This window comes from Actinoalloteichus caeruleus DSM 43889, assembly GCF_000429185.2.
Taxonomy (GTDB): domain Bacteria; phylum Actinomycetota; class Actinomycetes; order Mycobacteriales; family Pseudonocardiaceae; genus Actinoalloteichus_B; species Actinoalloteichus_B caeruleus.
This window is the reverse complement of the sequence record NZ_AUBJ02000001.1, coordinates 3,568,416-3,626,086: the sequence shown is the minus strand read 5'-3', so window position 1 is coordinate 3,626,086 and position 57,671 is coordinate 3,568,416. Positions and strand designations below refer to the sequence as shown.

49 protein-coding genes, 1 tRNA gene and 1 pseudogene (2 of these 51 cut by a window edge) are annotated in these 57,671 nt (G+C 72.3%); 22 read left to right on the top strand and 29 right to left on the bottom strand.

From position 1 onward, the window contains the following. Positions 1–408: the 3' end of a sacsin N-terminal ATP-binding-like domain-containing protein gene (locus G443_RS14055; protein WP_051313369.1), read on the top strand. 2,778 nt of this gene lie to the left of the window's left edge; the window shows 408 of its 3,186 coding nt (coding positions 2,779–3,186); its start codon lies off the left edge, out of view; the stop codon is at positions 406–408. 123 nt (positions 409–531) lie between these two features. On the opposite strand, the gene G443_RS14050 is transcribed toward G443_RS14055, so the two are convergent. Further along, the gene (locus G443_RS14050) at positions 532–831 is read right to left on the bottom strand and encodes a DUF2530 domain-containing protein (protein WP_245588681.1); all 300 of its coding nucleotides are present in this window, start codon (positions 829–831) and stop codon (positions 532–534) included. Positions 832–884: 53 nt separating this feature from the next. Beyond that, positions 885–2,381, bottom strand: coding sequence for an NCS2 family permease (locus G443_RS14045; protein WP_026417505.1), 1,497 nt, complete (start codon positions 2,379–2,381; stop codon positions 885–887). Between the two features lie 1,044 nt (positions 2,382–3,425). On the opposite strand from G443_RS14045, the pseudogene G443_RS25865 reads away from it, so the two are divergent. The 5 genes and pseudogenes from G443_RS25865 to G443_RS14025 all read left to right on the top strand — a co-directional run. Then, positions 3,426–3,905, top strand: a pseudogene (locus G443_RS25865) (type I-E CRISPR-associated protein Cse1/CasA); the annotation flags it as partial. Further along, positions 3,881–5,218 (top strand): type I-E CRISPR-associated protein Cse1/CasA, encoded by a 1,338-nt coding sequence (locus tag G443_RS14040; protein WP_253860212.1) that lies wholly within the window; start codon positions 3,881–3,883, stop codon positions 5,216–5,218. The pseudogene G443_RS25865 and the gene G443_RS14040, both read left to right, overlap by 25 nt. Positions 5,219–5,420: 202 nt before the next feature. After that, complete coding sequence (locus G443_RS14035; RefSeq protein ID WP_026417504.1) at positions 5,421–5,909, top strand: hypothetical protein; 489 nt, start codon at positions 5,421–5,423, stop codon at positions 5,907–5,909. A 64-nt stretch (positions 5,910–5,973) separates the two neighbouring features. Further along, complete coding sequence (locus G443_RS14030; RefSeq protein ID WP_026417503.1) at positions 5,974–6,402, top strand: MarR family winged helix-turn-helix transcriptional regulator; 429 nt, start codon at positions 5,974–5,976, stop codon at positions 6,400–6,402. Positions 6,403–6,566: 164 nt separating this feature from the next. Continuing rightward, positions 6,567–7,886, top strand: coding sequence for an MFS transporter (locus tag G443_RS14025; protein ID WP_035273511.1), 1,320 nt, complete (start codon positions 6,567–6,569; stop codon positions 7,884–7,886). 187 nt (positions 7,887–8,073) lie between these two features. On the opposite strand, the gene G443_RS14020 is transcribed toward G443_RS14025, so the two are convergent. Then, a complete protein-coding gene (locus G443_RS14020; RefSeq protein WP_026417501.1) occupies positions 8,074–9,576 on the bottom strand; it encodes a glutamate-cysteine ligase family protein in 1,503 nt (500 codons plus the stop codon). 187 nt (positions 9,577–9,763) lie between these two features. Between G443_RS14020 and G443_RS14015 the strand changes: the two genes are divergently transcribed. Then, on the top strand, positions 9,764–10,570 hold the full coding sequence (locus G443_RS14015; RefSeq protein ID WP_026417500.1) for a TrmH family RNA methyltransferase: 807 nt from the start codon (positions 9,764–9,766) through the stop codon (positions 10,568–10,570). A 19-nt stretch (positions 10,571–10,589) separates the two neighbouring features. Here G443_RS14015 and G443_RS25505 read toward each other — a convergent pair whose 3' ends face one another. The 3 genes from G443_RS25505 to G443_RS14000 form a co-directional block, all read right to left on the bottom strand. Next, positions 10,590–11,177, bottom strand: a complete 588-nt coding sequence (locus tag G443_RS25505) for a DUF2537 domain-containing protein (protein ID WP_156038744.1) — start codon at positions 11,175–11,177, stop codon at positions 10,590–10,592. 120 nt (positions 11,178–11,297) lie between these two features. Beyond that, positions 11,298–13,202: an ABC transporter ATP-binding protein gene (locus G443_RS14005; RefSeq protein WP_026417498.1), complete on the bottom strand. Its 1,905-nt coding sequence runs from the start codon at positions 13,200–13,202 to the stop codon at positions 11,298–11,300. Continuing rightward, complete coding sequence (locus G443_RS14000) at positions 13,199–15,133, bottom strand: ABC transporter ATP-binding protein (protein ID WP_026417497.1); 1,935 nt, start codon at positions 15,131–15,133, stop codon at positions 13,199–13,201. The genes G443_RS14005 and G443_RS14000 overlap by 4 nt, the downstream gene beginning before the upstream one ends. A gap of 122 nt (positions 15,134–15,255) precedes the next feature. Between G443_RS14000 and G443_RS13995 the strand changes: the two genes are divergently transcribed. Further along, the gene (locus G443_RS13995; protein ID WP_026417496.1) at positions 15,256–15,498 is read left to right on the top strand and encodes a hypothetical protein; all 243 of its coding nucleotides are present in this window, start codon (positions 15,256–15,258) and stop codon (positions 15,496–15,498) included. Positions 15,499–15,613: 115 nt separating this feature from the next. Here G443_RS13995 and sepH read toward each other — a convergent pair whose 3' ends face one another. After that, positions 15,614–16,519: a septation protein SepH gene (gene sepH / locus G443_RS13990; protein ID WP_026417495.1), complete on the bottom strand. Its 906-nt coding sequence runs from the start codon at positions 16,517–16,519 to the stop codon at positions 15,614–15,616. 210 nt (positions 16,520–16,729) lie between these two features. Then, positions 16,730–17,866, bottom strand: a complete 1,137-nt coding sequence (gene serC / locus G443_RS13985) for a phosphoserine transaminase (RefSeq protein ID WP_026417494.1) — start codon at positions 17,864–17,866, stop codon at positions 16,730–16,732. A 386-nt stretch (positions 17,867–18,252) separates the two neighbouring features. On the opposite strand from serC, the gene pdxH reads away from it, so the two are divergent. After that, positions 18,253–18,903 carry a pyridoxamine 5'-phosphate oxidase gene (gene pdxH, locus G443_RS13980; protein WP_026417493.1) on the top strand — a complete coding sequence of 217 codons (651 nt, stop codon included), beginning with the start codon at positions 18,253–18,255 and terminating at the stop codon, positions 18,901–18,903. Positions 18,904–18,919: 16 nt separating this feature from the next. Here the strand turns inward: pdxH and G443_RS13975 are convergent, their stop codons facing one another. Further along, on the bottom strand, positions 18,920–19,867 hold the full coding sequence (locus G443_RS13975; protein ID WP_026417492.1) for a class I SAM-dependent methyltransferase: 948 nt from the start codon (positions 19,865–19,867) through the stop codon (positions 18,920–18,922). A gap of 537 nt (positions 19,868–20,404) precedes the next feature. Here G443_RS13975 and G443_RS13970 point away from each other — a divergent pair. Next, on the top strand, positions 20,405–21,703 hold the full coding sequence (locus G443_RS13970; protein ID WP_081715214.1) for an MFS transporter: 1,299 nt from the start codon (positions 20,405–20,407) through the stop codon (positions 21,701–21,703). 73 nt (positions 21,704–21,776) lie between these two features. On the opposite strand, the gene G443_RS13965 is transcribed toward G443_RS13970, so the two are convergent. Beyond that, complete coding sequence (locus tag G443_RS13965) at positions 21,777–23,477, bottom strand: AMP-binding protein (protein ID WP_035291397.1); 1,701 nt, start codon at positions 23,475–23,477, stop codon at positions 21,777–21,779. Between the two features lie 196 nt (positions 23,478–23,673). On the opposite strand from G443_RS13965, the gene G443_RS13960 reads away from it, so the two are divergent. From G443_RS13960 to G443_RS13940, 5 genes are all read left to right on the top strand, one after another. After that, the gene (locus G443_RS13960) at positions 23,674–25,074 is read left to right on the top strand and encodes an APC family permease (RefSeq protein WP_030104309.1); all 1,401 of its coding nucleotides are present in this window, start codon (positions 23,674–23,676) and stop codon (positions 25,072–25,074) included. Positions 25,075–25,215: 141 nt separating this feature from the next. Next, positions 25,216–26,127: an aldose 1-epimerase family protein gene (locus tag G443_RS13955; protein WP_026417487.1), complete on the top strand. Its 912-nt coding sequence runs from the start codon at positions 25,216–25,218 to the stop codon at positions 26,125–26,127. 48 nt (positions 26,128–26,175) lie between these two features. Then, entirely contained in the window at positions 26,176–27,390 is a 1,215-nt protein-coding gene (locus G443_RS13950) for an amidohydrolase (protein WP_026417486.1), read from the top strand. Between the two features lies 1 nt (position 27,391). Beyond that, on the top strand, positions 27,392–28,381 hold the full coding sequence (locus G443_RS13945) for a carbohydrate kinase family protein (protein WP_026417485.1): 990 nt from the start codon (positions 27,392–27,394) through the stop codon (positions 28,379–28,381). Between the two features lie 926 nt (positions 28,382–29,307). After that, entirely contained in the window at positions 29,308–30,612 is a 1,305-nt protein-coding gene (locus G443_RS13940; RefSeq protein ID WP_030104305.1) for a citrate synthase, read from the top strand. A 434-nt stretch (positions 30,613–31,046) separates the two neighbouring features. Here the strand turns inward: G443_RS13940 and G443_RS13935 are convergent, their stop codons facing one another. From G443_RS13935 to G443_RS13915, 5 genes are all read right to left on the bottom strand, one after another. Next, positions 31,047–32,255: an ABC transporter permease gene (locus tag G443_RS13935; RefSeq protein ID WP_030104304.1), complete on the bottom strand. Its 1,209-nt coding sequence runs from the start codon at positions 32,253–32,255 to the stop codon at positions 31,047–31,049. Further along, a complete protein-coding gene (locus G443_RS13930; protein ID WP_103055789.1) occupies positions 32,252–33,163 on the bottom strand; it encodes an ABC transporter ATP-binding protein in 912 nt (303 codons plus the stop codon). The genes G443_RS13935 and G443_RS13930 overlap by 4 nt, the downstream gene beginning before the upstream one ends. A gap of 127 nt (positions 33,164–33,290) precedes the next feature. Beyond that, positions 33,291–33,947 (bottom strand): hypothetical protein, encoded by a 657-nt coding sequence (locus tag G443_RS13925; RefSeq protein ID WP_026417481.1) that lies wholly within the window; start codon positions 33,945–33,947, stop codon positions 33,291–33,293. Continuing rightward, complete coding sequence (locus tag G443_RS13920; protein WP_026417480.1) at positions 33,944–34,219, bottom strand: helix-turn-helix transcriptional regulator; 276 nt, start codon at positions 34,217–34,219, stop codon at positions 33,944–33,946. The genes G443_RS13925 and G443_RS13920 overlap by 4 nt, the downstream gene beginning before the upstream one ends. A gap of 170 nt (positions 34,220–34,389) precedes the next feature. Continuing rightward, entirely contained in the window at positions 34,390–35,037 is a 648-nt protein-coding gene (locus G443_RS13915; protein WP_245588679.1) for a TetR/AcrR family transcriptional regulator, read from the bottom strand. 97 nt (positions 35,038–35,134) lie between these two features. Between G443_RS13915 and G443_RS13910 the strand changes: the two genes are divergently transcribed. Beyond that, positions 35,135–35,548 carry a nuclear transport factor 2 family protein gene (locus G443_RS13910; RefSeq protein ID WP_026417479.1) on the top strand — a complete coding sequence of 138 codons (414 nt, stop codon included), beginning with the start codon at positions 35,135–35,137 and terminating at the stop codon, positions 35,546–35,548. Then, positions 35,545–36,375 carry an ergot alkaloid biosynthesis protein gene (locus G443_RS13905; protein WP_026417478.1) on the top strand — a complete coding sequence of 277 codons (831 nt, stop codon included), beginning with the start codon at positions 35,545–35,547 and terminating at the stop codon, positions 36,373–36,375. The genes G443_RS13910 and G443_RS13905 overlap by 4 nt, the downstream gene beginning before the upstream one ends. A gap of 91 nt (positions 36,376–36,466) precedes the next feature. Here the strand turns inward: G443_RS13905 and G443_RS13900 are convergent, their stop codons facing one another. The 6 genes from G443_RS13900 to G443_RS13875 all read right to left on the bottom strand — a co-directional run bounded on the left by G443_RS13900 (position 36,467) and on the right by G443_RS13875 (position 42,316). Continuing rightward, complete coding sequence (locus G443_RS13900; RefSeq protein ID WP_051313365.1) at positions 36,467–37,498, bottom strand: NADP-dependent oxidoreductase; 1,032 nt, start codon at positions 37,496–37,498, stop codon at positions 36,467–36,469. A gap of 12 nt (positions 37,499–37,510) precedes the next feature. Next, the gene (locus G443_RS25500) at positions 37,511–38,362 is read right to left on the bottom strand and encodes a GNAT family N-acetyltransferase (protein ID WP_155886024.1); all 852 of its coding nucleotides are present in this window, start codon (positions 38,360–38,362) and stop codon (positions 37,511–37,513) included. 56 nt (positions 38,363–38,418) lie between these two features. Next, the gene (locus G443_RS13890) at positions 38,419–38,796 is read right to left on the bottom strand and encodes a hypothetical protein (protein ID WP_035291309.1); all 378 of its coding nucleotides are present in this window, start codon (positions 38,794–38,796) and stop codon (positions 38,419–38,421) included. Beyond that, the gene (locus tag G443_RS25075) at positions 38,793–41,651 is read right to left on the bottom strand and encodes an FtsK/SpoIIIE domain-containing protein (RefSeq protein ID WP_035291390.1); all 2,859 of its coding nucleotides are present in this window, start codon (positions 41,649–41,651) and stop codon (positions 38,793–38,795) included. The genes G443_RS13890 and G443_RS25075 overlap by 4 nt, the downstream gene beginning before the upstream one ends. 121 nt (positions 41,652–41,772) lie before the next feature. After that, positions 41,773–42,024 carry a hypothetical protein gene (locus tag G443_RS13880; protein WP_026417476.1) on the bottom strand — a complete coding sequence of 84 codons (252 nt, stop codon included), beginning with the start codon at positions 42,022–42,024 and terminating at the stop codon, positions 41,773–41,775. Positions 42,025–42,055: 31 nt separating this feature from the next. Then, a complete protein-coding gene (locus tag G443_RS13875; protein WP_026066086.1) occupies positions 42,056–42,316 on the bottom strand; it encodes a hypothetical protein in 261 nt (86 codons plus the stop codon). Between the two features lie 514 nt (positions 42,317–42,830). Here G443_RS13875 and G443_RS13870 point away from each other — a divergent pair. Further along, positions 42,831–44,591, top strand: coding sequence for a M14 family zinc carboxypeptidase (locus G443_RS13870; RefSeq protein WP_051313360.1), 1,761 nt, complete (start codon positions 42,831–42,833; stop codon positions 44,589–44,591). 54 nt (positions 44,592–44,645) lie between these two features. On the opposite strand, the gene G443_RS13865 is transcribed toward G443_RS13870, so the two are convergent. The 4 genes from G443_RS13865 to G443_RS13850 form a co-directional block, all read right to left on the bottom strand. Next, a complete protein-coding gene (locus tag G443_RS13865) occupies positions 44,646–45,656 on the bottom strand; it encodes a hypothetical protein (protein ID WP_051313358.1) in 1,011 nt (336 codons plus the stop codon). Positions 45,657–45,956: 300 nt separating this feature from the next. Next, positions 45,957–46,646 (bottom strand): DUF4232 domain-containing protein, encoded by a 690-nt coding sequence (locus tag G443_RS13860; RefSeq protein ID WP_030104292.1) that lies wholly within the window; start codon positions 46,644–46,646, stop codon positions 45,957–45,959. An 879-nt stretch (positions 46,647–47,525) separates the two neighbouring features. Continuing rightward, positions 47,526–49,688, bottom strand: coding sequence for a putative bifunctional diguanylate cyclase/phosphodiesterase (locus G443_RS13855; RefSeq protein WP_026417473.1), 2,163 nt, complete (start codon positions 49,686–49,688; stop codon positions 47,526–47,528). 761 nt (positions 49,689–50,449) lie between these two features. Further along, positions 50,450–52,252, bottom strand: coding sequence for an AMP-dependent synthetase/ligase (locus G443_RS13850; protein ID WP_026417472.1), 1,803 nt, complete (start codon positions 52,250–52,252; stop codon positions 50,450–50,452). 406 nt (positions 52,253–52,658) lie between these two features. Here G443_RS13850 and G443_RS13845 point away from each other — a divergent pair, with 406 nt between their 5' ends. Beyond that, a complete protein-coding gene (locus tag G443_RS13845; RefSeq protein ID WP_051313356.1) occupies positions 52,659–53,477 on the top strand; it encodes a VOC family protein in 819 nt (272 codons plus the stop codon). 49 nt (positions 53,478–53,526) lie between these two features. Here the strand turns inward: G443_RS13845 and G443_RS13840 are convergent, their stop codons facing one another. After that, complete coding sequence (locus G443_RS13840) at positions 53,527–54,216, bottom strand: vitamin K epoxide reductase family protein (RefSeq protein ID WP_026417470.1); 690 nt, start codon at positions 54,214–54,216, stop codon at positions 53,527–53,529. A 253-nt stretch (positions 54,217–54,469) separates the two neighbouring features. On the opposite strand from G443_RS13840, the gene G443_RS13835 reads away from it, so the two are divergent. Together G443_RS13835 and G443_RS13830 are read left to right on the top strand one after the other, a co-directional pair. Beyond that, the gene (locus tag G443_RS13835; RefSeq protein WP_026417469.1) at positions 54,470–54,748 is read left to right on the top strand and encodes a hypothetical protein; all 279 of its coding nucleotides are present in this window, start codon (positions 54,470–54,472) and stop codon (positions 54,746–54,748) included. 9 nt (positions 54,749–54,757) lie between these two features. Further along, the gene (locus tag G443_RS13830; RefSeq protein ID WP_026417468.1) at positions 54,758–55,180 is read left to right on the top strand and encodes a TIGR03668 family PPOX class F420-dependent oxidoreductase; all 423 of its coding nucleotides are present in this window, start codon (positions 54,758–54,760) and stop codon (positions 55,178–55,180) included. 36 nt (positions 55,181–55,216) lie between these two features. Here the strand turns inward: G443_RS13830 and G443_RS25495 are convergent, their stop codons facing one another. Together G443_RS25495 and G443_RS13820 are read right to left on the bottom strand one after the other, a co-directional pair. Continuing rightward, the gene (locus G443_RS25495; protein ID WP_026417467.1) at positions 55,217–56,155 is read right to left on the bottom strand and encodes an NADP-dependent oxidoreductase; all 939 of its coding nucleotides are present in this window, start codon (positions 56,153–56,155) and stop codon (positions 55,217–55,219) included. 98 nt (positions 56,156–56,253) lie between these two features. Further along, the gene (locus tag G443_RS13820) at positions 56,254–56,874 is read right to left on the bottom strand and encodes a dihydrofolate reductase family protein (RefSeq protein ID WP_026417466.1); all 621 of its coding nucleotides are present in this window, start codon (positions 56,872–56,874) and stop codon (positions 56,254–56,256) included. Positions 56,875–57,090: 216 nt separating this feature from the next. Here G443_RS13820 and G443_RS13815 point away from each other — a divergent pair, with 216 nt between their 5' ends. Beyond that, positions 57,091–57,507: a hypothetical protein gene (locus G443_RS13815; protein ID WP_026417465.1), complete on the top strand. Its 417-nt coding sequence runs from the start codon at positions 57,091–57,093 to the stop codon at positions 57,505–57,507. 113 nt (positions 57,508–57,620) lie between these two features. Here the strand turns inward: G443_RS13815 and G443_RS13810 are convergent. Continuing rightward, a tRNA-Arg gene (locus G443_RS13810) sits at positions 57,621–57,671 on the bottom strand (it continues 22 nt past the right edge of the window).

Genomic DNA, 57,671 nt, shown 5'->3' with positions numbered 1-57,671 from the left:
GCGGGGGCCGGCACCGGCGTGGCCACCGGGTGGGCGAGTGGCGAGGACCTGGCCAGGCTGTTGGACCTGCCGCTGGCCTCGGAGCTGTGGGGCGCCGAACCGGTCGGTGCCGGCCGGCCGGCCGAGCTGGCCCGGCTGGCCGGGGGCGCGGCGGTGGCCGACCTGCTCGCGTTGCCCGGCGAGGGGGAGGGAGCCCCGGTCGTGCTGGTGCACGACGGCCTGGAGGTGGTGTGCGAGGGCCGCCGGCACCAGGTGCCGTGGTGGGTCGACGGCACGGGGCGGGCGCACGCCACGGACACTCCCCGGGCACTGGCGGCGGCGCTGGCCTGGAACACCGGGCAGTGGTCCCACCGCCACCTGCTCGCCGCGCTGCTGGTCGCACCCACCACCGCCACGCTGCTCGGCTGACCGGGCGGACCGGGAGTGCCACCCGGGCGAGCCGGCGCAGCGGGCCGCTCACCGGCCTCGTCGGGCCGCCCCCCGACGACCGCTCGGAGGGGCGCGGACCGGATCCGGTCTCAGGACCCGGTCTCAGGCACCGACCTGGGCGGTGCGGGAGCCCCGTTGCCGGGCCCGCCGCTGCCACCACATCACCCCGTAGCCCATCAGCCCCAGCACCGATCCGGACAGCGCGGTCCAGACCAGGGTGGACAGCTCGGCGGAGGTCGTCAGGTTGAGCACGAGGAGGACCAGGAAGGCCAGGGCCCACAGGGCCGTGCCCACCAGGACGACCGGATCGGACCGAGCCAGCCGCTCGCTGAGTGGGGGCAGGTCCTTCCACCGCGAGGGCGGACCCCCCTGGTGCTCATCGTTCCCGTGCGACTCGGCCACGACCGCCAGATTACGCCCGAACCGCCGGCCGAGGTGACGCCCGGGTGGCCGGGTCAGCCGCCGAAGGCCGCCTGCAACGGGCCGACGGCGAAGTAGGCGACGAACGCCGCCGCCACCACCCACAACAACGGGTGGATCGACCGGGCCTTGCCGGTGGCGGCCCGGATCAGCACGTAGCTGACGAAGCCCACGCCGATCCCGTTGGCGATCGAGTAGGTGAAGGGCATCACCACGATGGTGAGGAACGCCGGCAGCGCGACACCGAAGTCGGTGAAGTCGATGTGCCGCACCTGGCCGATCATCATGGCCCCGACCACCACCAGCGCGGGGGCGGCCGCCTCGATCGGCACCACCTGGTACAGCGGGGTCAGGAACATCGCGGCCAGGAAGAGCAGGCCGGTCACGATGTTCGCCAACCCGGTCCTGGCGCCCTCCGCGATGCCCGCCGCCGACTCCACGAAGACGGTGTTGGACGACGCGGAGCCGGCGCCGCCGGCCACCGCGCCCACACCCTCGACGAACAGGGCTCGACCGACGCCGGGCAGCTGGCCCTTGTCGTCCATCAGGTCGCCTTCCTTGCCCAGGCCGGTCATGGTGCCCATCGCGTCGAAGAAGTTCGCGAGGACCAGCGTGAAGACCAGCAGGCTGACGGTGATGGCGGGCAGCCTGGTCCAGGCGCCGAAGGAGACGTCGCCGACGAGTGACAGGTCCGGCAGGGACAGCCACTGCTCGGGCAGGCCCGGGTAGCTCAGGTTCCAACCCGTCGGGTTGTCCGGACCGCCGCGGCCGGCTCCGGTGAGCCACTCGGTGACGACCGACAGCACGGTGCCGCCGAGGACGCCCAGCAGGATCGCGCCCTTGACGCGCCGGGCCACCAGCACGCCGGTGAGGATCAGGCCGACGACGAACACCGCCGTCGGCCAGGAGGCGATGGAGCCGTCGATCCCGAGCCCGACCGGCACCGTGGTGCCCGCCTCGTCGGGTATCCGGCGCACGAAGCCGGAGTCGACGAGCCCGATGAAGCAGATGAAGGCGCCGATGCCGGCGGCGATCGCCGCCTTGAGCGGAGCGGGGACCGCGTTGAACACGGCGGTGCGGAAGCCGGTCGCCACCAGCACCAGGATGATCAGGCCGTCGATCACCACCAACCCCATCGCCTCCGGCCACGTCATCTGCGGAGCGATGGTGACCGCGACGAGGGTGTTGATCCCCAGGCCGGCCGCCAGGCCGAACGGGTAGTTGGCGACGAGCCCGAAGAGGATCGTCATCACCCCCGCGACCAGGGCGGTGGCCGCCGCGACCTGGGGGACCGTGAGGATGTCGCCGTTGACGTCCACCTTGGCGCCGGGGTCGTCGGCCGAGAAGCTGCCGAGGATCAGCGGGTTGAGGACGATGATGTAGGCCATCGTGACGAAGGTGACCAGGCCACCCCGCATCTCCCGGGACACGGAGGAACCGCGTTCGGAGATCTTGAAGAACCGGTCGAGCCGGGACCTGCCCGGGGGCTCGGACGAGTTCTGGACGGTGGTGCCGTCACCGTTGCTGGACATGGTGCTCCCGTACTGGACTGGATCGGTAGGCGCGACGGCGCGCGCGACCGCGTCGTCGGGCGCCTCGTCGGGGACGCGGGGGTGGCGGGTCGGGACGTGGCCTCGCCCACCCGGGCGCCCGGCTCCGTCGACCTCCCCGCAGCGACCACCCCGCGTCGCCCGCGTGCGGGACCATACCCCTCGTCGAGGCAGGCCACCGCCACGCTCCGCCCCCTCGGCCCCCACGGGGCGTCCTGCTCGGTCGGACGGGGGAGCGGCACGGGGTGGGACCGACGCGCCGTCGGCGACCACGTGTCCGATGTGCCGCTTCCCAGACGGCTCGGTGGCGGGGTGAGCCCCCGCCACGGCCCCTCGTGCCGGGGTCGTCGAGCGGTCGAACCGGCTTCGGGTCCTCCCGGCCACGGGGACGGGGTTGGGCTCGGGGAGGTGGCGCGCGCCCGCGGTCGACGCCGGGGACCGCTTCCCCGTCGGTGCTCCGCCCGGGCGGTCGGAGGAGTCGTCGTCGCCCGGTCGCCCTTCCCGTGAACCCCGCCAGCGCTCGTCCTTCTCACACCGTCGAGTGAAAGAACTGAACGGTTGTTGGCCATATCGAGGCGCGGGTTTGGCCCTTATTGCTCCGAACGGATGATATCCGCGCATTCATCCTGGGCGTGGGGTGCGTCGCGCTACGGTGCTCCCGTGTTCGCCCCTGCCTGCATTCGTCTCCGGTCCGGATTCGTGGCCCGGTGCCTCACCGCTCGTGTCGAGCGGGCCCGGTCGGGGCCGTGGGCGCGTCGGACAGCCCTGACCGGCGCGTTCACGGGTGGTGGTCGGTGTTCCGCGCCCTTCCGGTGACGGCTGGAGGTGGATGGCGCGTCGGTCGTATTCCCCGAGAAACGGGCGCGGGGATGTCCCGATCGCCGCCCCGGGTAATTGTTCGGGGAAAGGATCGGCCTTTGTCGGGCGCCCGCGAATTCGCGCATCCGCCGCCCGCTCGTCGCGTTCACCCGTCGAACTCGGCGCGGTTCACCTCGGCGGGGCCGGTGCGTGGGGCCCGGTTCGGAAATGACTTCCCACCGGAGCGTTCCCCGGCGTCGACCGGACACCGTTCCCGTGGCGAACCCCGTCGGCGTCCCGTTCCGCCCCGCCCCGTGCCCCGGGCGCCCACGACGAGGGGGCCACGGCACCCGAGGACCCCGCCGCCCTCGTCCCCACGCGCCTCGACTCCCGTTGGAGACACGCATGACCACCTTCGACCTGATCGACGAACCCTGGCTGCCGCTCGTCTGCGGTAGCGCGGTGGGGGAGGTGTCGCTCGCGGACGCCCTGCTGGACGCCCACGAGTTCGGAGACCTCGCCGGTGGTCAGCCCACGATGGCACCGACGCTGCTGCGACAGGTCCTGCTGCCCGTCGTGCTCGACGCGCTCGGCCCGATGACCAGGGACGTCTGGCTCCGGACGTTCCGTGCTCGACGGTTCGACGCCGGTCAGCGCGACCGGATCGGCGGGTACCTGGCGGAGTGGCGACACCGCTTCGACCTCTTCCACCCGACCGCGCCCTTCGCGCAGGCCGCCGGGCTGCGGACCCCGAGCAGCAGGACCAGGCACGTGCTCGCCACCTCGCCCCGCCGACGGGACGGCACGGGGCCACCCGCCCCCAGCCCGGCCCCGGGCTGCGTCCCGCCGAGGCCGCCTGGTGGCTGTTGCACGTCCACTGCTGGGACTCGGCCGGCATCAAGACCGGCGCGCTGGGCGATCCCCACCTTGTCGCGGGGAAGACCACGGGCAACCCGGCCGGGTCCCTCGGGGGGCTGGGGCCGGTGCTGCCGCTGGGTACCACGTTGTTCGACACCCTGCTGTTCAACCTCCCGATCGGGCCGGCCACCCCCGGCGACAGCCCCCAGTGGCGTCGGCCGCCGACGGGCGCGAGGTGGGTGTCCCGTCCAGCCGTCGGTCCGCTGGACCTGTTGACCTGGCTCTCCCGGCGCGTGCTCCTGCTCCCGGTGGGTGGTCAGGGGCAGCCGGTGCGGGTGCGGCACGCCGTCGTGACCGCCGGGGACCGGCTCAGCGGGGGTGTGGGGGAGTTCGAGCCGCACAGCGTGTGGACGGGGGGCCGGGTGGCGGAGGGGGACGAACCGTCGTGGCGACCCCGCCGGCACGTTCCCGGACGGCTCGGGTGGCGCGGTCTGTCCTCCATGTTGGCGCTCAACCCCACCTCGGGCGGGGAGCCCTCCTGCCCGCCCCGCGTGCTCGACGTGCTCGGCGGCCTCGTCGGCGACGAGGGGGTGCCCGACGACTACCCGCTCCGGCTCGCTGGTTCCGGAGTCGTCTACGGCTCGAAGTCGGGCACCGTGGACGACGTCCTCGCCGACACCGTCTCCGTGCCGGTCCGGGTCCTCCGCTCGGAGGAGGCGCGGCTGCGCGCGGCCGTCGCCGAGGTGTGCCAGCAGGCCGAGGAGCTGGCCAGGGCCGCCAACAGGCTTTCCGAGCGCCTGCTGTCCGGTACCGGGACGGACTCCCCGACCTGGAACGGTGGTGAGGCGGTCGGGGACAGCGTGTTGGCGGCCCTGGACACCCAGGTCCGCCGGTTCCTGGTGAAGTTGAGCGCGGACGCCGCCGTGGCGGGGCAGGGGGACGTCGAGCGGTTGCGGACCGCGTGGGAGGCGGCGGCGGTGGGGGCCTTGACGAGGGTCGTCGGGCCGCTGCTCGCCACGCCGGCCGGGACCGCCCGCACCACCGGGAGGCAGCGGGTGTCGGCGCAACTCGCGTTGGGCACCTTCCGGCGGCGAGTGCGGGAGATCCTGCCGAGGGCGCGGTGGTCACCGGAGGGCCTCGCGTCCGGTCAGGCCGAGGGTTGAGGACGTGCCGGGCCGGGGTGGGGAGCCGCGCCACCCGTGCCGGTGCTCACCACATCGCCCGAACCCGGACCGGCCGACTGGCCCGAATCGGCCAGGAGGGGTTCGTCGAGCGGGAGCCGCTCGTCCTGACGGGTGAGCGGTGTCGACCGGTTCGGTGTGGACGGCCTCGCTGCCGTGCCCGTTCCCTGGCCAGGAGGCTCCCATGCGCCCCACTCGGCACACCGGCGCTTCCCCGGTTCCTCGGGCCGTGACCGGGGGATTCGCGGTGCCGCCCGAACCGTGTCCGACGCGCGACGGTGCCCAGGCCCCGGTCCTTGTCGAGGTGGGGCCGGGCGGTCGGCTCGTCGTGGTGCGGTCGGGAGCCCAGGAGAGCGTCGCCTTCGGTCTGGACCCCGGAACGGCGACGCGGGTCGCCGACGCGCTGCGCCGGCCGGCCGGATCGGTCTTCACCGCGTTGCACCCCGAGGTGGTGGTCGCCTCCCTCCTGATCGAACCGGCCTCGACCGGTGCGGTCGCCACGCTGACCGGTGACGGTCGCGTGCTGTGGAGCGCCCGAATGCCGACGGAACGGGTGGAGCTGCTGGCCTCCCTGCTCAGGCGAGGGGCGGCGGCCGCGTTGGGCGGAGATCCCGAAGTTGGTGGGCCCGGGAGCGGCAGCTCGCCGGCGAGCCGGGCGGTGGGGCAGGCCTGACCGGCGCACGGCCGTCCCCCTCGGAACACGAGGGCACGCAGAGTTAGTGAGGTAGGCTAACGACGTGTCCGATTACCTGGACCCCGGGTTGGCGAGCAGGCTTCGCGTCGCGGTGGTGCGCCTCAACCGACGGCTGCGCGCCCAGCGTGCCGACGCGTCGGCGACGTTGACCCAGCTGTCCGCGCTGTCCTGCCTCTACAAGTGCGGTCCGCTCACGCCTGGTGAGCTGGCGGCGAAGGAGGGGGTGCAGCCGCCGTCCATGACGCGGGTGATCGCCGCCCTGGAGGACGCCGGCTACGCGACGAGGCGGCCCCACCCGACCGACGGGCGGCAGGCCATCGTCGAACTGTCCGAGACCGGGCGGGCCTACATCGTCGCCGAGGTCACCGCGCGTGAGCGCTGGCTGGAGCGCCGGCTCGCCGAACTCGACGACTCGGAGCGGGACGTGCTCCGCCGGGCCGCCGAGATCATCGACCGGGTCGCCGGTTCGTGAGACGAGGCGGGTTGGTGACCAGCGGGTCGTGGAGAGGGGACGTGGCGTAACCGATGCCGGGGTACGCGTCGGGCGGAGGAGGCGGTGGCCGGAACACGGGTGACGAGCAGCCCACCCGAGACTCGCCCCAGCGGGAACCGAGTGGCTCGGACGAGGCTGGTCCCGTGCCGGACTTCGCCGCGACCCAGGAGTTCCAGGAGCCACGCGACCACGCGCCCGCGCGCGGGGGGATGTTCGCCTCGTTGCGGGTGCGGAACTACCGGCTGTACGCCTCCGGGCAGATCATCTCGCTGGTCGGTACCTGGATGCAGCGGATCGCCCAGGACTGGCTGGTGCTCAAGCTCTCCGGGGACAGCCCCGTCGCGCTCGGCATCGCCATCGCACTGCAGTTCATCCCCACGCTCGGCCTCACCCTGTGGGCCGGTGTCCTCGCGGACCGGCTCGACAAGCGGAAGATGCTGATCGTCCTCCAGAGCGGGATCGGCGCCTGCGCGCTGGTGCTCGGGCTGTTGGTGCTGGGCGGGGTGGTCGAACTCTGGCACGTCTACGTGCTCTGCCTGGTCCTGGGCTGCTTCACCGCGTTCGAGACGCCAGCCCGCCAGTCCTTCGTGATGGAGATGGTCGGCCGTGACCAGGTCGCCAACGCGGTGGCGCTGAACTCGATGACCTTCAACACGGCCCGCATCGTCGGCCCGGGCATCGCCGGGTACGCCATCGCCTGGATCGGCACCGGGTGGTTGTTCGTCGTCAACTCCGTGAGCGTCGTGGCGGTGGTCCTCGGGCTCGTCCTGATGGACCCGGACAAGCTGTTCCGCTCCGACCCGGTGCCGCGCGCGCGGGGGCAACTGCGCGAAGGCCTGCGTTACGTGCGGGGACGACCCGACCTCACCGTCCTGATGGGGCTCGTCTTCCTGGTCAGCACGTTCGGCATGAACATCAACACCACCCTGCCGGTGATGGCCAACAACTTCTTCGAGGCCGGCCCTCAGGGGCTGGGCCTGCTCTCCACGGTGCTCGCCGTCGGGACCCTGACCGGGGCGGCGATGGCGGCCCGCCGGAGCAGGGACGGCACCCCCAGCCTCCGCCTGCTGCTCGTCGCGGGCATGGTGTTCGGCTGCCTGGTCGTGATGCTCGGCCTCATGCCCACGATGGGGCTTTTCGGAGCCGTGCTGGTGCCCACGGGCATCGCCTTCATGACGTTCAGCCTGACCGCCAACGCGACGGTGCAGCTCACGGTGGAACCGCACATGCGGGGGCGCGTGATGGGCCTCTACATGCTGGTGCTGCTGGGGGGAATGCCCCTGGGGAGCAGCCTCTCCGGCTGGATGGCCGAACACATCAGCGTGCCCTCCCCGCTGATCGCCGGCGGGGCGATCGCGTTCCTGGCCTCGCTCACCGCCGCCGGTCTGATGGCGCGGGTGCGCAGGCGTGAGGCGGCGGGGGCGCTGGCGGCCGCGACCGCCAGCGGGCGGCCCGGGAGCTGAGGATTCCCGTGACGCGCGCGGGCTTGGCAACCAGCGAAGGATAGGTTAGCCTAACCAACATCCGCTTCGTGGTGGGAGCGGTAGTCAGTTCGGGAACGGGTCGGCCCCGCTCGCCATCGGTGAGCGGGGCCGACGCCCGCTGGTGGCGGCGACGGCACCGGGTGCGCCGGCGTCCCCGCCCCTCCCGTCAGTGGTTCCGCACCGGCCAGGCGTGGACCGGCTTGCCCTCCCGCATGTGCTCCAGGTACTCCTCCAGCATCCGCGACAGCGCCTCCTGGCGTCCGTGACCGGCGTCCTCCCAGGCCGCGACGGTCTGCCGCTGCCAGTTCGCGCCCGTCTGCCGGGTGAGGCAGCGCTGCTCGATGATCCCCAGGTACCGGTCGCTGACCGCCGCCGACACCCCCAGCCGCGACAGGCCCTCGTGGGCCATCGGCAACAGCCTGCGCAGCACGAGTTCGTGCGGCGGGGTCCAGCCCACGCCGGGCCAGTACAACTGGGCGTCCATGCCGTTCCTCGCGCCCGCGTACAGGTTCTCCTCCGCCGCGTGGAACGACATCTGGCTCCACAGCGGACGCTCCTGGTCGACCAGCGCCCGCTGCGCCCCGTAGAAGAACGCCGCGTTGGCCATGATGTCCGCCACGGTCGGCCCGGCCGGCAGCACCCGGTTCTCCACCCGCAGGTGTGGTCGCCCCTCGACGACGTCGTAGACCGGGCGGTTCCACCGCCACACCGTGCCGTTGTGCAACCTGAGTTCCGCGAGCTTGGGCGTCCTGCCGATGTTCAGTGCCTCCAGCGGGTCCTCCTCGTCGGTCTCGGGCAGCAGACCAGGGAAGTAGCGGGCGTTCTCCTCGAACAGGTCGAAGATCGAGTTGATCCACCGCTCGCCGAACCACACCCGTGGGCGGACCCCCTGGTTCTTGAGCTCGTCGGGGCGGGTGTCGGTCGCCTGTTGGAACAGCGGGATCCTCGTCTCGTGCCAGAGGGCCTTGCCCAGGAGGAACGGGGAGTTCGCCGCGATCGCGACCTGCACGCCCGACAGGCACTGGGCGGCGTTCCAGTGGTCGGCGAAGTCCTCCGGCCGGACCTGGAGGTGCAGTTGGACGGAGGTGCAGGCCGACTCGGGCAGGATCGAGTCCGCGTAGCTCCGCAGCGTCTCGGAGTCCCGCCCCGGCAGCGGAGACCCCTTGAGGTTCAACAGGATCTCCTCGCCGCGTGACGAGAAGATCTCCTTGTTCAACAGGTCGAACCGCGAGCCCACGGACAGCCAGTGCGGGTCGAAGTGCTCGGTGCGCAGCGTCGGGAGGATGCCGATCGCGGCGAGCCTCGCCCCGGTGTCCACCGCCTTGGCCTCGGCGTTGCTCAGCGCCTGCCGGAGCTCCTCCTCCAGCTCCACCGCCTCGTCGCCGGCGAGTGGGCGCGGGCGCACGTTGATCTCGATGTTGTACTGCCCCAGTTCGGTCTGGAAGGCCGGGTCGGCGATCTTCTCCAACACCTGCGCGTTCGCCATCGCCGGTCGGAACTCCTGGTCGACCAGGTTTAACTCGATCTCCAGGCCCATGCGCTGCCTGTCCTGCGCGAACCTGTCCTGTGCGAGCATCCTGGCAAGCGCTTCCAGGCACCGTTGCACCTTGTCGCGAAAGCGCTGCCGGTCCTCCCGGCTGAACGACCGCGCCCCCAAGTCCTGTCCCATGTCGCCTCCCATGGTGGCTCTCGAGCGGACGCTCACCGTGACACAGCCGTAACCCGCTCGCTAGCGGCCAAAACGGTGCTCCCCGTCACGACACGATCACTCAGCGCGCACGCCGGGGCGGGGACCACGCGACAGGGGGGTTACCCGCCCGGCCGGTCCGGAATCCCCGTGGTGCGAAACTCGGGCCGTGGCACGAGTGACTGAGGTGACCGACCCGGGCAGCCCCCTGCTGGACGACTTCCGCGATCTCACGACCGCGGACCGGCGGCCCGACCGGCCGGGGGGACGCGGCCTGGTGATCGCCGAGGGCGTGGTGGTGGTGCGCAGGCTCCTGGCCTCCGCCTACCCGCCCCGCGCGCTGCTCGGAGTGGCCCGCCGGGTGGAGGAGCTCGGCCCGGAACTCGCCGGGGTCGACGTGCCCGCGTACGTCGCCCCGGCCGAGGTGATGGCGGAGGTCGTCGGGTTCCACCTCAACCGGGGGGTGTTGGCCGTCGCGGACCGGGCACCCATGCCGGACGCCGTGGAGCTGGCATCCCGGGCGCGCACCCTCGCCGTCCTCGAAGGCGTCGGCGACCACGAGAACCTCGGCGCGATCTTCCGCAACGCGGCCGCGCTCGGGGTCGACGGGGTGCTGCTGGGGGCCGGCTGCTCCGACCCGCTGTACCGCCGCGGCGTCCGCGTCTCGATGGGACATGTGCTCCGGGTGCCCTTCGCGACCCTGCGCCCCTGGCCCGACGGCCTCGACGCGCTTCGGCGGGCCGGTTACCAGGTCGTGGCGTTGACGCCCGACGCGAGGGCCGCACCCCTGGCCGGAGCCGGTCTGGCTGGTCGTCGCGTCGCCGTGCTGCTCGGTTCCGAGGGGCCCGGGCTGACCGAGGAGGCGATGAGCGCGGCCGACCTGAGGGCGCGCATCCCGATGGCCGGTGACGTGGACTCGCTGAACGTGGCGACGGCGGCCGCCATCGCCTTCCACGCCCTCGCCCCGGCCAGCTGACGCGGGCGACGCCAACGGGTCAACGCGGTCCCAACAGGCTGAGCGCCAGGACGAACCAGCTGACCAACACGCCGCCGGCCACGCCGTGGGCGACCCAGCGCCACACCGCGCGCCGCGCGAGCAGCAGGACGGCCGGGGCGAGCCCGCCCACCACGACGAGGTTCGCGACCAGGAGGGCGAGCGGGCCGTCGGTGAGCAGGTCGAGGAAGAGCGCGGACAGGCCGACCGCGACCGGCCCCCCGGTGAGGGCGCTGGCGGTCAGGCCGGTCGCCCAGGGGACGGGTTCCGCCGCGGTCGAGGTGCGGGAGGCGCGGGCGCCCGGTGGCGCCGAGACCAGGACGACGCGGTCGACCAGCGGATCGACGTACCGCACCCGCGACCGGGTGGCCCTGGCGAGCCGGTGGGCCAGCCTGCGGCCGCGCTCCGAGACTAGTGCGCGGTTCCCGGCCTCCTCGTGGGCGCACACCGCCTCGACGACCTCGGCCCACTCCCGGAGTGACGCGGCCAGGTCGGGGGGCAGCCGGGTCCGCTCCCCCTCGATCTCCACCAGGGTCCCGTCACTGACCCGCGTCACCACCGGCCGCCCGCCCTGCGCCCGAAGCTCCACCCGCCCCACCCCCGGCCCGCACCACGCCGTTCGTCGTGCCCCAACGAATCCGACGTCCAGTATGTTGGATCGTCACGGATTCGTCGTGGGGTGGTCCCCGCCGAGTGCGCTCGTGGTCGATCAGACCAGGGAGTCGCGCCAGGCCTCGTGGAGGGCGTGGAACCGGCCGCCCGCCGAGCCGATCAGCTCGGCGGGCGGCCCGTCCTCGACGATGCGACCACCGTCCATGACCAGGACCCGGTCGGCGATCAACACCGTGGACAGCCGGTGCGCGATGATCACCGCGGTCCGGCCCCGCAGGACGGTCTCCAGCGCCCTCTGAACCGCCTGTTCCGCCGGCAGGTCGAGGCTGGAGGTCGCCTCGTCGAGGACCAGTACCGCGGGCGCGGCCAGGAACGCCCTGGCGAAGGCGATCAGTTGCCGTTGCCCGGCGGAGAGCCGCCCGCCCCTTTTGTGGACCTCGGTCCGGTACCCGTCCGGCAGCGAGGTGACGAAGGGGTGGGCCCCGACGGCCCTCGCCGCCGCGACCACCTCCTCGTCGGTGGCCTCCGGCCGCCCCAACCGGATGTTGTCCGCGATCGAACCGGAGAACAGGAACGACTCCTGGGTCACCATCGACACCGCCGTGCGGAGGTCCTCGTCGGCGAGATCCCGCAGATCCACGCCGTCCAGGGTCACCCGGCCGGCGCTCGGGTCGTAGAAGCGCGCGAGCAGCTTCGCCAGGGTGGACTTGCCCGCCCCGGTCGCGCCCACCAACGCCACCGTCTGACCAGCGGGAACCTCGAGGTCGAACCGGGGGAGCACCGGCGGGCGGTCCTCGCCGTACCCGAACTCCACCCCCTCGAACCGCACGTCACCTCGGGAGGACACCAGCCGTACCGGCTCGGACGGCTCGGCGACGTGGGGCGCCTCCGCCAGCACGCCCGAGATCTTCTCCAACGCGGCCGCCGCTCCGGTGTACGAGTCGAGCACCATCGCCAGCCGGTCCAACGGCTCGTAGAAGCGCCGCAGGTACAGCAGGAAGGCGGTGAGCACCCCCAGTTCGAGGCGGCCGTCGGCCACCCACCAGCCGCCCACGGCCAGCACGACGACCAGGTTCAGGTTCCCCAGGCTCCGCGTCGCCCCGACGAAGACCGCCAGCACGTCGAGCGCACGCTTGTTGGCCCGGCGGAACTCGCCGCTCGCCTCGCCCATGATCTCGTCGTTGCGGTGCTCACGCCGGTAGGCCTGCACGGCCCGGACCCCGTTCATCGTCTCCACGAGGTGGGTGATGACGTTGGCCATCGAGGAGCGGGTCCGGCGGTAGGCGCTGCGGGACCGCGACCGGAACCAGCCGGCGACCAGCACGAGCGGGACGAGTGCGGCCAGCATGATCAACGCCAGCGGCGCGTCCATCCACAGCAGCAGGGCCGCGATGCCGATCATGCTCAGCAACGAGGTGAACAACCCGTCGAGGCCCTCGGCGAGCAACCGGTCCAGCGATTCCATGTCGGAGGTCATCCGGGAGATCAGGCGCCCCGACGTGTACCCCTCGTGGAACGACACCGACAGGCGTTGCGCGTGCCGGAACAACCGCTGCCGCAGCTCCAACAGCACGTCCTGGCCGAGCCGGCCGGAGAGGGTGATGAAGGCGAACTGGAGCACGGCCGAGACGATCGCCGCCCCCGCGTAGCCCAGGACGAACCAGAGCAGCGGTTCCGGCCTGCCGTCCAGCGCGGCCGGCAACCCCACGTCGATGGCGCCGGCCACCAACAACGGCCCGGCCAGGTAGGACGCGTTCTGGAGCACGGTCAGCAGCAGCGCGAGCGCCACCGGGCCCCGACGGGGGCGGATGAGTTCGCCGAGCAACCGACGGGACCGGCGTTCCAACCGGAGGCTCGCCTGGCCCTCCGGGTCCTCGACGTCCTCGGCCGCGACGCCGCGCCAGTCGTCACCCGGGGTGCTCGTGTCGGTCGGAGACGGGGTGGTGGTCGGAGCGGGCGAGCGCCCCGCGTCCGGGGTACCCGCGTCAGCCGGGTCGCTCATCGGGATGACACCTCGTTCCCCGCCGGCTCCGCGACCCCGTCGCGGCCGTCCTCGTCATCGGGCGTGGCCAGCAGTGCCCGGTAGCCGGGCTCGCTGGCCAGCAGTTCGTGGTGGGTGCCGACCGCCGTGACTCGACCGCCCTCCAGCAGCGCGACCCGGTCGGCCAACCGCACGGTGCTCGGGCGGTGCGCCACCAACAGCGACGTGACCCCGCTGAGCACCCGCCGCAACGCGGCCTCCACCTCGGCCTCGGTGTGCACGTCGAGGGCGGACAACGGGTCGTCGAGGACCAGCACCGCGGGACGCGCGACCACCGCCCTGGCCAGGGCCAACCGTTGCCGCTGCCCGCCGGACAGCGAAAGCCCCTGCTCGCCGATCCTGGTGTCCAGCCCCCAGGGCAGCGCCGAGACGAAGTCGAGCGCGTGCGCCACGCGGAGCGCGGCCACGACCTCCTCCTCGGTCGCGTCCGGCGCACCGAGCCGCACGTTCTCCCGCACGCTCGCCGAGAACAGCACGGGATCCTCGAACGCGGTGGTCACGGCGGTCCGCAGGTCCGCCAACCGCAGGTCCCGGAGGTCGACGCCGTCGAGGGTGATCCGTCCGCCCGTCGGGTCCGCCAACCGGGAGGCCAGCGCGGTCAGCGTCGTCTTCCCGCACCCGGTGGCGCCCACCAGCGCCATCGTCTCCCCCGGCACCAGGGTGAGGTCCACGCCCCGCAGCACCTCGTCGTCGCCGGCCCGCTCCTCAGCGCCGCCAGAACCCGAGTAGCGGAAGCGCACGTCCTCGAAGCGGAGTTCACCCCGGACCGGGCGTGGCAGGTCGGCCGGCTCGGCCGGGTCCTCGATCTCGCGGAGGCTGTCCCGCACCTCCCAGTAGCGGTCACTGGCCGTGGCGGTCTCGTTGGCCTCGCTGAACAGCCAGCCCATCGAGTCGATCGGGAACCGCAGGTACGCGAGGATGGTGATCGCGGCCACCAGCGAGCCGACCGTCATCGTCCCGGTGGCGACCCCGTAGCCCCCGTAGGCGATCATCGCAGCCACACCGATCTCCGGCAGCACCATGATCCACATCCACACCCAGCCCAGCAGGTGGATCTTCCGCAGCTCCGTTCCCCGCAGCTGCCGGGCCTGGGCCGCGAAGTGGCGCGCGAGGTGCCGCCCCCGGCCCAGCGACTTGAGCACCCGCACCCCGAGCACGGACTCCTCGAAGGTCGTGGCCAGGTCGCCCTGCTGGTCCTGGGCGAGCCGGGACTCCGAGTTGTACCGGAACTCGACCCGCAGGGTGATCAGCGCGGTGGGGATCCCGATCACGACCATGATCAGCGCGAGCACGGGGGAGATGGAGAACAGGATCGCCAGCCCCACCAGGATCGTGATCGTGTTCACGACGAGGAAGACGCTGGTGAAGGCGAAGAACCGGCGGATCGTCGAGAGGTCGTTGACGGCACGGGAGAGCAGCTGGCCGGAGGGCCACCGGTCGTGGAATGCGACCGGGAGCCGTTGGAGGTGGTGGAAGAGGTCCTGCCGCATCCGGGCTTCCACCGCCGTGGTCGGACCGGACATGATCCGGCGACGAGCGAGGTGCAACCCGGACTCCACGAGACCCAGCAGGAGCACCAGCCCCGCCATCCACCCCAGGCCGGCCAGGTCGCGCTCCGCGACGGGCCCGTCGATCGCGGCGCCGATGGCCAGCGGCATCGCCAGGCCGGCGAGCACCGCCAGCAGGGCGAGCAGCGTGGCGGTGACGAGCGGTGTCCGGACGGTGCCCGCGTACGGGGAGAGCCGCAGCAGCGCTCTCGTCGCGGATCGGCGGGCCGCCGTCTCCCCTCGGGGTGGAGGTGAGGAGAGTTCCGACGGGTGGCCACCGGGGAGGTCTGGGCGAGTGGGGTCCGCCGTGTTCGCTGGGGCCGCGGTGTCGGTGTCGGTGTCCATGGCGAACTCGACGGTACGACGAGCCTCCCTCGGCGGCGACTGGTTTTTCGTGGGGCGCACGGTGCGACTGTCGTCGGTCAAGCGCGGTTGAGGTCAAGCCCGATCCGTGCGTCACTACCAGCATGGCGCTCCCACGAGAGGTCACCTACCTGCGCACCTCGGCGACGATGGCGTTCCCCGCCGGTCGGTTGCTCGGCGTGGTGGGCGGTCAGGGGTACGTGCTGGCCCCGGACGGCTGGGCGAGGTTGGGCTCGACGCTGCCGTCCACGGTGGCGGAGATCGGTCGGGAGGAGGCGGAGGAGTGGTGTGAGGACCAGGGGTGGCCCCTGACGCTGCTCGACGACTCCTGGCCCACCACGCCCTGACCGCCGGTCGGGGTGCGCGGTCGCCCGGCGCGTCCGCCGTTCGGGTACCCGCTGGCCGTCCCCGAACACGACGAAGCCGGTCGGCTCCCGCGTGCCGACCGGCTCCCTCATCGGGTCAACCCCGCTGGGACCTGACCCCGAGTAAGACGTCCTCCCAGGACGGGACGATGGGATGGCTCTTCTTCACCCGCCGAGTGCCCGGTCGGGCGGCGCCCACCTCCGCCGGAACCGAGTCGTCGGTCTCGTGACCCGTCCCGTCCTCGAGCTCGGGTGCCTCGACGCCCTCGGTGACCACCGGCAGCGCGGCTTCCGCGTCGACCGGCTGGTCGGGCGTCCGCACCTCGACGTTCACCTCGGCGAGGGTGGTGTCCACCCCGTCCGGGGCCTCCAACGCCTGCCTCGCCAGCCGCGTCACCGGCCGGACCGTGCGCAGCTGCCGGCTCGGCGACGGGTCGAGGAGGTCGGCGGCGTGCTCGTCCAGGGCGGTCACCGTCCCGCCGTGCGCACCCGGGTGGAAGATCCAGTGCGCCCGGTTGTCGGACCGGCCGGCCCGCCAGTGCAGCTGGACGATCCACTTGCCGTCCTCGCCCCGCCAGGAGTCCCAGTTCGCGTCCGTGTAGTCCTGGCCACGCAGCCCGAACGAGTGGGACACCACCTCGCCGAGGGTCTGGACGTCCGGCCCGTCCTCCCGCATGGGGTGGGCGCGCTGGGCGCGTTCGGCGGTCTGCGACCGTTCGAGCAGCACCGGGTACGCGAACCGTTCCACCCGGTGGCACGGGATCCCCGCCGCCTCGGACACCTGCTCGACCGTCGCCCCGGCCCGGATGCGCGCCTGGATCTCACGCGGCCGCATCTGGTTGTCCATCTCGGCCTGGACCTGGCCCAGCCTGGTCACGTCGCCCCGGGCGGCGGCGAGCAGCCGCGCGTCCACCGGCAACGCGAAGCGCTCGCCACGAGCCGGGTCTTCACAGATGACGGTCTTGCCGTCGTCATCAAGCCCGACGACTCGCAGCGCTCGCATCACTACCTCCCCGCTGACTCCACCTCATCAGACCGACGGTAGGTTGACTCAGTGATCTACCCGGGCAGGCGCGCCGGTCCCTAGCACGAACCGAGCCCCGGCGGTGTAGCCCTACTGTGCCAATTTTTCACCCACACGGCAGCTTGCTATGCCTTAGATCTTGCACTCTTCGGGGAGAGGGCGCTAGCGGAAAACTACTCAACGCCCCATTCAGCCCAGTCTTTCGACGACCCAGTCGATGGCGTGGGTGAGGGTGGTCACGTCCTCCGGTTCCACCGACGGGAACATGCCAACGCGCAGCTGGTTGCGGCCGAGCTTGCGGTAGGGCTCGGTGTCCAGGATCCCGTTGGCGCGCAACGCCTTCGCGACGGCCGCCGCGTCGACGGACTCGGCGAAGTCGATCGTTCCCACGACCTGGGAGCGGTGGGCGGGGTCGGTGACGAACGGCGTCGCGTGGGGCGAGGCCTCGGCCCACCCGTACAGCCTCGCGGCCGAGTCCGCAGTGCGCGCGGTCGCCCAGTCGAGGCCGCCGTTGTCGAGGATCCACTCGATCTGGTCAGCGAGGAGGAAGAGCGTCGCGACGGCCGGCGTGTTGTAGGTCTGGTCCTTGCGCGAGTTGTCCAGCGCGGTGGGCAGGGACAGGAACTCGGGGACCCAGCGGTCGCCGGCGCCGATCTCCTCGATCCTGGCCACCGCCGCCGGGCTGGCCAGCGCGATCCACAGGCCGCCGTCGGAGGCGAAGCACTTCTGCGGGGCGAAGTAGTAGACGTCGAAGTCCTCGGCGCGGACCGGCAGGCCGCCGGCGCCGCTCGTCGCGTCCACGGCGACCAGCGCGTGGTCGGAGCCCTCCGGGCGACTCACCGGGACGGCGACCCCGGTGGAGGTCTCGTTGTGCGCCCAGGCCACCACGTCCACGCCAGGGGTGGCGGTCGGCGCGGGGGCGGTACCGGGCTCCGCGTGGACCACGACGGACTCACCCAGGAACGGAGCACCGTTGGTCACCTTGGCGAACTTGCTGGAGAACTCGCCGAAGGCGAGGTGCAACGCCCGCTCACGCACCAGCCCGAAGGCCGCCGCGTCCCAGAAGGCCGTCGTGCCACCGTTGCCCAGCACGACCTCGTAGCCGTCGGGCAGCGAGAACAGGGTGCGCAGGCCCGTGCGGACCCTGCCGACCAGGGACTTGACGGGCTTCTGCCGGTGGGAGGTGCCCATGAGGGCGGAACCCTCGCTCGCCAGCCTGCTCAGCTGCTCCGGGCGCACCTTCGACGGTCCGCAGCCGAAACGGCCGTCGGAGGGTCGGAGGTCGTCGGGCAGGACCAGGGTGGTGGGGTCGACCGTCTGCGTCATGGGGGCTCCTCCGGTCGGAGCGTGAGTTCTTCCGTTCCGGCGCCTGGCCGGATCACCTGGCGGGAGCAGTCTCGCAGGTGCGGAGGACGGCCCGTGTCCCAGGGTCAGGGCGGTGGGCCGCCGTCCTGGTGGACTTCTGGCCGTTCGTCCGGTTTTTCACCCCCGGTCGGTCACACCGCGCGCGGCACCCGGGAGCGAATTCGGCCGATCGAGTGGACTGGATCGTTCCCGTGATCGATTGCGCTGGTCAGGGCGGGCGCTCTTGATCGACTCATCACGCACGGTGTGGTTATCCTCACTGGAAAGGGTGCTTTCAGTGCGGGGTTTCCGGGAAATACCGTCCTCGTCCACGGGTGTCGCCGGCCACCGATTCGGGAGCGTGATTGATGTCCGAGGTTGATGTTGTGCTGCCTGCCATGCGGGTGTCCTACGAGGCGGGACCCCTCGACGAGGGGTCGCTCGCGGAGAGCTGGCACGAACAGCTGGGACTGTGGCTGGCGGAGGCGGAGTCGGCCGGGGTGCCGGAACCGAACGCGATGGTGTTGGCCACCGCCGACCCGAGTGGGCGCCCCTCGTCCCGCACGGTGCTCGCCAAGGGGCTCGACGAGCGGGGGCTGACCTTCTACACGAACTACACCTCCACCAAGAGCCATGACCTCCAGGCGACGAGGTACGCGTCGGCGACCTTCCCCTGGATCGCCCTCCAACGACAGGCCACGGTCCGGGGAACCGTCGAACGGGTGAGCCCCGCCGAGTCCGCCGAGTACTGGGCGCAACGGCCGAGGGGATCGCAGCTGGGCGCGTGGGCCTCGCCGCAGTCCAGGGTCGTGTCCAAGGGGAGCCTGGACGCCGCCCTCGTCGCGATCGAACGACGGTTCGCCGACGTCGAGCGCATCCCGGTGCCACCGCACTGGGGAGGATGGCGGATCCGACCCGAGACGGTCGAGTTCTGGCAGGGACGGCCGGACCGGCTGCACGACCGGCTGCGCTACGTGCACGACTCCGACGGCTGGAGAGTCGAACGGGTGGCCCCCTGACGTCGCGCGGCGGTGGTCAGCGGGACGCCTCGATGACGTACGCCGGCTGCCACCAGTAGTCGAACAGGCGGTGGGAGGAGACGGTGCCGAATCCGGCGCTCCGGAGCTCCGCCTCCCAGCTCGGCACGGACTGCTCGTAGTTGGCCCTGGCGCTCCCGGCGTCGAAGAACCCGAGGACCACCGGCACCAGGAAGCCCAACCCGACGAGGTCGCGGTGTTCGGTGTACTCCCGGACGCCCTGCTCGGCCTTCGCCAGCACCGGGAGGAACCACTCGGGGGAGAACGGGCGCGTGGTGTCCGGAACGTCGAAGACGACCAGCAGGAAGGACTCGCACCGGTCGCGGATCCACTCCAACACCCCGGATCGGCGGTCGGGCGGTAGGGCGTCGAAGGCGAAGGTGGACTGGACGACGGTCCACCTCTCGCCGTCCCACTCCCGCTGGACGTCCTCGATCCGGGCGTGCCGCACGCGGTGGGGCACGCCCGACTCCGCCAGCCCGGCCCTCGTGCGAGCGAGCAGCTCAGCCGACGGCTCGACCACGTCGACCCGGGAGAGCCCGGCATCCAGGACCGGCAGCAGGGCCATCCCGTCCCCGACGCCCACGTCGAGCACGGTGGGCGCGTCGAACCGGTGGTAGTGCCGCCGGAGCGCCTCCTGGGTGGCCGAGTAGAGGCCCACGTTGCCGCCACCCCGGATGAACGCCTGGAACGCGGCGGGCGTGTCGTAGACGCGGTCACCCCGCGTGTGGCCGGAACCCAGGTACAGCGCCAGCAGGCGCGCGAACTCACCGTCGGGATCGAGTTCGACGGCCAGCCGCGCCGCGGCCAGGGCGGTGTCGGGGGCGCGGTCGTGATGCGCCCAGATCGCGAGGAACAACGCGCTCTCGGGGGCGCTGGTCCCGGCGAGCAGGTCCCCCGGCGCCTCGCCCGCCAGCCGCGCCGCCGCCATCCGTGACACCGACATGCCGAACCCCGATCCCTCGCTGGAAGTCCCGTCGCCTCGCCCGCCCGCGTCCGTCGAGGGCGGTCCGCCCGGGCCGGGGTGACGACCGGCGGGAACCGGCCCCCCGGCGTGGCGGGTGCCCGCGACCATGATCGCCCCGAGCCGCGTGGACGGACACTAGTGAGGGACGGGCGGGCCAGCAAGAGGCCGAGCGGCCACCACCGCGCCCCCCGCACCTACCCTCCGGGGCGGGTCGCCCGGGGCTACCGGCGGCCGCCCCGCCACCGCCAGCCGAGGGCGGGATCGACCACGACCACCGGGCCGGCCGTCCGGCCCCCGGCCGAGGACTCCCACGACCGCGCGCCGCTGGCCTCGGCGACCCCGCGGCCCCTGCCTCCCTGACTGGCCGCGTGGGGGCGGACACCCGGCCGCGCCCGCCAGGACGGCCTCGCCTCGTCCCCCGGGTGACCTGGCCGACCGGGGCCACGCCAGCGCACCGCGACCTCCTGGCACCGCCACTGGACGGGCCTCACCGGCCGGTGAGGCGTCTAGTCTGCCGTGGTGTCCGAGCAGAGCCTCTCCGATCCGGAGGACCCACCGGAGCGGGAACCACGACGTTCGCTGTGGTCACGGGTGGTGCTCGACACCACGCCCCTGCGGGTCGCGCCCTTCCGCCGGCTCTGGCTGTCGACGGTCGTCACCTCCCTCGGCGCCCAGTTCGCCGCCGTCGCGGTGCCCAAACAGCTGTTCGACATCACCGGGTCCTCGGCCTACGTGGGACTCGCCGGGCTCTTCGGGTTGGTGCCGCTGCTCGTCTTCGGCCTGTGGGGTGGCGCGGTCGCCGACTGGATGGACCGGCGCGACCTCATGTTGGTCACCAACAGCGGGATCGCGCTCACCGCCCTGCTGCTGTGGTCGCAGGCGCTCGCGGGAACCACGTCGGTGTGGCTCGTCCTCGGCCTCTTCGCCCTCCAGCAGGCCTTCTTCGCGGTGAACATGCCCGCGCGGGTCGCGGCGGTCGCCCGGCTCATCCCACCCGCCCAGCTGCCGGCCGCCCAGGCCCTCACCGCGACGGTCGCCCAACTCGGCGCGGTGGTGGGCCCCCTGCTCGCCGGGGTGCTGCTCCCGTTCGTCGGGTTGGCCACCCTCTACCTGGTGGACGCGGTGGCGCTCGGCGCCGCCCTCTGGGCCGTGTGGCGACTGCCCGCGATGCCCCCGCTGGCCGGGGCGCCCCGCCGCCCGGGGCTGCGTTCGGTGGTCGAGGGGTTCCGCTACCTCTCCGGGCACCGCGTCCTGCTGGCGGGGCTGCTGGTGGACGTCATCGCGATGGTCGCCGGGATGCCCAGGGCGCTCTTCCCCGAGATGGCGGAACGGACCTTCGGGGACCCGCCGGGTGGCGGAGCCGCGCTCGGCCTGCTCTTCGCCGCCATCCCCGCGGGGGCGTTCGCCTGCGGGCTGCTCTCCGGTTGGGTCACCCGCGTCGCCAGGCAGGGGGTCGGGCTCACCGTGGCCGTCATCGTGTGGGGGCTCGCGGTGATCGGGTTCGGCCTGGCCGGCTCCCTGTGGCTCGCCGTCGCCTTCCTCGCACTCGGGGGCGCCGCCGACCTGGTCAGCTCGGTCTACCGGGGCGCGATGCTCCAGGTCGCGGCGACCGACGAGATGCGGGGCCGGATGCAGGGCGTCTTCACCGTCGTGGTCGCCGGCGGCCCCCGGCTGGCCGACGTGCTGCACGGGACAGCGGCCGCCGCCATCGGCACGGCGACCGCCGTGGTGGGCGGCGGCGTGCTCGTCGTGCTGCTCACCGTGGTGGCGGTGTGCGCCCTGCCGGCACTGTGGCGGTACCGGGCGCCGTCCTGACCGGCCGAGACCGAGCCGGTCGAGTCCGGACCGGACTCGGAGTCGGAGCGCGCCGGGGTGGGCCTGTCCGGGATCAGCCCCGCAGCTCGGGGAAGTCGGTGTCCCGGTACTCGTCGGCACGCCGGGTGCCCCGGTGCTCGGCCCCCCGCAGCTCCACGCGCCGGATCTTGCCCGACACGGTCTTGGGCAGCTCACCGAACTCCAACCGGCGCACCCGCTTGTACGGAGCCAGCCTGGTCCTGGCATGCGCCAGGATGGACCGGGCCGTCGCCTCCGACGGCTCGTGCCCCTCGGCGAGCGCCACGTACGCCTTCGGGACGGCGAGCCGCACCGGGTCCGGCGCGGGCACCACGGCGGCCTCCAACACCGCCGGGTGCTCCAGCAGCACGCTCTCCAACTCGAACGGGGAGATCCGGTAGTCGCTGGCCTTGAAGACGTCGTCCACCCTCCCCACGTAGGTCAGGTGGCCGTTCGGTTCCCACCTGGCCACGTCGCCGGTGTGGTACCGCCCGTCCCGAGTCGCGCTGGCCTGCTGTTCCGGAGCGTCCTGGTAGCCCACCATGAGCGCCGCCGGCGGTCCCCCCGCGAGCGGGATCGTGATCTCCCCCTCGCGGGCCGGTGCCCCCTCGGGGTCGACCAGTTCGACGTCGTACCCGGGCAGCGGCCGCCCCATCGAGCCCGGCGTCACCGGTTGACCTGGCGTGTTGCCGACCTGCGCGGTCGTCTCCGTCTGGCCGTAACCGTCGCGGACCGTGAGGTCCCACGCACGGCGGACCCGGTCGATGACCTCGGGGTTCAACGGTTCGCCGGCCGCCACCACCTCGCGGAGCCGGGGCGACCACCGCTCCAGCTCCTCCTGCACCAGCATCCGCCACACCGTCGGCGGCGCGCACAGCGTCGTCGCCCCGCACCGTTCGACCTCGTCGAGCAGCCGGGAGGCGACGAACGGGCGTTGGTCGACCACCAACACGGTCGCCTCGGCGTTCCAGGGGGCGAACAGGCTGCTCCACGCGTGCTTGGCCCAGCCGGGGGAGGAGACGTTGACGTGCACGTCGCCGGGGCGGAGCCCGAGCCAGTACATGGTGGAGAGATGGCCCACCGGGTAACTGGAGTGGGTGTGCCGGACCAGTTTGGGCAGGGCGGTCGTACCGGAGGTGAAGTACAGCAGGAGCGGGTCGTCGGCCCTCGTCGGGCCGTCCGCCACGAACCGCGGGCTCGCCGCCCCCGCCTCGGCCAGGTCGTGCCAGCCCTCCACCGGCCGGCCGACGGAGATCCGCGTCCAGTCGCCCTCGACACCGTCGAAGCCCGCGGTCCGCTCCGCCGCGCTGACCACGTGCCGCACCCGGCCCCGGGTCACCCGGTCGGCGAGGTCGTCCGGACCCAGCATCGTGGTGGCCGGAATGATCACGGCGCCCAGCTTGACGCAGGCCAGCACCGTCTCCCACAGTTCGACCTGGTTGCCCAGGACCACGAGCACGTGGTCGCCTCGACGCACGCCCGCCGCCCGCAACCAGTTCGCGACCCGCGAGGAGCGTTCGGCGAGTTCGGCGAAGCTGAGCCGCAGCTCGGTCCCGTCGTCGTGGACCAGCCAGAGCGCGGTCCTGGAGCCGCCGTTCGGCGCGGCGGCGAGCACGTCGAACCAGTCCAGCGCCCAGTTGAACTCGTCGAGAGCGGGCCACCGGAAAGCCTCGACGGCCGCGTCGAGGTCGTGGCGGTGCTGGAACAGGAGGTCGCGCGCGGCGCGGAAGGCGGTGGTGGCCGGGGACTCGGGGATCGCGTCCCCGGCACGGCCTGGGACGTCGGCGTTCGAGATCTCGTCTGCCACGGCATCCTCCTTGATGTCCTCCCCGAACCGTAGTCACGTCGGGCCGCGTGACGCGAGCGCCGGCCTCCACGGGGGAGATTCGGGGCGGCGGCCTTCACGCTGGGCTCCCGGAGGGGCACACTCTGTGGTCATGGCGGCGTCCGAGATGTCCGAGCGCGGTTCCGACGAGCCATCCTCGCGCGACGGCCAACCCGCGCTGCGCCGGGTGATGGGCACCCGGCTGCTGCTGCTGTTCGTGATCGGCAACATCCTGGGCACCGGCATCTACGCGCTCACCGGCCGGGTGGCTGGAGCGGTCGGCGGGGCCCTGTGGGTGCCGTTCCTGGTCGCCTTCCTCGTCGCGTTCCTCACGGCGTTCAGCTACGCGGAGCTGGTGGGCCGGTACCCGAGGGCCGCCGGCGCGGCCCTCTACGCCCACCGCGCCTTCCGGCGCCCCTTCCTCACCTTCATGGTGGCCTTCGCGGTCATGTGCTCCGGCATCACCTCGGCCGCCTCGGCGGCGCGGGCGGTCAGCGGCGACTACCTCCAGCAGTTCGTCAGCGTGCCCTGGCTGGCGGTGGCGGTCGGCTTCCTGGTGGTGCTCGCCCTGGTGAACTTCCGGGGTGTCGTGGAGTCGTTGGCCACCAACGTCGTCCTGACCGTGGTCGAGCTCGCCGGCCTGCTGATCGTGGTCGGGATCGGAGTGGGCGCGGTGGCCAGCGGGGCCGGGGAACCGGCGAGGCTGCTGGAGTTCAACGCGGAGCAGGGGCCGCTGCTCGCGGTCACCTCCGCGACCGCGCTCGCGTTCTTCGCGCTGGTGGGATTCGAGGATTCGGTGAATCTCGCGGAGGAGGCGAGGGACCCGGCCAGGGTGTTCCCCCGGGGGCTGTTCTGGGGGTTGGGGATCACGGGACTGGTGTACCTGGCCGTCGCCCTCACCACGTCCCTGCTGGTCCCGACGGACGTGCTCGCCGGGTCCACGGGACCGCTGCTGGAGGTGGTGCGGGCGGGGGCCCCGGCGTTCCCGTTGATCGTCTTCTCGGCCATCGCGATCTGCGCGGTGACGAACTCGGCGTTGATGAACATGCTGATGGCGAGTCGACTGCTCTACGGGATGGCTCGGGAGCGGATCATCCCCGGTCGGTTCGGCCTGGTGCACCCACGGCGGCGCACCCCGTGGGTCGCGATCGTCGTCACGACGGCGGTGGCCGTGGTGCTGGTGAGCACCGTGGACATCGCCCTGCTCGGTGGCACCACCTCGCTGATGTTGCTGGTGGTGTTCACCGTGGTCAACGTCGCGGTCCTGGTGCTGCGCCGGGAACCGGTGGCGCACCCCCACTTCCGGGCCCCGACGGCGCTGCCGGTGCTCGGCGCGGCCACCTGCCTGTACCTCGCCAGCCCGCTCACCGGACGACCGGTGGAGGAGTACGTGGTGGCCGCCGTGCTGCTGGCGGTCGGCGTCGGGCTGTGGGCGCTGAACCGGTTCGTCCTCGGCCGTGCCGCCCGGGGTGGCCGGTCGGCGGCGCGTCCCCCGGAGCCCTCCCCTTCGGAGGGAGGACCGGAGTGAGACCGGCTGATCCGTCGTGACGGGCGGTCCGGTGCGCCGGCCGGTGGTGGGTCAGGGCGGCGGGGGAATGCGTCCGACAACTCGGCGGGTGCCGGCCAGGACGGTTGACAGTGGGACGGCGGGCGGTGGTTGACTCCCGCCATGAGCATTCGTCCGGTCACCGGAACCCAGTTCGAGATCGCGCACGGTTCCAGTCGCTGCGTCCTCACCGAGGTCGGCGCCGCGATCCGGGTGTTCGAAGTGGACGGCAGGCCGCTGGTCGAGACCTACCCCGAGGATGTCCTGCCTCCCTACGGATCGGGGACGCAGCTGGTGCCGTGGGCGAACCGGGTGGCGGACGGCCGGTGGGTCCTGGACGGGGAACCGCAGCAGCTCGCGCTCACCGAACCCAGGAGGAACAACGCCATCCACGGCCTGACCAGGACCGTGTCCTGGGAGGTCCGGGAGCGGACCGCCTCGTCGATCCTCTTCGCGACCACGGTCAACCCGCAGCCGGGCTGGCCCGTCGCCCTGGCCGCGACCCTCGCCTACGCGCTCTCCGACGACGGCTTGACCGTCACCTACGGCGTCGAGAACCTCGGGGACCGCCCGACGCCCTTCGGCGTCGGAGCCCACCCGTTCCCCCGCGCCGGGCATGCCCGCACCGAGGACTGCGTGATCCGGCTCGCCGCCGAGACGCGGCTGCCGGTGGACGATCGCCTGTTGCCCACCGGGTCGCCGGTCCCGGTGGCCGGCACCGACCACGACTTCCGGGTCCCGCGCCCGCTGGGGGCGACGCGTCTCGACACCGCCTTCGGCGGTTGCCGGCCCGGATCGGACGGACTGGTGCATCACCAGGTGCTGGCGCAGGACGGTACCGGCGTGGACATCTGGGCGGAGCCGGTGTTCGGGTGGGTGCAGGTCTTCACCCCTGATGACTACCCCGGGCGGGGCCTCGCGGTGGCGATCGAGCCGGTGACCAGTCCGCCCGACGCGCTCAACTCCGGTACGGACCTGCTCACGGTCGCCCCGGGAGAGCGCTGGACCGGGTCCTGGGGGATGCGGCCGGTGTAGGCCGGGGCCTGACGGCGGCCGGGACCGGTTCCGTTAGCGTTGCTAACCATGAATGTGGCGATTCGTGGCGGATACGTGGTGCCGGTTGACGGGGAACCGATCAGCGGCGGCACCGTTCTCATCCAGGACGGCAGGATCACGGCCGTCGGTCCGGACTCGTCGGTCGAGGTGCCCGCCGGGGTGTCCATCGTGGACGCCTCGGGCCAGTGGGTGCTCCCCGGTTTCGTGGAGTCGCACGCTCACCTCGGCGTGCACGAGGAGGGCGAGGGCTGGGCCGGCAACGACACCAACGAGATGACCGATCCCAACGGTGGCCGGCTGCGGGCGATCGACGGGATCAACCCGGCGGAGCAGGGGTTCCGGGACGCGCTGGCCGGGGGCGTGACCACCTCGGTCATCAAGCCGGGCTCGGGCAACCCGATCGGCGGGCAGACCGTCGCCGTGAAGAACTGGGGCCGCACCGTCGACGAGATGCTGGTGCGGAATCCCGTCAGCGTGAAGAGCGCGCTCGGGGAGAACCCCAAGCGGGTCTACGGGGAGCAGAAGCGCCTCCCCTCCACCCGTCTCGGCGTGGCCGCCGTCATCCGGGACGCCTTCCTGAAGGCGCAGGACTACCGCGAGAAGCGGGCGGCGGCCCTGGAGAAGGGGGACCCCTTCGAGCGGGACGCGACGTCGGAGATCCTGGTGCGGGTGCTCGACCGGGAGATCCCGTGGTGCCAGCACACGCACCGCGCCGACGACATCGCCACCGCGATCCGGTTGGCCGACGAGTTCGGGTACCGGCTGGTGGTCAACCACGGCACCGAGGGGCATCTCATCGCCGACCTGCTGGCGGAGCGGGACATCCCGGTGATCATCGGCCCGCTGTTCACCAGCCGGTCGAAGGTCGAGGTGCGCAACCGGGGCCTGCGCAACCCCGGCATCCTCGCCAGGGCTGGCGTGCGGATCGCGATCATGACCGACCACCCGGTGGTGCCGATCGAGTTCCTCGTCTACCAGGCCGCGCTGTCGGTGAAGGAGGGGCTCGACCCGGCCGAGGCGCTCCGTTCCCTGACGGTGAACCCGGCCAGCATCATGGGACTGGACGACAGGGTCGGCTCGCTGCGCCCCGGTCTCGACGGGGACGTGGTGCTGTGGTCCGGTGATCCGCTGGACATCATGAACCGGGCGCTGCGGACGTTCGTCAACGGGCGGGAGGTCGCCCGTTTCGACGAGACCCGGGGCGAGCACGTGGTCGTCGACCCCTACTACCGCGAGGCGTGACGTGATCGTCGTCGGAGGTGAGGCACTGGTCGACCTGGTGCCGGCCGCGCGTCCCGAGCCGTCCGGGACCACGGAGTTGGCGGACCTGTCCCCTCGGTTGGGCGGCGGTCCGTACAACGTGGCCATCGCGCTGGCGTTGCTGGACACCAGGGTCGCGTTCCTGTCGAGGGTGTCCGAGGACGCCTTCGGGCGCGCGTTGGTCGACCGGCTCGACTCGTCGGGAGTGGACCTGTCGCTGCTCCAGCGGGGGCAGGAGCCCACGACGCTGGCGGTGGTGGGGTTGGGTGCGGACGGTTCGGCCCGGTACACGTTCTACGTGGAGGGCACGGCCGACCGGGTGGTCGCCGACCCGGGTCCGCTCCCGGCCGAGGTTCGGGCGGTGTGCCTCGGCACGCTGGGCATGGTCCTCGAACCCGGTGCGAGCCGGTACGAGGACCTGTTGCGCCGGGAGTCGGCCAGGGGAACGCTCGTGGCCCTCGACCCGAACATCAGGGCCGAGATGATCGAGGACGCGGCCGCGTACCGGCGCCGCTTCCTCGGGTGGCTGCCGGACGTCGGACTGCTGAAGCTGTCGGTGGAGGACGCCGCCTGGCTCGCCGGGGTGGAGCTCGGCGAGGACCCCGAGGAGGGGTTGCCCGCGGTGGTGGCCGCCGCCCGGGAGTGGCGGGGCGCGGGGCCCGCCGCCGTGGTCCTCACCCTGGGCGGGGACGGGCTGCTCGCCCTCACGGGGGATGACGAGGTCGTCCGCGTGCCGGGGGTCCCCGTCGAGGTGGTCGACACCATCGGAGCGGGCGACACGGTCTGCGCCGCGTTGTTGGCCTGGCTGGAGGACCGGGAGCTGCTCTCGCCCGACCGGCTCCGCGCGGCGGGGCGGGAGGCCTGGGAGGGCGCGCTGGGTTTCGCCGCCCAGGCGGCGGCGATCACCTGCTCCCGTCCGGGAGCGCAGCCACCCCGGTCCGGGGACCTCGCCGGGTGGAGGTTGAACTCCTGACACCTGCCTGACCTGGTGGTCCGGCGGTGTCCGGGCACAAGGAGTTCCGGGACAGGTCGACGAGGTCCCCGCGAGCGCCGGGAGATCGTCACGGCCGAATTCCTCGGGCTGAGGAAACGGTTCGCGATCTCCCGGCCTCGTTCACCGCTGGATCAGAGAATGTCGATTCCGAGGTTGACCAGCAGGTTGATCAGAGAGTCAATGATGATCACAGCGTTTCACCTAACCTGGAGTGATTCCGATTCCGATTCTTTTTCACGTTGCGGCCGCAGAAGGAAAGCTATCTCGTTGATCCGTTGTTGTCGTCACCCGAAACGGCAGCATGATCGTCACGTTTCGTGACTGCCCTGCACGAAGGGTGATCCGGCGTGGGAAGGATTGCGCGGCCCGTCGTGTCGAACGAATGACGCCACGACTGTCCGTAGTCGACTCGGGCTGCATGCGGAGCGTTTTATGGTCCTCACTCGTCCGTGGCGCCGTCATCAGATAGGCGGAGAAGTGGGGGAACGTCTCGGGCTGCTCTGCTTGAGCGACACCGTCACCCACACGAGTGGGCTGGACGCCGTGGGTGCGCGTTCGGGTGCGGAGTGTGATGCCCCTCTCGTTCTCGGGGAGCGCCATCCTGAGGGTGCCCGTCGGGGTGCGGCCGCCCCTCCGGAGCGCCCGGGGGAGCGCGTTCCCCGCCCTGGTGCGCGGCAGATCACACCCCGCTCGGCCACGGCATGTGACGGTGGTCCCACCTGGGCCTTCTGGTGAACACCACGGGTAGGCGAGGGGGAATTCGGCGACTAGCGTGAGCAACGACAGGACCCCGACGAGGCGGTGCTGACGTGCGACCGGTGGCCAGCCCGGCCGGGCCCCTGCGGCCGGAGGTGGCGATCCCACTCGCCTGCGCGTCGTCTCGTCCGAGTGTGAGAGGGACTCGCATGCCCGCCGACGCGAATGCCCATCGTTCCGTTGCGCTGCGCCACCAGGGCAGCGACCACGAGATGGCGTTGATCTCCCCGGCCGAAGGCGCACCGGGTGTTGATGTGAAGAAGCTGCTCGCGGACACGGGGCTGGTGACGCTGGATCCGGGCTTCGTGAATACCGCGGCCTGCTCCTCCGCCATCACCTACATCGACGGTGACGCCGGAATTCTCCGGTACCGTGGTTACTCGATCGAGCAGCTCGCCGAGCGGTCGAACTTCCTCGAGGTCAGCTACCTCCTCATCTACGGTGAGCTGCCCACGAAGACCGAACTCGACGAATTCACCGAGAAGGTCCAGCGGCACACCCTGCTGCACGAGGACCTGAAACGGTTCTTCGACGGCTTCCCCCGGGACGCGCACCCGATGCCGGTGCTGTCCTCGGCGGTGTCCGCGCTGTCGACCTTCTACCAGGACAGCCTGAACCCGCTCGACCCCGAGCAGGTCGAGATCTCCACGATCCGCCTCCTGGCCAAGCTGCCGACCATCGCCGCGTACGCGTACAAGAAGTCGGTCGGCCAGCCGTTCCTCTACCCGGACAACTCCCACGGCCTGGTGGAGAACTTCCTCCGCATGACCTTCGGCCTGCCGGCGGAGCCCTACGACGTCGACCCGGCGCTGGTGAAGGCGCTGGACCTGCTCTTCGTGCTGCACGCCGACCACGAGCAGAACTGCTCCACCTCGACGGTCCGCCTGGTCGGCTCCTCCGAGGCCAACCTGTTCGCCAGCATCTCGGCCGGCATCAACGCGCTCTTCGGTCCGCTGCACGGCGGCGCCAACCAGGCCGTGCTGGAGATGCTGGAGGGCATCCACAAGGACGGCGGCGACGTCGACACCTTCGTGAACCGGGTCAAGAACAAGGAGGCCGGGGTCAAGCTGATGGGCTTCGGCCACCGGGTCTACAAGAACTACGACCCCAGGGCGGCCATCGTCAAGCGCACCGCCGACGAGGTCCTGGGCAAGCTGGGCGTGAACGACCCGCTCCTGGACATCGCGATGAAGCTCGAGGAGCGCGCCCTCTCCGACGACTACTTCGTGCAGCGGAAGCTGTACCCGAACGTCGACTTCTACACGGGCCTGATCTACAAGGCGATGGGCTTCCCGACGCGGATGTTCACCGTGCTGTTCGCGCTCGGCCGGCTTCCCGGCTGGATCGCCCAGTGGCGCGAGATGATCAACGACCCGGTGCGCAAGATCGGCCGGCCGCGCCAGCTGTACACCGGCTACACCGAACGCGAGTTCGTGGCCATCGACGAGCGCTGAGCCGCTCGCACCAGCGCCGGCGGGCGCGCCGTGGGCCCCTCAGGGTGTCGGGAGTCCTGAGGGGCCCACGCGCGTCCCGACCCGGTGAGCCGAGGCCCCTCCCCGCCCCGACCTCGGGCGGAGGGCCGCCGTCGTCCTCGGATGCCGGGGGCGGACCTCGCCGGCGGCACCACGCCGGACCCGAGGGCGCGACCCCTCGACCGGAGCCGTCCGGGCGCGGACGTGCCCCCGCACCGGCTGGTCGACCTCCCCCGCGACCTCGCGGTCGCCGGTCCGCTCCGGCCAGCACCCGCCCCACTCGTGGTCCGGTCCCGGGTTGGCCCGCCCGGTGGGAGCGAGCGCGGTCCCCCCGTCGTCCCCGAGGCCGACGACCCGGAACGACGACGGCCCGGCCGGAGTGATCCGGCCGGGCCGCCCTGGTGTTCCTCCCGGGTTCAGCCGCGCAGCGCGTCGCGGAGCTTGACCCGGCTGCCCGTGCGGAGCACGGCGTTGCTGTACAACCGGCCACCGACCCAGACGAAGACACCGGTCGCGGCGATCGACAGCGCGACAGCCAGTGCGATCTCCCACGGCTCGGCCACACCCAGCGCGGTCCTGGTCGACATCAGGGTCGGCGAGAACAGCGGGACGTAGGACAACACCGCCGACACCGTGTCGTTGGCGTCGTTCATCAGGCGGGGGAAACCGATGACGAACGGCAGCACCGCCAGCAGGGTGATCGGCGTGGTGACGCTGCTGGCGTCCTCCTGCCGCGACACCAGCGAACCCGCGGTGGCGAAGAGCGCGGCGAAGGAGAGGAACCCGAGCAGGTACCACATCACCGTCGAGAGGATGGTCAGCGCCGCCGCGCCGGGGAGGGTGAACGCGTCCAGCGCGACGCCCGCGACCACCCCGACGATCCCGATCGCGGCGACCTGGATCAGCCCGACCGTACCGATGCCCAGGACCTTGCCCAGCATGAGCTGCCAGGGCCGCAGGGTCGACAGCAGCAGCTCGACGACCCGGCTCGCCTTCTCCTCGATGACGCCCATCGTGACCATCGACCCGTACAGGATCACCGCCATGTACAGGAGGAAGGCGGAGGCGACGGCGAGCATCAGCCGCTGGCCCAGGTCCTCGTCGACCTGGCCGAGCGCCCGCACCTCGACGGTGGTGCCGGCGACCTCCTGCTGGACGGCGACGGGGTCCAGTCCGGCCTCGCTGATCCGCTCGTTCAGCGCCTGCTGCTGCACCACGGCGGTCAGGACCCCGTTGAGCTGGGTGTCCAGCTCCTCATCGACCACCGCCACCGGCTCGCTCGGCGATCCCGTGAGCAGGACGTCGAGGTCGCCGTCCCGGACCCGCTGCTCGGCCGCGGCGGCGTCGGTGACGTCCTCCACCTCGATGGTCTGCCCGAGGGCGTCCCCGGCGACGGTGAGCTGTTCACCGATCACCGCGGTGTCCGAGGTGACCCCGACCCGGCTGGTGCTCTCGCCGTTGCCCAGGAAGGAGATGAGCGCGATGTAACCGCCGATGGCGAGGATGATCGCGAGCGTCCCGAAGATGAAGGCCTTCGACCGCACGCGGGTGGTGATCTCGCGGCGGGCCACCAACCAGGTGCCCTGGGCCGCGCCCACCTGCCGCTGCTGGGTGGGGGCGCTCATGCTGCGACCTCCTGGGTGACGACGTTGCGGAACAGGTCGGTGAGGGTCTGCTGCTGGGTGGCGAACTCGTGGACCGGGCCGGTGGCCAGCGCGGCGTGGAGCAGCGCCTGGTCGTCGGCGGAGTCGTCGAGCTCGACGAGGAACCGGCCGCCGTCCGCCTCCAGGGTGGTGACCCCCGGAACGCCCTCGGCCCAGGTCGCACCCGCCCGGGGCGCCACCACCAGCACCCGGCGGTTGCCCTGGCTGCGCAGCGCCTCCACGGTGTCGCAGGCGACCATCTCGCCGCCCCGGATGATGCCCACCCGGTCGCACAGCCGTTCGACGAGGTCGAGCTGGTGGCTGGAGAAGACCACCGGGCAGCCCTCGGCCGCCTTCTCGCGCAGGACCCCGCTCATGACCTCGACCGCCACCGGGTCGAGACCGGAGAACGGTTCGTCCAGGATCAGGACCTCGGGGTCGTGCACCAGGGCGGCGGCCAGCTGGACCCGCTGCTGGTTGCCCAGGCTCAGCTTCTGCACCTCGTCACCACGGCGCTCGGCCACGCCGAGCCGTTCGGTCCAGGCCTCCATCGCGGACTGCGCCGCGCGGCCGCCCATGCCGTGGATCTGCGCCAGGTAGACCAGCTGCTCGCCCACCTTCATCTTCGGGTAGAGGCCGCGCTCCTCCGGCATGTAGCCGATGCGGGCGCGCACGGCGAGGTCGACCGCCCCGCCCTTCCACCGCACCTCGCCCGAGTCGCTGGCCAGCACACCCAGCGCGATGCGCATCGTGGTGGTCTTGCCGGCGCCGTTGCTGCCGACGAAGCCGAAGAGCTCGCCCGCGGCGACGGAGAAGCTCAGTTCCCGCAGCGCGGTGCGCTCCCCGTACCTCTTGGTCAGCCGGTCGAACTCCAACATCGATGGGGTCACACCAATTCCTCTCCCCAGCTAGGCCGGTCGTGTTCACCGGCGGGTCCGTGTGCCGGCTCCACCCGCGTGGGCGGGGCCGGGGTGGCGGTCGCGGCCGGACGCGGAGCGCCTCGACGGCCGCCCGCCCTCAGTTGCCCATTCCCACGGGCTGTCCCTCGCGCGTGCTGGTGGTGGCGCCCTGGCAGCCGTCCGCCTCCCCCGGCGGCGTGGGCTCAGTGGGGCGGGACGGGCCAGCGTCGGCCGGCGGCACCGGAGGGACGTCGACGATGTCGGCGTCCTCGTCGGGCAGCATCCAGGCGAGCAGGACCGTGGGCAGGCAGGCCAACAGGAACGTCACGGCCGCGAGCACCGCGGCCCCGCTCACCGCCGAGCGCGGCGAGTCCGCGGTGACGACCAGGTACGCCGCGACGCAGAGGTTCGCGGGGATCACCAACTGGAAGGAGACGTGGGTCAGGCGGTCCCGGAGCGTCCGCTCCCACTCGTCCAGGGTGGTCGTCATCGACTCCGCGATGGTGTTGGTGAGCACTCGCAGCAGGAACCAGCTGAGCACGCACAGCAGGTAGACGGGCAGGTAGACGAGGAGGAACGCGTCGCCGAGCGAGTCGACCGACGCCGTGGTCACCACCAGGGACGCGGCCAGCAGGGCGTGGCACAGCACCGCGGCGCGGCGGCGCCGCCGCTGGCGCAACGAGGGGAACCAGGACGACTGGCGTTCCCGCCACCGGTGTTGCGCCTCGGCGCTGTACTCGCTCCACTCCCGTGCCCTGCCGGCGATGCCCCTCACCGCTCACTCCTCACCGGGCGGTAGACCGCCTGAGACAGCGGAGCGAACGGCTGGCGGCTGAAGACCGCCTCCACGGGGAGGTCGAAGACCTCGCAGATCCGCATCGCGAGGTCCAGGCTCGGGTAGTGGTCGCCGCGTTCCAGCGCGCCTACCGTCTGCGGGTTCACCTCCACCGCCTTCGCCAGTTCCGTCCTGCTCATCCTGCGTTCCGCCCGGAGCACGGCCAGTCGGTTGTGGATGGGCCGACTGGCTCCTCGCCGCACTGGGCTCATGGGGTGGGAGTGTTGCAAAAACCCAACAGGATGACAACTTGATCGGCAGAGTCGCTACTCGGAGTAGTAATCCGGTGGAGAGGTGACCCGGGTTTCGTTCCTTCGTTTCACTCGTCTGGCGGTGGTGGTGTCCGGGGGCGCGGGCTGGTCGTGATCGCTCGTTCTCGACGTCATGTCGCGTCCGGGCTGGCGATCTCGGGCGGTGCGGTGCTCGTCCCCGCGTCCGCCGCGGCGAGGCGTTCGGGCGCGGCTGCCATGCCCGCCGGCCCCGTTCCCGTGGGCTGACCCATCACCGAGGCGGCCAGGGTCGCGACTCCGGCTCGTACCCGCTCGGCCGGCCAGTCGTCGAGGTGGGCGACGAGGTCGCTGCGCACCGCCGCGAGGAGGGCGTGGGCGAGGAAGTCGGCGGCCTCGGGGCCACGCGCCTCGGCGATCAGCTCCGCGAGTTGACGGTGCCAGTGGTCGTAGCCGGCGTTGGTGTACGGGCTCCCGCTTCCCTGGTTCTCGAGGGCCCGCGCCAGGGCGCGGTTCTCGGACTTGAAACGGAGGGTGGCGGTCATGAGGAGTGTGACGTTCTCCAGCGGGCTCCGCGCGGGATCTGGCGCCAGGGATGTGCGCAGCCGCTCCGTGCGCTCCTCGTAGAGCGCCCGGATCAGGCCCGCCCGGTCGCCGAACCGGCGGAAGAGCGTGCCCTTGCCCACCCGGGCCTCGGCCGCGATGTCGTCCATCGACACCCGCTCCGGGTCGTCGGTCGCGTCGAAGAGCCGCCCGGCGGCCCGGAGGACGGCTTCTCGGTTCCGTTCGGCATCGGCACGCACCGGGTGCCCCCTTACAACCGGACCGTCGGTCCGATAACGTAGTGGACTGTCAGTCCGGATCGTACTGGTCCGGAACGCGACCACGAAGGGGCCACCCGTGCCAGACGATCCCGCCGACCTCCTCCACCGGGGCGTCGCTTCCCTGCTCGCCGGCGACATGGCCGGCTTCGTCGACCTCTACGCCGACGACGCCGTCCTCGAGCTGCCCTTCGCGCCACCCGGAGCGCCACGCCGGCTCGAAGGGCGGGCCGCGATCCACGAGTACCTGCGCGATTACCCCAACCGGCTCGACGTCCGGGAGATCACCGACACCATCACGCACCGGACGGACGACCCGGGCACCATCATCGTGGAGTTCACCGCCAACGGCCTCGTCGTGCCCACCGGCCGGCCGTACCAGGCGCGGTACGTCACCGTGCTCTCCACCCGGAACGGGCGCATCCAGCACCACCGCGACTACTGGAACCCCCTCGCCTTCCAGCCCGAAGGCGGGGAGGGGGGCGAGCGGTGACCGTCCTCGTCATCGGTGGCACCGGCACCACGGGCCGCCTGGTCACCAGGGAACTGCGGGAACGCGGGTGTCCGAACCGCGTGGCCAGCAGGAACGGGACCGGGGATCGGGTCCGCTTCGACTGGTACGACGCCTCCACCCACCGGAACGCCCTCAGCGGAGCCGACGCGGTGTACCTCGTCGCGCCCGTCGGCGACCCCGACCCGATGCCGGTCATGGGGCCGTTCCTCGAACTCGCGGCCAGGGGCGGCGTCCGACGGGTGGTGCTGCTCAGCTCGTCCGCCATCCCGGCGGGCGGGCCGGGCCTGGGCGCGGCGCACGCCCGCCTGGGGGAGCTGTTCGCCGAGTGGGCGGTGCTCCGGCCGTCCTGGTTCATGGAGAACTTCACCGGCCACCACCCCCACGCGCGTTCGGCCAGGGACCACGGGGAGATCGTCAGCGCCACCGGCGACGGTCGGGTCGCCTTCGTCGCCGCCGAGGACATCGCCGAGGTGGCGGTCAGCGCCCTACTGGACCCCACGCCCCACAACACCGACCACGTCATCACCGGGCCGGAGTGCCTCAGCTACGACGACGTGGCCGCGACCCTCAGCGAGGTCACCTCGCGTCCGGTGCGCCACCGCCGCGTCAGCGTCATCGAACTGGCCGGGAGGCTCGCGGACGCCGGCGTCCCGTCGGAGTTCGCCACCGTCCTCGCCGCGATGGACGCGGCGATCGCGGACGGCGCGGAGGACCGGACGACCACCGTCGTCCGGGACCTCACCGGGCGCCCACCCCGGCCGTTCCGGGAGGTGGTGTCCGCCGCTTCGGGGCCCAACGGCCCCTGACCCTGACGCCCGCGCGGCCGGGACGCCTGGGCGTCCCGGCCGCCTGCCTCCGGCGCCCGCCCCGGTCGGCGGCGGGGAGGCGGGGCCGAACTCAGAGCTCCACGAGCATCTTCCCGATGTTCTCGCCGCGCAGCATCGCCAGGAACGCCTCCGGCGCCCGCTCCAGCCCGGACATGGTCGTCTCCCGGTGCCGCAGCCGGCCGGTCCGCACCCACTCACCGACCTCCCCCAGGAACCGTTCCCGCACGTCGATGTGATCACCGACGATGAAGCCCCGCGCGGTGATCCGCCGTCCGACCATGAGACCCAGGTTGCGGGGGCCGGGCGGGGGCTCCGTCTCGTTGTAGGCGGAGATGGCCCCGCACATCGCGATGCGCCCCCCGGTGCGCATCGCCCCGATCGCCGCCTCCAGGTGGTCGCCGCCCACGTTGTCGAAGTACACGTCGATGCCGTCCGGCGCGGCCTCCGCGAGCTGCTCGGACACCGGGCCGTCCTTGTAGTCGAAGGCCGCGTCGAAACCCAGCTCCTCGGTCAGGTAGCGGACCTTCTCGGGGGAACCCGCGCTGCCCACCACCCTCGCCGCCCCCCGCAGCGCCGCGATCTGGCCCGCCACCGAGCCCACCGCCCCGGCCGCGCCCGAGACGAAGACCACGTCACCGGCCCGCTGCTGGGCGATCTCCGCGAGGCCGACGTACGCGGTCAGCCCGGTCATGCCCAACACGCCCAGGAACGTCCCCGGCGCCGGGTCCTCCGGACCGCCCGGAACGGGCAGTGCCCGGTCGGCCGGCACCACCGCCCACTCCCGCCAGCCCAGCTGGTGTGACACCAGGTCGCCGGGGGACACCCCCTCCGCCTGGGACTCCACCACCCGGCCCACCGCCCCGCCCTCCAGTGGCTTCCCCAGCTCGAAGGGGGAGACGTAGGACCTGCCGGCGTTCATCCGCCCCCGCATGTAGGGGTCGACGCTCATGACCACGTTGCGGACCAGCAGCTCGCCGGGCCCAGGCCGGGGGACCGGGGCCTCAGCGAGGTCGAAGTTCTCCGGCGTGGGCCAGCCCGACGGGCGGGACGCCAACCGGACCTCCCGGGCCGACTCGGGGACGGTGTGCTGTTCGGCGGACACGGAACCACTCCTTCATGACGAACCCGTTGACGATGACGTCCCCGTTCGCCCGGCCGGGCCGGCCGGCACGGGGGCTGGCTCGATGCTGGCCAGGCGGCGGTAGCGGAAGCCGAGCCTCTCGTATACCCGGATCGCGGTGGTGTTAGTCGAGTCGACCATCAGCGCGGCCGTCCCCTCCCGCAGCAGGGCGTCCCGCAGGAAACCGGTGACCGCGCCGCCCAAGCCCCGGCCCCTGGCCGTCGGGCAGGTCGCCACCCCGGCGATCAGGGACACGCCCGGCGCGGGCCAGGAGTCCGCGCCCACGGCCACGAGCCGGCCCCCGGCGTCCCACCGGCCCGCCCACCGGGTCGCGGCCGGATCGCCCGGCCACAGCCAGGAATCCGGGTTGGCCCGGCGGAGCAGTTCCGCCGCCTCGGGCAGCTCCCCGGCCGACAGCCACCGCACCGAACCCGCGCCCGGTGCCCCCGGCTGGGGAGCCGCGATGTCCATCCACCCCCAGGACACCAACCGGCCCCGGTGGTCGTCGGCGGCCAACAGGAGTTCGGCGAGGCCCTCGGACGCCGTCAGCCGGAACGCCGGACCCGCCCGTTGCCCGAGCTGGCGGAACAGGGTCCGAGCCGAGGCGGTGTCGAGGTCGGTCCCACCGAGCACGAGCCGGTCGCGGCGGAACAGGCCAGGGGCGACCACGGCGACGACCCCACCGAGCCGCCACGCGGACCCGCCGGAACGGGGGTAGGAGGGGGTCAGCACCTGGGACGCCCAGCGGAGCAGCGGGTCGTCGGTCGCCTCGGCCACCTCGCCGGGCGTGAGGAGTGGACGCACGACCGGCATCATCCCGCCGGGGCGGCGGTGGTGGCCAGGCACCGCGACGCACCTCACCGCCAGCGGCCCCACCCGGCGGAGGCGCACGCCACGGCTCCTCAGGGCTGCTGGCGCCGGCGGAACAGGCCGCGCCGCTGCAGCGTCGACCTCAGTTCCTCGAAGGCGGCGTCGACCTCGTGACCGCAGGCCTCCAGGTCGGTGTACGGGGTCGACCGGTCCGGGCGGGGCAGCGGGGTCATCCGGAGCCACCGCTGGTCCCAAAGCACCTCCACCGCTGCTTCCCACCGCAACCGGGCCGTCCACCGGGTCACGTGCTCCCTTTCGGCGGCCTCCTCGCGCCGCCGCTCGGCGGCCACCAGCTCGCCGCGCAGCTCCTGGGCCCGCTGCTCGTCCCGCTCGCGCAGCCGCTCCACCGAGTCGGTGACCAGGCCGCAGATCTCCCGGTAGGCGTCGGCGGCCGAACTCGGCTCGGTCACGGGACCAGCCCTCCCATCCCGGCGTTCTCCTTCGGTGCCCCGACGGGCCCGGCCGCGTCGCCCCCGGCCGGGTCGAGGTCCACTTCGCAGGGGATCAGCACCTGGGGACCGGTCGCGGCGGCCCGGTCGAAGAACAGGCCCCGCTGCGGGCGGGGAGACCAGGAGATCACCTGGTTGGCGGCGAGACTGCTCAGCTCCTGGCCGTGCACGTCGAGCGCGACGAAGGCGCCGATGTCGTCCAACCCGCCCCCCATGAGCAGCGCGTTCCGCAGCCGGGACGTGGCGCGCCACCAGCTGAGCACGTGGGTCCCCCTTTCGGGGCCGTGCCGGAGCACCGCCTTCAGGTCGTCCAGGCCCGTCCGCATCCCGGTGCCCCGCTCCTCCAGCTTCGGCAGCGCCGCGTCCGCCCCGAAGAGCAGCAGGTAGTGGGGGCCGGGCGTCTTGTCGTTCCCGGTGACCCCGGCCGCCACCTCGGCCAACACCTCGGGGAGCCGGGACGGGTCGGTGATCGGCTCCCCACCGCCCGGAACCGCCGGTCCGTGACGGTCGGTCAGGAACCGCGCCAGCTCCGACGCCTGCCGCTCCGCGTCATCCACGAAGCACAGCACGGTGAACCGGGCCTTCTCCGCCCACTGCTCGGACAGCGACCGGGCGGCGGCGGACAGCACCCGGCAGGCGTCCTCGCGCGCCGAACCGAGCACCGCCAGGTTCCGGCCCGGCGTCCGCTCCAACGGGAGCCGCGCCGCACTGCCCGCCACGTCGATCACCTGCCCGAGCAACGCGACCGGGCCACGTCCGGAAGCGGACGCGTCCGGGCCCAACGACTGGAAGTCGGGCAGGTCCCGGAGCCTGGGCACCCGGCTGCCGTCGAAGAGGGTCGGTTCCCGCGAGTCGGTCCGGGACCGCCACATCTCGACCTGGAGGCGGTCGAAGGTGCCCCGGCTCGTGGAGTCGGGAACCCGTGCCACCTCGTTGCCGTACGGGACACCCGAGTCGTGGTTGATGACCGCGTGCCAGCGCGGGATCTCCATCGCCGCCAGGTTCGTCTCCGTGAGCACGCGCCTCGCCTTGGGCAGGGCGATCCGCATGATGAACTGCTCGAAGATCGCCGGTTTCCCCCAGAACGCCTCGATGCCCGACACGTCCTGACTGGACAGCACGAGGTGGATGCCCTGCGAACGGCCCCGCCGCGCCACGTCCTCCAGCAGGGCCGCCGCCTCGTGGGTCACCTCGTCCCGGTCGGCGAACAGGTACTGGAACTCGTCGATCACGGCGACGATCCTGGGCCACCTGCCCTCCGGGTCCTCCGCCCGCAGTTCCTCCAACTTGGTGACCTCGTGCAGCTTCGCCCGGTTCGCCCGCCGGCGCATCTCCTCGGCGAGGAAGCGCAGCAGCGCCAGCCCGAACTCGCGGTCCTGGTTGACGTTCACCCCGACCAGTCGCGCGTGCGGCAACCAGCTCGGGTCCTTGCGCCCCGGCGCGAACTGGGCGAACGACACCCCCTCCTTGAAGTCGAGCAGGTACAGCTCCAGCTCGTCCGGGGAGTAGCGGGCGGTCAGCCCGCCCAACAGGGCGTACAGGAAGTTGGTCTTGCCGGAGCCGCTGGGCCCGCCGATGAGGGCGTGCGGAGCGGTGTCACCGAGCGAGACGTAGACCGGCTCACCGTCGTGGTGACCAACCGGGGCCTGCACCCCGGAGCTGGACCGGTAGCTCCACCGCTCCCCGGGCAGGAGGTCCGCGAAGGTGGAGACCCGGCTGCGGCGGTCGACCATCTCGTCCGCGATCGCGCCACAGGCCCGGGGAACCAGTTCCCTGGGCAGCGGCGGGTCCGGGGTGACGGTGACGTGGGCGCCGGTCATCGTGCACCGCGCCGTCTGGTCATCGCCGAGCCGCAGCGACTCCACCGCGCTGTTCACCGTGACGGGCAGGTCGACCAGGATCAGCACCACCCCGCACGACAACCCGTTCCTCGCGATGCGCTGGAGCTTCTGCTGCTGCTCCTCCCGCAACGCCGAACGGTTCCCGAACAGCACCGCGACCCGCCACGGTTCCTTCCGCCGCCCGGTCTCCTCGCTCAACGCGCCGAGCGAGGGACGCCCGTCCACGAGCACGCTGGTGTGGATCCGGCGGATGTGCTCGGCCAGCTCGTCGAGCAGGTCGTGCGGCCGGGCCGGGTCGTGCACCGTGAGCAGCCCTGCCCTGGCCAGCGGGTACAGCCCTGGCAGCGAACCGGTGAGCTGACCGACATCCCACACGTGCAGGTGCACCAGTCCGGGCTGGAAGTGGCTGAAGACCCGCAACAGCAGGCTCTCCACCATCGTCTCGGCCGTGATCCTCGACTTCGGCGTCGAACTGATGTGCAGGTGCGCCCCGTCCAGCAGCGGCACGGCGACCGGGAACGGCGCCGAGTCGGGGACCGCGTCCACCCTCGCCGTCCCGACCCGCCACAACTGGGGGGTGCCGCCCCCCTCCAGGGTGCCGTCGCTGGTGCCGGGACGCCCCAACCAGTCGCGGGGAGCGTCGCCGGCCGCCCCGGGCGCGGTCCGCCGCACCAGGTCGGCCAACCGTTCCGGACCCCGGGTCGTCCACGGTCGGAACACCTCGTCGCGTTCGGCGACGGCGCGGTCGAGGACCGGGCGCAACGAACGGTTCGGCAGGCAGCGGGCGAGCGTCTCGTCGGTCGGGAGCCGGTCCACCCCGGTCTCCCGGAGCCACAACTCGAACATCAGCCGCGCGTGGTCGAGCGACGCCGCCGACTGGCGGTTGGCCGCCACCCCGAGGAAGTTCGCCACCGCCCGCCGGAACCTGTCGAAGGATTCCTCGATCCGCCGGCGGCGGTCACCTCGCCTGGTCACCTGGCGACCCCGTCCCGGCAGGACGACGGCCGACGGGGACGGCCGGCGGCCGGCGGTCCGGCCACCGCCCGCTGTGGAACCGCGCACGGGCGGGGGGACCTCGGGTGGGCGTCGGTGAGCATCACAGTCTGGCCAACACGCTCTGCACGGAGGTCTCGACCTGGACGACCAGGAGGGACAGCTGTTCCAGCGCCTCGGCGGCCCGTTGGGCCTCCGGCGGCACCAGGGACTCGTGGTGGTCGGAACTGAGCTCGCCGAGCAGGGCCAGCGCCCGGTCCGTGCGCTGGCGGACGTCGAGCAGCCCGGCCGACGCGCCCCGCACGTCGTCGACGACGGTCAGCAGCGCGGCGCGCAGCTCCTCGATGGCGGACACCTCGGATCACACCTCTCCTGGCTCGGGAGGATCACAGCCTCGCCGCGTACCCGTCCGTCGTGGTCACACACGCGGAGAGCTGGCCGTAGGCCTGGTTCACCAGCTCGACACCCTGGGACAACATCACCTGCGACTGCTGCACCTCCGGCTGCATGCTTCCCTGCATCGCGTTCGTCAGCGTGGCCTGCGCCCGGTCCACCCGCTCCTGGATCTGCCGCAGCATCGTCAGCGCCTCGTTGATCTCCTGGTTGGCCTGCGCGATACCCGCGCGGACCTCCTCCACACCTGCCATCCGACCGATGCCTCCCAGCCGCCGGGTCCCACCATCCAGTGTGCCGGCTCGAATTCGTCGCCGCGTCACACAGAGGTTAGTAGGTGATCAAAATTCGGGGCCAGACAGCGGCGGCCCGACGACCACCTCCCGGAGTCCCGTCCGGTCACCCGGCCAACGACCTCACCCGAACGGCCGGGTCGGCGGGACGCGGCCCGTTCGGACGGTGACCGCCTGAGGGAAAGTCCCCGCGGCGCCACGCGGGAACCGGGCTGCTCCGGTCCGGCGCACGGCCCTCGCCCGAACGGGCCCCGATCCGGCAGATGCCCGGATCGGCGGCTTGTCGCCCCCGAACCGATGTGTCGACAATGCGAGGTCCTGGTCACCGGACTCCGCCGGAATCCGATGGGGAACACCGGCGTGATCCGGTCACGACCGCCCACTCGCGGTGGTGCCCGGACCCGGCGGGCCGAAGGTGTCGGAGCGGACCGGGCGGGCGCGGGCACGCCACCACAGGTCCTGGAGGACGGTGCACATGGCACGACATCCGCGTCCCTTCCACCTCGCTCTCGCCGTGGCGGTCGCCTCGGCCCTCATGTCGGCCGGCCTGGTGCCGGCCACCGCCGAGCCGAACCCGGCCGAGCCCGACCCGGTGGAGTTGGTGCGTGTCAGCGCCGTGGGTGAGGACCGGCAGGCGCTCGCCGAGCGGTTGTCCGGAGCCGGGTACGACCTCGTCGGCCGCGAGGGTGACCACCTGGTGGTCCTGGGGGACCAGGCGACGGTGGACGAGCTCGCCGCCGACGGCGCCCGGGTGGTGGGCCGGGAGCCGGCGGTGTCCTCGGTGGTCCCGATGGCCGAGACGGCGACCCCGCTGCCGGCCCGCCTGGCCGGCGAGGAGTACCCCACGTTCTACGGCGGATACCGGACGGTGGAGGGGCACTACCAGTTCGCGGAGGACGTCGCCGAGGCGTACCCGGAGCTGGTGCGGCACCTGACCTACGGGGAGTCGTGGGAGCGGGAGCGGGACGCCGGCGCCGGCCACGAGTTGCCGGTGCTGTGCGTGACGGCCGACGCCGAATCGGGATGCGTGCCTGAGCCCGATTCGGAGAAACCCCGGTTCCTCCTGATGGCCCAGATCCACGCGCGGGAGGTCACCACGAGCGAGATCGCGTGGCGGTTCGTGACGTCACTGGTGGACGGGTACGGGCGGGACCCCGAGATCACCTCCGTGCTGGAGGGCACCGAGATCTGGGTGGTGCCCAACGCCAACCCGGACGGCACCGCCCTGGTGGAACGGGGCATCGAGGAACAGGGACTCGGAAGCACCAGCCCCGCCTGGCAACGCAAGAACACCAACGACACCGACAGCACCGTCCCCTGCGGCACCGGCGGTTCGTGGTCGGGCAACCACGCCGGGATCGACCTGAACCGCAACTGGGACACCCGGTGGGCGGAAAGCGGCTCCAGCTCCAACCCCTGCGGGCAGACCTACCACGGCTCCGGCCCCAACTCCGAACCCGAGACCCACCAGCTGGCCGACCTCTTCGACCGGTTGTTCCCGGCCCAGCGCACCGAACCCGACGGCTCCGCGCCCCCGGACGCGCGGGGTGTGCTCATCACCCTGCACACCTACGGCGACTACGTGTTGTTCCCGTGGGGCAACGCCGTCGACGGCCCGGCGCCCAACGACCAGGGCCTGCGGTCCCTGGGCTTCCGGATGAGCCACTACAACGGTTACGAGACCGGCCGGCCGCCCGAGGTGCTCTACGGGGTCTCCGGAGCCACCGACGACTACTCCTACGACCGGCTCGGCGTCGCGTCCTTCACCTACGAGCTCGGGTCGGCCAGGACCTGCAACGGCTTCCACCCCGCCTACGCCTGCCAGGACCAGCTGTGGGGCGAGAACGCGGACGCCCTCCTGTACGCCGCGAAGAGCGCCAGGGCACCGTACGCGCTCGCGCTCGGCCCGACGGTCTCCGACCTGAGTGTCGTCCGGGCCAACGGGCCCTGGGCCTCGGTGTTCGGCACCGCCGACGACGACGCCTACGGCACCAACGGAGTCGGCCGGCCCGCCGCGCAGGACGTGGTGGCCGCCGAGGCCTACGTCGGCGGCCTCCCCTGGGAGGGCGGCACACCGCTGCCCCTCCGCGTGGTGGGTTCGGGCCCGACGGTGGAGCTGGCGGGCACCTTCGCCACGACCGGGCTGGGTGCCGACCGCCAGTTGGTCCATGTCAGGGCTCGGGACGCGGAGGGCAACTGGGGACCGTTCACCGCGGCCTGGTTGGACCCCGCCTGATCCGCGCTCCGAGACGCGGGCACCGGGCGGGCGGCTGACGGCCGCCCGCCCGGCTCACCCCCACCAGGACCAGTGCTGTTCCTCCCGGGGCAGCGCGGAGCGGTGCGCCGTGCGCAGCTCCTCGGCGCGGGACGGCGCGGGGTCGGTGACCGTGGCCGACTCCGGCTCCTGGACCCAGCCGGTGAGCGCCGTCTCGGTGCCGGGGGCCGGCGCGCGCCAGCCGACGTCCTCCTGCCCCTCGACCCGCCCCGGTTCCTGCTGCCGGGCGGACACCTCCAACCCGACGATCCCGTTGCGCGGCGTGCTGGTGGTGCTCCAGCTCATCACCGCCACCGAACCGGTGCGAGCCACCTCGGACCAACCCGACTTCCCGAGCCTGCGCACGGCGTCGAGGACGGCTTCCTCGACACCACCCTCGGCCGGCCCGAGATCCAACCGGACCCGGTACCGGGTCGTGGTCAGCGAGGCGGTGTCGGTGATGCGGGGGTTGCTCGTCAGCCGTCCGGCGATGGCCCTGGCCTGCCACTGGGCACCGGCGGACCGTTCCGCCAGCACGTCGACCTGGAGGGCGAGCAGCGGGCCGCCGGACACCGGAGCGGGAGCGTCCTCGGACGTCTGGGCGGGAGCGGGTGGTTCCACCGGGTCGGAGGTCTCCGGCTCCCGCAGGTCGAGCGCCGGCAACATGCTCTCCCCGAGCCAGGCCTCGACGAGGATGCGCTCGCCACCCGGGACGAGGGAACCGATCAGCTCGGGGTCGTCCACCACCGTCCACGCCGTCGGGGGCTCACAGCTCAGCCTGGAGGCGGCGAAACCCGGGCCGAGGGCCCGGAGCAGGCGGCGCACCGCCCTGCCGAGGGTGGCGCCGGCCTCCTCCCCGTCGTGGACGGGGATCTTGCGGCTGATCGTCAGGGCCCAACACCCCGGCTCCTCGTGCGAGCAGTCCCACGAGCCGACCACGTCGCCCTCGGAGAGGGCGATCAGGTCGTCGCAGGCGTCTCTCGCGTGCCGGTCGCTCCCAGCGGCGACCACCACGGTGACGAGTAACTCAAGCTGCTCCTCCACCATCGCAGTCAGGATTCTCCACTAGTACGCGCGGCAACGGGACCCGGACCGACCGGAGCGGACCGGGGGGCAGCCCCTCACCCTGGTGGCGGAGCGCGGCTACCCTCGGTACCTGGCCGGTGTGGACACCCAACCACGTCGACCGAGGTGTTGTCACCTGCCGACTCCGGGTCCCGCCCGCCGCCGGGCCGGCCCCTGGGGGAACCGCCGCCGCCGGTCCGGCGGCAGGCGGCGGAAGGGGCGCCCGACGGCACCGCCGGACGCCCCTGGGATGGTCACCGCGCCGTCGACGCGCGGTCCGGTTCACATCGAGAAGTAGGCGCTGCCCTCGATGCGGCCACCGTCACAGACCGGCCCCAGCGTCCAGGACGCGGTGAGCGGATCGGTCTCGTCCGGTGGGATGACGTTGATGCTCACCGGCTCGGGACCGCACGGTTCCTCCTCGGGCTCGCCCTCGCCCGGGACGACGGTCCAGTGCAGCTTCTTCGCGGCGCTCGCGTTCGGCCCGAGCTGGACCAGCTGGGGGCCGGGGTCGTTGGTGCGGCGCAGGTCCGTGGCGATGGCCCGGCCGTTCTCGTCCACCAACTCCAGGCCGCCGTAGCCGTAGACGCTGCACGTGCGACCACTCGTGTTGGTCAGCACGAGGTCGGCGTAGCGGTTGCCCGCCGCGGCGTTGAGCGGTCGCACCTCGCCCTTGAGCTCGCTGGTGTGGCACCGCTCCTCGGCCACCGAGGACTCCGTCGCGTCCGAGCGTTCCGGGCTGGGCGGTGGCCCCCCGGGCAGGTCCGACTCGGACGGCGCCGCCTCGCTCTGGGTGGAACTGGGCCCCGGGGACTCGGACCGGGTCGGATCCGACGTGGTCGTCGTCGTGGGTGGAGGTTGGGCCTGGTCGTTCTCGCCGTCGGTGGGCGCCCCTCCGCAGGCGGCGGCGAAGCCGAGCACCGCGGCCAGTGGGAGTGCCACCCTGACGAGCGAGCTCCTGAACGGTCTCATGGAGATCACCTCCCGGCCGCGGTCGTCTGCTGGGCCGCGACGCGACGAGTGTTCCGTGCCTGTACGAGAAGGACGGCGCAGACGCCCACATGGTTGCCCTTCCACGGCTCGCTCGCAGAGTTGGTGGACGGTCACCGGGGACCCGGCCGCGCGCGGTGATCACGGTCCGGGGCGAGCGAGCCCACGGCGGTGACCGTCCCGGCCACTGCCGGGGCACGGTCGGACACACGTGGTGTCGAGCCGGGGGCCAGCGGCCGCGCTCGCGGGGCCATCGGCGCGGTCCCTCCCCACGGACCGGTGAACATCGACTCAACACGGCACCCGTGGCCCGACGGCCCCGCCCTGGCCGACTCGCACGCGTGCGGTCCGGGCAGCGGGTCGCCGCGTGGCACGAGGCTCCTCCGGGCAGCACCGTCCATCGTGGAACGGCGTGGGTGCACCAGCGGGTCGCCGCTCCCCGGCACGCCCGGGACGCCGCCGGGAGGCCACCACGGACCGCGCGGCAGCGGTCCCCCCGTCGCCGCGACGCCTTCGGCGGGGTCCGGGCCGGCGCGACCTCCGCCGGCTGGTGGGGATCGGTGACCAGCCGGGCAGCGGCCGCCGGGCCGGTCTCCTCCGGCGGGCACGCCGCCAGCGCCACCGGGTAACCAGGTCCGACGGGAGCGGGCCCGCCGAGGGCCGGCTCCGCCCCCGGACCACCGTCAGCGGACCCACCGCGCTCCCCGACCGACCGGACCCACCCCACGGCGTCCTCGGGACCCGCGCGCGGTCACCGATCCCGAGGGGCCGCGGTGGGGCCGCCGCGAGGGGCCGCGCTCGTCCCCGCTGCCACCGCCGCCGGGCCAGGGGGCGCGACCAGCGGGCCGGGGCCGGCACGGGTCAGGGAACGGGCGCCACCGGCACTCCCCGGACCGCGAGGTCCTCGATGTCCTCGGGCGGTCCGGGGGCGCCGAACAACGGCCCGTACGCCAGGTCGCAGCCCAGGTCGTGCAGCCGGCGCACCTCCTCCTCCGACCTCACCGCGTCCGCGATCAGGGTCACGTCGAGCTTCCGCAGCATCGGCAACACCGTGCGCAGCACCTCGTTGTCGACGCTGTCCTCCCCGTGGTCGGTGGTACGGGTGCCCCACGCGGACACGACCAACGCCTCCACCGGCATCGACTCCAGCTGGGAGAAGCAGGTGTAGCCGCTCATCCGGCGGAGCACGAGGTGCACCCCGAGCTCCGTCAACGCCACCAGCGAGTCCCGGAGGTCACCGTCCTCGTCCAGGATCGCCCGTTCCCAGCACTCCACCTGGAGGTCGGAGGGCGTGAGGCCGTTCGCCTCCAGCGCGTCCCGCACGTCCGCCACCAGGTCCGGGTCGGCCGTGTGGCGGTCGCTGAGGGGCACGCTGATCACCGCCCGCAAACCGCAGCGGTCCCGCCACCTCCTGAGCTGTTCACAGGCCTGCCGCAGCATCCACCGGCCGATCGGGATGATCTGCCCGCACTCGGTGGCGACGTCGACGAAGTCCCGGGCGCCGAGCATCCCGTGTTCCGGGTGGTCCCACCGCGCGACGGCCCGCACCGCCGCCAACGACGCGTCCGCCAACCGCACCACGGGTTCGTAGTCGAGGTAGAACTCGTAGCGGCGCAACGCGGTGGGCATGGTCGCCGCGAGGGCGGCCCGCTGGCGGTCCCGTGCGGCCAGCGACTGGTCGTACAGCGTCCACTGGGCGCGACCGTCCCGTTTCGCCCGGCGCAGGGTCTGCCCCGCCGCCCCGAGCAGCTGGAGCGGCTGGAGGTCGCCCACGACCCTTTCCACCAGGCCGGCGCTGGCGGACACGGCGATCTCCTCGCCGAGGACGGTGATCGGCTCGCTCACCACGCCCAACGCCCGCTCGACCACCGCGGCCGTCTCGGCGGCACCGGGGGAGTTCGCGATGAGCACCGCGAACTCGTCACCGTCGAGCCGTGCCACCATGCCGCCGTGCTCCCGGAAGTGGTCGCGCAGCCGCCGCGCCACCGTCCGCAGCACCTCGTCACCGGCCTCGTGCCCGAGCCCCTCGTTGAGCAGCCCGAACCCGTCGATGCCGAACTGGCAGAGCGCGACCCGGCCGGCCGGGCGCAGCTCGGCGAGGACGCGCTCCAGGGTGGACAGCAGCACCGACCGGTTGCGCAGACCCGTCAACTGGTCGTGCGACACCTGGTACCGCAGGTGCTCCTGGAGCAGGTAGACGTCGCTGAGATCCTCCACCAGCACGACGTGGTAGTCGGGGGAGCCGTCGTGGTCGCGCACCAGGGAGACCGCGACCCGCGTCCAGATCGGCTCGTCCTGGTTGAGCAGGAAGCGCACGACCAGCCGGAAGCGGTCATCGATCCGACCCACCGCCTGCTCCAACATGTTGGAGCGGATCTTGTCGACGTCCTCGGCGTGGACCAGGTCGAAGAGATCGCTGGCCAGCAGCTCGTCCTCGCTCATCCGCAGCAGCTGGAGCATGGCGGGGTTGGTGCTCTTGAACCGCCCGTCGAGGTTGATGGTGGCCACGCCGCTGGCAGCCGAGTTGAAGACGGTCCGGAACCGTTGCTCGCTGTCCCGCAACGCCTCCTCCGCCTGCTCGCGGGCGTTGACCATCGCGGCCTTGAGCGCCTCCTGCCTGTCGAAGACGTGTTTGCGCAGCGCCTCCGTGAAACCCGCCGCCAACGCCCCCTGGACCGCGGCGATTCTCGCGCGGTTCTCCGGTGAATCCGGCAGTTCCAGGATTCTCGGCAGTTCGCGGCCGATCAGGGTAAGACTGCGTGACAGTGTCGCGGAACTGGTGAAATTCCTGCCGATCAGCGCGCGGCCGGCGTCCTCCACCGCGCGCGTGGACAATTCTCCGTTCAGGAGCGCGTTTCGCAGGTCGTCCGCCAGGTCGGCGAGGAACTCTATTGTCTCGTCCCGGGACAGCGGCGCGTAACTGGTCAGGTAGATCCCGTCCGCCCACTGTTCCGCGAAAGGCGCATCACGCGCGGTGTCCGGTCCGTCTGGTTCGGGGTCCATGTCGCTCACGTTCTCGGTCACGGTGTCACACGGCTCCAGCGTTCGGTCCTCCCGGTGCCTGTCGGTAGGTGGCTCGCCGGGGGGAACCGCGTGGTTCCCGCCCGGGGCGGCAGCCGGCGACCGGCTACGGTAGCCGCCCCGCCGAGCGGGCCGTTCGACGGTCCCCGGGTGTCGGGACGCCCTTCCCCTGCCGCCGACCCAGAGGTCGCCGCACGAGGAACCATCCGGCGAACACGGGTCCGACCAGCCATGACGTCATCCTTCGCTCCACGCGTGCGGAGCGCGTGGGCAGCAGCGCCGATGTGCGCCGCCCCGAGTAACGGTCCGGTGTGGACCTCGGCTCGGCTCCGCTCCACCCACCGGGGCGTGCCCGGTGGCACGGCGGGCGAGGTGTGGTCGCGGCGCGGCCCGGAGGCGGCGCCCCGCACGACGCGCGGGGACGGGAGGCGGGTGGCGGTCCTGGCCGAGTCCGCTGGTCCGATGTCGACAACCGTCGAAGGCCAATCACCGTGATTGGTCACGACGTACCTCCCGGAGAACGCACGCGGACGAGTCTACTGACCGGGATGACACCCGTTGCCGAAGATACAGCACCAGCGCTCGACGCCGGCTGAGCCGAGCGTCGGATCACTTCCGACCCGATTCGGCGACAATAGGAGCTCCGGGTGGCGGGGCGCGCGGAAGAACCCGTGGTGACGGAGCGGGGCCGCCCTCCCAGTGGAGAATGTCCCACGTGAAGGGCGGCCCCGGTGCCGCTGCGCCTTTCGTTCGAATGCGCGGGCCTACTTGGCGTAAAGCGCCTCGATCTCGGCGGCGAAATCCTTGCTGATCGCGGCACGCCGCAGTTTCAACGATGGCGTGACGTGACCGCCGGCGATCGTGAAGTCCGTGGGCAGGACCCGGAACTTGCGCACCGACTCGGCCCGGGACACCGCCCGGTTCCCCCGGTCCACGGCCTCCTGGACGGTCGCCAACAGCTCCGCGTCCTCCACCAGGTCAGCGATCTCCGTGTCGGCCGGGCGTTTGCGGTCGGTCTTCCACTGGGCGAAGCCCTCGGGGTCCAAGGTGATCAGCGCGGCGATGAAGGGGCGACCATCGCCGACCACCAGGCAGTTGCTGATCAGCGGGTGGGCCCTGACCCGGTCCTCGATGTTCGCGGGAGCCACGTTCTTGCCCCCCATCGTCACCAGCATCTCCTTCTTGCGCCCGGTGATACGCAGGTAACCGTCGGAGTCCAGCTCACCGAGGTCACCGGTGTTGAACCAGCCGTCCCGCAACGCCTCCGACGTGGCCTCCTTCGCGTTCCAGTACTCTCCGAACACGATGGGACCGCGCACCTGGATCTCGCCGTCGTCGGCGATCCGCACCGAGTGCCCCGGCAGTGGCTGACCAACGGTTCCGAGCTTCACCCGCTCCGGGGAGTTCACCGTCGCCGCCGCCGTCGTCTCGGTCAGCCCGTACCCCTCGAAGATCTGGACGCCGATCCCCCGGTAGAAGTGGCTCAACCGTTCTCCCAGCGCCGAACCACCGGAGATGACGTGGCGAAGCCGTCCGCCGAGCGCGGCCCGCAGCTTCGCGTAGACCAGCTTGTCGAACACCGCGTGCTTGACCCGCAACGGCAGCGGGGTGCGGCCCGCGTCGAGGGACTTGCTGTACTGCGCCGCGGTCTTCGCGGCGATCGCGAAGACGCGGCCCTTGCCCTCGGAGGCCGCCTTCTGCTGGGCCCGGTTGTACACCTTCTCCAGCACGTGCGGCACGGAGAGGATGAAGGTGGGGCGGAACGTCTGGAGGTCCCCGCTCACCTCCGCGATGTCCGGCGTGAACGCCGTCCTCGCCGCGGCCCTCGCCACGGCGAAGTGCACCATCCGGCCGAACACGTGGGCGGTGGGCAGGAACAGCAGCGTCGAGGGCTCCACGCCCTTCTCCCCCCGGAAGAGCTGGGGGAGCACGCCGATGCCGTTGTCGATCTCGGCGTAGAAGTTGGAGTGCGTCAGGACGCACCCCTTGGGGTTCCCCGTCGTCCCGGAGGTGTAGATGATGGTGGCGGTCGCGCTGGTGGGCGTCGCGGAACGGCGGGCGGTGACCTCGTCGTCGGAGCTGTCCGCTCCCAGCGCCCCGATCGCGTCCACGGCGCCGTCGTCGATGGTCCAGACACGCTTCAACGTGGGCAGGTCGGAACGCACCGACTCGACGGTCGCCGCCAGCTCCGCCGTCTCGACGATCAGCGTGGTCGCCCCCGAGTCGGAGAGGATCCACCTGATCTGCTCGACCGACGACGTGGCGTAGATGGGCACGGTCACGGCGCCGACGGCGAGGATCGCGAAGTCGAGCAGCGCCCATTCGTAGCGGCTCCTCGACAACAGGGCGACCCGGTCGCCCTGTTGCACCCCGTCGGCGATCAGGCCCTTGGCCACCGAGGTGACCTCGTCGCGGAACTGGCGGGCGGTGACATCCCGCCACGCCGTGCCGACCTTCCTGGCGTACACCGGGCGGTCGCCCTCGCGTTCGGCGTTCTGGTAGACGATCTCGGCCAGGCCACCCGACACCCCGTCGTCGGCCAGGGACGGAAGGCTGAACTCTCTCACTGCGGACTCCTCGCGACGTCAGCGGCTGGGCTGGGCCTGCCCGCCCCACGGTCTCAAGGTGAGTCCACCGCCCTCCCGTCGATGGCAGGCCAGGAACGTATCGTGTCCGGAACTCGTCGATTGGGCAAGACTTTGCCCTGATGGCTCGATGGATCCGCCGTCCGGTCCTCGGGTCCCGTCACGGCGCGCAGGGCCCCACGCAGGCATTACGCCGAACGAGTGGGCGGTCGAGGCCGCTGTGACCCGCGCTCCCGCTGGTCACGTCCTGGTCACGCTCGCGGCCCCCAGCTCGGTGAAACATCGTTGTTCGGGTCAACCCACCGTCAGATCCGTTGATAATGATCCACGCGCGCCGGGGACATCTCGTTCGGATCGACCGAAAACCGGTGCGCGGAGGTGATGCGACGTGGCCGTTCTCGAGACCGGAACCGACCTGCTCTACGGAAGCCTGCCAGCGGGGCTGCCCTGCTGGATCGACCTGCGAACCCCGGACCTCCCGGCTGCGGAGGACTTCTACCACCGGCTGTTCGGGTGGGAGTACCACCAGGAGGACGGCTACACGCTCGCCCTGCTCGACGGTTACCCGGTGGCCGGTCTCTGCCCCAGCCAGGACAGCGCCCCAGCCTGGACCCTCTACCTGGCGGCCGACGACGTCGAACGCACCTCGGAACGGGTGCGTGAGACCGGCGGGAGGCTGCTTCGCCCCAGCGCGGAGGTGCCGGGTGTCGGGCTGCGCGCCGTCGCCCGTGACCCCCACCTCGCGGAGTTCGGATTCCTGCGGGCCAGTCGGAGCTGGCAGTTCCACGTCGGGGTGCCCGGTTCCCTGATGTGGGGCGAGCTCATCACGACGGGCCCGAGGACGGCTGACGAGTTCTACGGGGACCTCTTCGACTTCCGCGTCGACCAGCACGGCCGAGGGGCCACCGCCGACTTCGCCGTCTGGTACTCGGGCGGCGAGTCGGTGCTGGCCAGGGTGCGGATGGTCCCCGACGTGGTCCGCACCAAACCCCACTGGCTGATCTACCTGGGAGTCCGGCCCGAGGACGGCGTCGACGAGGTGCTGCGCCGCGCCGTCACGGCGGGAGCCGAGGTCAGGGTCGACCCCTTCGATGGTTCGTACGGTCGGGTCGCGGTCATCCGGGACACGGCCGGCGCGCGGGTCGCCCTGCTCGACCAGACGCGGGCGGTGGGCTGGGGGCATGACCACGACCCCTACGACGACTGAGACCGCCAGACCGGCGCCCGGGCCCTCGGGGGCCGGCGGGTGGGGGCGGTCAGGACAACAACTGGCTCCAGTGGGTCCAGAACACCGCCACGACGAGGCCGACGACGGAGAGCGCCCACGCCGCCAGCACCGGGCCCCGGTAGGCCACCAGCGCCCGGCCGAACCCGCCGAGCCGCAGGTGGCCCCGCTCGATGTTGTGGGTGGTCGTGTACCAGAAGATTGGCACGGTCACCGCCCACACCACCATGCAGTAGGGGCAGAGGGCCGAGATGTTGAAGAAGCTCTGGAACATCAGCCAGTGCACGAACACCGTGCCCAGCGTGGCTCCCAGTTGGAGACCCAGCCAGAACCACCGGGGCAGCCGGGCCCCGGCGAGCACCGCCGCGCCCACGGTCACCACGGCCGGGAAGGCGGCCACGCCGATCAGGGGGTTCGGGAAACCGAAGAGCGCCGCCTGGGGGGTGGTCATCACCGAACCGCAGCTCAGCACGGCGTCGAGGCTGCACGAGGGGATGTACAGCGGGTCCTTGAGCAGCTCGATCCGCTCGACCATGAGCACGAACGAGGCGAGGAAGCCGAGGAAACCACCGACGGTCAGCAACCAGCCGAGACCCCGCGTGGGGGAGGGGGCACCGAGGAGGTCCTCACTCCCCGTCTGGCCCGGCTCCCGCGAGTCGGGCGAGGCCTTCCCCGAGGGGCCCTCGGAGTCGACGGTGTGGGTGGCCAGCTGTTCGGACATCAGCGGCAATTCTAGACCCGCGACGGGGCCTACCAGCCCTGTCGAGCGGTACCGATCGGGTGGATTGCTCCGGTTCACGTCGCGCCCGGGGCCACCCGGTGGCACGGCTCACGTCCGTCCGGGCTCCCGCGGCTCCAGCTCCGTCCGGGGGGACGCGGCCGAGGGCGGCGGCGCGCAACGTTCACCGACCGCCCGGCGATAGGGTGGTGAGGGGGAACCAGTGCGGTGACAGTGGCGATCAGGGAGTAGATCGGTGGGAGGCTTCATCGAGGCCCATCTCGTCCCGGTTCTTTTCATCGGGGCGTTTGTGGTCGTTTTCAGCGGCGCGGTCGGCGCCATGCTCACCAGGGTCGGAATGAGGACGATGATCCTGGCGCTCGCGATTCTCGGCATTTCCTTCGTGCTGGTCGTTCCAATCATCCCGCTGCTGGTCTGCGCGGCGGTCGGCGTGCCCGTCGGGTACGTCGTCCACCGGCGGGTGCGGCAGCGCTACTCGGAGGCGGCCGAGCCTCCGCTCGGCGCGGGGCGCTGATCAGGCACGATGCCGACCCTCACGTCGGAGCGGTGCCGGTCCCGGTTCGCGGGCAGCCCGGTCGCGAGGTTGGCCACCGTGAGCGGCGGTGGCCAACCCCACCTCGTTCCCCTCACCTTCGCCGTACTCCCGGACGATCCGGACGTGCTCGTCAGCGCGGTCGACCGGAAACCGAAGAGCGGCCGCCGGTTGCGACGACTGGACAACATCAGGGACGACCCGCGGTTCAGCGCGTTGGTCGATTCCTATGACGCGGACTGGTCGGCGCTCTGGTGGGTTCGCGCCGACGGGATCGCCGAGGTCCGGGAGGAACCGGACGAGAGCGCGGCGCGGGCGTTGCGGACCAAGTACCCGCAGTACCGGGACGCCGACCCCTTCGACGCGCTGGTCCTGCTCCGGGTGCGGCGCTGGAGCGGCTGGACCGCCACCTGACCAGCCGCCGGGGGGAAGCCGGCTCCCCCGGCACCCTCAGATCCGGACGACCACCTTGCCGTGGATGTGGCGGCTGGCGAAGTCGGTGACGGCCTGCTTGGCCTCGTCCAACGGGTACACGGCCCCGACCTCGACCCGGAGGCGCCCGGAGGCCGCCCGGGCGGCGAGTTCGGCGAGATCGCCGGGGCGGGGGGTCATCTGGCCGATGTAGTGGGCCGTCACACCCCTCCCCAACTCCGTTGGTCCTCCGAGAGGTGACACCACCCGCCCGCCGGGGCGCACCGCCTCGGCGCTGGCCACGATGTCCGGCCCGGCGTTCACCAGGTCCAGCACCACGTCGACCCCGTCCGGTCGGAGGGCGAGGGCGTCCCGAACCACCTGCCCCCGCGTGTAGTCGACCATCTCCACGGCGCCCAGCGAACGCACGTAGTCGCGGTCGGTGGGCTTCCCGGTGGCGAGCACCTCGACGCCGGCCGCCGTGGCCAGTTGCACGGTGTAGAGGCCGATGCCACCGGTCGCACCGATCACCAGCATGGACGAGCCGGGTCTCAGGCCGGCCGCGCGCAGCAGGTGGGTCGCGGTCAACCCCGACTCGGGAACGCCGGCGGCCCGCACCGGGTCCAGGCCGGCCGGGCGGCTGGCCAGGTAGGGGCCGGACTCGATCAGGGTGTACTCCGCGACCGTGCCGGACACGAAGGCCGAGTACCCGAGGACCTCGTCGCCGGGAGCGTGGTCGCGAACCCCGTCACCGACCGCGACTACGACCCCCGCCGCGTCCATCCCGACGGTGAAGGGGTGGGCGATCGGCATCTGCTCCCGCATCGAACCGAGGATGAGGGCGAGGTCAAGCGGGTTGAGCGCGGCGGCCCGCACCCGGACGAGGACCTGGCCGGGAGCCGGTACCGGCTCGGGGACGGACGCGAGGACGAGCGCCTGGTCGAGGGCGCCGTAGTCGGTGGCGACGAGAGCTCTCACGGTTGCCTCCTTCACCGGCCTTCACCAGGCATGGTCGCTCCACCGTGCGGCGTCCGCGACCGCAGCGCCCGGGTGGGGGTGAAGGGCCGGGCCAGGCGCTAGCCGCCGAGCGCGAGACTCCCGAAGCGGGCGGGCCCCACCGGCTGGTAGCGGGCACGGATCGCCCCGGCATCGGTGCTCGCGGTGTCGACCAGCCGGACGGTGCGGGACGGCAGTCCCTCCGCGAAGAGCCGCCGGCCCGCGCCCACGACCACGGGGAAGGTCCAGAGGCGGTACTCGTCGACCAGGTCGGCCTCCAGCAACGCCCGGACCAGGGTGATGCTGCCGTGCACCTGGAGTTCACCGTCGGTGGTGTCCCGGAGGCGGGTCACCTCGGTCACCAGGTCGCCTCGGACCACCTCGGTGCCGGCCCAACCCGGCGTGCCGAGGGTGCCGGACACCACGTGCTTGGGCAGGGTGTTCAGCGCGGTGGCGATGGGGTCCTGCCGGTCGGTGACCAGGGGCCAGTGGGCCGCGAAGATCTCGTAGGTGCGGCGACCGAGCAGGAACGCGCCGGCCCGGCCGAAGTCCTCGGCGATGATCCGCAGCATGTCGTCGTCCACGTGGGGTGCGACCCAGCCGCCTCGGTCGAAGCCGCCCGAGGGGTCCTCCTCCGGCGCTCCAGGGGACTGGACGACACCGTCGAGCGACAGCTGGGTCGTCACCGTGATCTGTCCCATCTGGACCTCCTCATCCCGGCGGGCTCCCTGCCCCCGGGAGGGAAACGGTACCGGTGTCGAGGCCTCCGCACGCCCGTCCCAGGACCAGTCCCGCTACTCCGGCCGCGCTGGGCTGGGACCGCGGTCGCGCGGGCGCGGGCGGTCGCGGGTCCGCGTTCCCGGCCAGACCGACTGGTAGCCTGTACGCCGTACCGTACGGCGTACGAAAGGATGGCGATGGCGGACGATCCCATCGAGGAACCAGCATTCGAGCCCAGCCCCGAGGACGTCGCCAGCGTGCTCGCGTGGTTCGACGACTACGACGAGCTCGCGGCGACAGCCCAGGTCGAGCGGATGGCGGACCTGGCGATGTTCCCGTTGAACTCGGTCACCGACGACGCGGAGGGCAACGGGAGCGCTTCCTGGAGCGACCGGGAGCAGTACGTCCGGGAAATGACCGAGATCGTCGGCGACGGCGCGCGGATGGAGTCGGTGCGGACCCCGCACTTCCTGAGCCGTTCGCTGGTGTTCGTCGTCACGGACGCCACCTACACCCACGACGGGGTGCGGCACCGGATGCGGTACGGCGACCTGCTGATCCGGAGGGAGGGACGCTGGTACTTCCAGACGATGGTCCAGGGCGGCTGGGGCTGACCCCGCCGTCCACGGCACGGGGTTCTCCGGTCTTGAGGTGCCCCGGGGGGACGTCAGGGCGGATCGTGGCGCTGGTCGGCGAAGCCGCGGCACGCGGCGGCCCACGACCTGTGTGGCCCCGGCTGGATTCGAACCAGCGACACCCGCTTTAGGAGAGCGGTGCT

Excerpts from the sequence above, each read along its gene's own strand:
- G443_RS14035 (WP_026417504.1), top strand. The coding sequence starts at position 5,421 with ATGCGCCCCACTCGGCACACCGGCGCTTCCCCGGTTCCTCGGGCCGTG.
- G443_RS13840 (WP_026417470.1), bottom strand. The coding sequence starts at position 54,216 with ATGTCCGAACAGCTGGCCACCCACACCGTCGACTCCGAGGGCCCCTCG.
- serC (WP_026417494.1), bottom strand. The coding sequence starts at position 17,866 with ATGACGCAGACGGTCGACCCCACCACCCTGGTCCTGCCCGACGACCTC.
- G443_RS13960 (WP_030104309.1), top strand. The coding sequence starts at position 23,674 with ATGTCCGAGCGCGGTTCCGACGAGCCATCCTCGCGCGACGGCCAACCC.
- G443_RS13920 (WP_026417480.1), bottom strand. The coding sequence starts at position 34,219 with ATGAGCCCAGTGCGGCGAGGAGCCAGTCGGCCCATCCACAACCGACTG.
- pdxH (WP_026417493.1), top strand. The coding sequence starts at position 18,253 with ATGTCCGAGGTTGATGTTGTGCTGCCTGCCATGCGGGTGTCCTACGAG.
- G443_RS13875 (WP_026066086.1), bottom strand. The coding sequence starts at position 42,316 with ATGGCAGGTGTGGAGGAGGTCCGCGCGGGTATCGCGCAGGCCAACCAG.
- G443_RS14000 (WP_026417497.1), bottom strand. The coding sequence starts at position 15,133 with ATGGACACCGACACCGACACCGCGGCCCCAGCGAACACGGCGGACCCC.
- G443_RS13870 (WP_051313360.1), top strand. The coding sequence starts at position 42,831 with ATGGCACGACATCCGCGTCCCTTCCACCTCGCTCTCGCCGTGGCGGTC.
- G443_RS14045 (WP_026417505.1), bottom strand. The coding sequence starts at position 2,381 with ATGTCCAGCAACGGTGACGGCACCACCGTCCAGAACTCGTCCGAGCCC.
- G443_RS13865 (WP_051313358.1), bottom strand. The coding sequence starts at position 45,656 with ATGGTGGAGGAGCAGCTTGAGTTACTCGTCACCGTGGTGGTCGCCGCT.
- G443_RS14005 (WP_026417498.1), bottom strand. The coding sequence starts at position 13,202 with ATGAGCGACCCGGCTGACGCGGGTACCCCGGACGCGGGGCGCTCGCCC.
- G443_RS13940 (WP_030104305.1), top strand. The coding sequence starts at position 29,308 with ATGCCCGCCGACGCGAATGCCCATCGTTCCGTTGCGCTGCGCCACCAG.
- sepH (WP_026417495.1), bottom strand. The coding sequence starts at position 16,519 with ATGCGAGCGCTGCGAGTCGTCGGGCTTGATGACGACGGCAAGACCGTC.
- G443_RS13995 (WP_026417496.1), top strand. The coding sequence starts at position 15,256 with ATGGCGCTCCCACGAGAGGTCACCTACCTGCGCACCTCGGCGACGATG.
- G443_RS13820 (WP_026417466.1), bottom strand. The coding sequence starts at position 56,874 with ATGGGACAGATCACGGTGACGACCCAGCTGTCGCTCGACGGTGTCGTC.
- G443_RS13935 (WP_030104304.1), bottom strand. The coding sequence starts at position 32,255 with ATGAGCGCCCCCACCCAGCAGCGGCAGGTGGGCGCGGCCCAGGGCACC.
- G443_RS13860 (WP_030104292.1), bottom strand. The coding sequence starts at position 46,646 with ATGAGACCGTTCAGGAGCTCGCTCGTCAGGGTGGCACTCCCACTGGCC.
- G443_RS13975 (WP_026417492.1), bottom strand. The coding sequence starts at position 19,867 with ATGTCGGTGTCACGGATGGCGGCGGCGCGGCTGGCGGGCGAGGCGCCG.
- G443_RS13950 (WP_026417486.1), top strand. The coding sequence starts at position 26,176 with ATGAATGTGGCGATTCGTGGCGGATACGTGGTGCCGGTTGACGGGGAA.
- G443_RS13830 (WP_026417468.1), top strand. The coding sequence starts at position 54,758 with ATGCCGACCCTCACGTCGGAGCGGTGCCGGTCCCGGTTCGCGGGCAGC.
- G443_RS13815 (WP_026417465.1), top strand. The coding sequence starts at position 57,091 with ATGGCGGACGATCCCATCGAGGAACCAGCATTCGAGCCCAGCCCCGAG.
- G443_RS14020 (WP_026417501.1), bottom strand. The coding sequence starts at position 9,576 with ATGGGACAGGACTTGGGGGCGCGGTCGTTCAGCCGGGAGGACCGGCAG.
- G443_RS13955 (WP_026417487.1), top strand. The coding sequence starts at position 25,216 with ATGAGCATTCGTCCGGTCACCGGAACCCAGTTCGAGATCGCGCACGGT.